Here is a 56,174-nt window from a genome sequence, read left to right on the forward strand (position 1 = left end):
TTTACTTTAATTGGTATTACACAAAAGATTTTCCCGTAGCCCACAGCTCTTAGCTCAGGTGTTCCCCAAAACCAACTCATGATTAGGACTACATCATTTCTGATTCCAGCTGTGAGGTGACTCGAGCATGATTTCAAACGTATGTAGCTTTAAGTTTAGCATTCAGATACTCGAACCATACGCGCTGTAAGTTAGATTTATGAGACTGAACTGACCCCTTATTAATACTTTGAGTTATAAAAGCCTTACACCCCATCCTAATTACTCTGCGCTGTAGATGTTTCCTTTATTAAGTGAGTGGCTCTCAGTATTAGTTAACAGCCTTTCGTCTACGAAATCTGACTTCTGCTCTATCTGTGAATCTATAGGATACGTGTAATTAGGGCTCTATCATGGAGGCTTCTGCTAAGAGCGCTATAGCCCTTAATGAGTCGACTTAATAGCTCTTATTATACATTCAGCTTAAACCACTCTCGATAGCATCAAGCGCTTTGTTAGAAGCATTTCAAAGGATGGAAGCGGAGTAGATTCAGCTTGAAAGGTGAGAGTTGTTAGGTTGCGTTCCAAAGTGGTGCTGGAGGGATATGTAAGTTAAGACATAGAGTGTCCCTCGTATCCGTATCTACACGTGCAGGGAGGTTCTTCCCCCAACTGATTGTGATGTTCTCTGGTTCTAGGGGATGGTAATTTAGGATGTTTACCGGTCTCTCTTCGATTCTGATGTGCTTGTTGACTCGATATGAATTAGTTGTGTCGACAACTTTGCTCAGAACATGTTGATTTCTTGCTGGTTAGTTCAAGCTATGTTTTGGTTATTGCGACTAAGATGAAGCTAGAAGGTCACTACTGTTTGCTTAGTAGAAATAAAAATCCCCCAAATCATTGGCGGATAGTTTTGTGATTCTTTTCAGAATTAGATAAAGCCTTAAACCTAATGGGTCGAATTATGAAATTGAGTTTTAACTTTGAAGATGCGAGCCAGATCTTTGTGGGATCTTTTGCCTTGGCCGTGCCGATTTCTTTTTCTGAAGAGGCTTGGAAGTTAGGGGAGACTTTACCTACCGCTAATCTATTGCTGCTATTTTTACTGTCTGCGGTGTTCTTAGGCTTCTATACGTATGAGAGTGTCTTTCAAAAAGATGTTGTTGCTCGGTTGCCGGTGTTTATTTTCAGAATAGTGATTGCTTATGTTATGACGGCATTGGTCGTTGCTTTGGTACTGACTTGCCTGGACAAATTACCTCTATTGAGTGATCCCGTCGTATCGATCAAAAGAGTGATTGTTATTTCAATGCCAGCCTCTATGGGCGCTATTGTAGTGGATAGTTTTGATAAAGAGTAATCTGTGTATCAATTTGGATTGAAGTGTCTTACAGAGCTTTTCAGCGCTTACTTGATTCGTTATTTAGCTTTCTTACCTCCAAACTTAGTATTGATTTTTTCAACCGATCTCCTAGTCAATAAAATGAGTAGCAACGTACTGTGACTGACTCTTACGTGAATGTGTCGTTTGTTGTTGGGAGATTTTGAAGAGCATTAAGTAGCGAAGATTTGTAGCTTTGGAAGGATATAAAAACGGTTGGTTTCTGAATTGAATATGGTATTTGAAAGGTGAGGGTAGTTGTATTAATAAGTTAGGATCTTTAGATGCAAAAAAGCCGCATCAATGATGCGGCTTCTTTTAATTGGCTCCCCTTGCAAGACTTGAACTTGCGACATACGGATTAACAGTCCGCCGTTCTACCAACTGAACTAAAGGGGAATTGATTGTTTAGTCTCTAATCAAGAGAATGGTGCCGACTACCGGAATCGAACTGGTGACCTACTGATTACAAGTCAGTTGCTCTACCTACTGAGCTAAGTCGGCATCATGAATCAAAAAGCTTATGCTTGATGATTAACTTGGCTCCCCTTGCAAGACTTGAACTTGCGACATACGGATTAACAGTCCGCCGTTCTACCAACTGAACTAAAGGGGAATTATTCTTAAAGCTTTAAAGAAATGGTGCCGACTACCGGAGTCGAACTGGTGACCTACTGATTACAAGTCAGTTGCTCTACCTACTGAGCTAAGTCGGCACATAATATTTCTTTGTGCTTTACTGTTGTTGTCTAAGACACCAACAAATAAATTGTGGTGCCCGGAGGCGGAATCGAACCACCGACACGAGGATTTTCAATCCTCTGCTCTACCGACTGAGCTATCCGGGCGACGAGGTGTATTAAACGTGTTTTCGCGTTCTGGGTCAACATTAAATTGCAAAAAAAGTATCGTTTGATGTTTTTCTATACTTAGTGGGTTGTTTTTGCTCATTTGGGGTGAAAAACCTAGGTCTAGCATGCCCTAAAAGATAGTAAAACTACGGTTAACTACACTGAATGGGCGCCGAAATAAAAAAAGCACGTATGAAAACGTGCTTTTTTATTTGAAAATTTTCTAGGGAGTTTAGTGTTTTACTTCAAACCTATTAACCCAAGCTTCTAATTCGTTGGAAAGAGAGGCAAGAGTTTGGGTGCTGTTATGACTTTCTGTTACGACATTGCTCAGTTGGTTACCGCTCTCTTCGATCATATTGATACGCTTCGATATATCATCGCTCACCTGAGTCTGCTCAGCGGCCGCTGTTGCGATTTGATGACTCATTGATGAAATGGACTCTAATGCGACAACAATCTGTTGTAGTGCTTCAGAGGCGTTTTGAGACTCTGTTACGGTGCTTTCACTGGTCGCGGCACACACTTCCATGGTTTGAATTGCGTTGCGAGATCCCTCTTGAAGGTTATTAATCATTAATTGGATTTCTTTTGTGCTCGATTGTGTTCTGCCTGCAAGGTTACGAACCTCATCTGCTACAACAGCAAATCCACGACCTTGTTCGCCAGCTCGAGCTGCTTCAATGGCTGCATTTAGTGCCAATAGGTTAGTTTGCTCCGCTATATCACCAATCACATCCAATACTTTTGCAATGTTGTTTACATCGTTATCTAGGTTAGCGACAGCTTCGCTTGCTGTGCCTAGTTGGCCTGCTAAGCCTTGAATGTTATCTACTGTGTTGTGAATGAGTTGTTGGGTATGCTGGCTCTGTTTGTCGGCCTCGTCGGTGTTGCGCGCGGTATCGCTAGCTGAAGCAGCTACGTTATTGGCTGAAGAGGCCATCTCGGTCATTGCTGTCGCGATCATCTCTGTTGATTGCTGTTGGGTGTCTGTCAGTTGACCAATTGACCCAGCGCGATCTTCTACGCGCTGCAGTTCGCCTCTTAATGCCAGCATTGAAGCGTCAAGGTTTGATACTAGCTCAGCCAATGACTTACTCATTTGTTGTACGGCGTGATAGATACTGCCGTCAATTGCCTGAGTTTCGAAAGAGGTTTGAATTCGACCTTGTGCTACGGCTTGTACTGCTTCTCGTACGTCTTTAGGTTCGCCGCCAAGAAGCGCTAGCATGCGTTTAATGGATACAATTAGGCTCGCCAGAATAAGACCAGCAATCACGACACAAAGGAATAGCTGCCATTGAGCAGTAGACCAAAAACGAGCGTTAACTTCATTGAACCCGATACCAGTGCCGACAACCCAACCCCAATGTGGCGTTTTCTCTGCAATAGACAGTTTTTCTTCAATCGTTCCATCTGGCAGTTTTTGTGTCCAGGTGTACTCAATGATCTCGCCAGTACGATTACCAAGTACTCTTTGGATTAGCTGCCCAACACTATTGCCGTCGCCATCTTTAAAGTCGTTAAAACTGGTTCCGTGCAGTTGAGGATCTAATGGTGTCGCGATAAACGTCATGTTCTCATCGGCTACGTAAACATATTCATTATCTTTATAGATGTTGTTGCGTAGAAGGCGAGTAGCTAGTTGCTTGGCTTGCTCTTCTTCTAGTGTGCCATCAATCGCCACTTTTTCGACTTCAGTAAGAATGCTGTATGCGCTCTTAAACAGCTCTGTTACGCGAGCTTTGTTGTCCATGTTGCTAGCAACTCTTAAGGTCCATAAGCCTGTAGCCGTCAGTGCTAGCAGGGCGATCAAGATGATGCCCGATAATAAGTAAGCTTGCGTTTTTAGTTTCATATTTCCCCGCGCAGCGATTCAATAATTAGTATTAGGTATAATTCATCGAATCTTAATCTAAGTGGTGTAAGGCAGATATTAGAAAGACATCAAAGTATGATAGGGATTAAATTTTCGAAGAAAAAAAAGTAACAGAACTTGGTTCTATTTGTTTTAATGTGAATATTAGCGGGTCATGAACTTTATAAGGCGTTGGTTCTGTTGTAGTGGATATGCTTTATAGAACTTAGAATCAACTGCTGTAGTAAGAGTACTAAAAGGAGATAACTCAATTTATCGAGACTGATTAAGAGTTAGTGAGGAGCTGATGTGTATATTGAATAGAGTTTGTTTTTGTTCAAACGAAAAAAAGCCAAGTCTTTCGACTTGGCTTTCTTGAATGTGGCTCCCCTTGCAAGACTTGAACTTGCGACATACGGATTAACAGTCCGCCGTTCTACCAACTGAACTAAAGGGGAATTATTTGTGTCAACATCAGGTCTATAAAGACCATTATTTGTTAAGCACCAAATAATGGTGCCTCGAGGCGGAATCGAACCACCGACACGCGGATTTTCAATCCGCTGCTCTACCGACTGAGCTATCGAGGCAAAAGAATGGTGCCGACTACCGGAGTCGAACTGGTGACCTACTGATTACAAGTCAGTTGCTCTACCTACTGAGCTAAGTCGGCACACTAAATTCTTTATGCTTTTGTCCGTGTTGTTACTCCCTGTTAAAGAGTGTTGACACCAACAAATCAAATTGTGGTGCCCGGAGGCGGAATCGAACCACCGACACGAGGATTTTCAATCCTCTGCTCTACCGACTGAGCTATCCGGGCAACGGAGCGCTATTAAACGGATTTTCTGCATAACCGTCAACTCCTTTTTTGAAAATAACTAAAAAAACCGTTCGTTCGTTGTTTTTTTATTCAAAAGTGAGGGTTATGTTTTACCTTGGTTAAATTCTTTTTTGAATTGCGTTACTTTTTCGAGGTATCGGCGCGACTCTTTATTTGGATGCTTCTTGGTAAGCGCCCAGTAGGCTTGGCTCGGTTGCAGCGAGTTTAAGTCTTGCATTGCTCGCTTTCTGTCCTTACTGAAGGTATTGAGTACGCCACCAGTACCGCCGTTATAGGCTGAAATCATACTGTATTCAAGCGTTAATGGGTTTTTTACGTCTTTCAAATAACGATTTTTAAGGATGTAAAAGTATGCGGTGCCAGCATCAATGTTGTTTTCTGGATTGAATAAGTACTCAGGGCTTGGTTCACCAGGTTTCTTTTTGACGTGTTCAAATACATCTCGACCAGCGGTTTTAGGTACCACCTGCATAAGACCATAAGCATTAGCCCAGCTTACGGCGTACGGGTTGAAGCTACTCTCTGTCTTGATGATAGCGTAGATTAAATCTTCAGGGATGTCATAACGCTGAGACGCTCGTCGAACGATGTTGGCATATTGATAACTACGCTGGCTAGCGTGGTCGGCCACCATTGGGATTTCAACGTAGTAGGCTTTTTTAAAGTCGACTTCTTTGGTTTTTAGGTTATTCGCGATCAGGTAATCCGCAAACTGGTTCGCTCGCCAAGTCCATTGAATGGGCTTTTTTTCTTGGTCTACGACCTGATTATAGAGGAAAGGTTTGCCTTCTAGCTTGATGCTTTTAGAAGAGAATAGATCGACACGCGCCGGATCATCTGGCGTCAAAAGGGTCGTCATGATCGCATTTTTGAGGTGTTTTTTCGGTTCGGTAGAGGAAACCGTTTCCACCGTTATCAGGCCTTGGCTAAAATTCACTTCTGAACGACTTAAGTAATTATCTATGTATTTCACATAGTTACTCTTACCTGCTATCTTGATTTCACTGCTACCCCAACGTTTTTGAATGTTGCCTGAAAAGCTATCTATTAATGAATCTAGCGCCCCGGTATCTTTTTCAAATTGTCCGGGTAGCTCAGCTAAATTCTTCACAAACCGGTTGGTTGGCTCGTAATTGACATCATAAATGCTTTCGACAAATTCACGGCTGCAGCCAGTTAATAACATGGCTGTTAGGAAGTAACTTAGCTTTTTCATAGTTCCTCATACAAAAATGACATCGCAGCGTTAACCATGATGTCATTAAAAATTGCTTAAATAAATGTCTTATTCGCTTGGTGGAGTATAGCCATCAATTACGACATCTTTACCTTCAAAAAGGAAGTTAACCATCTCAGTTTCAAGAAGTTTACGATGCTCAGGATCCATCATGTTTAGCTTCTTTTCATTGATAAGCATAGTTTGCTTGCTTTGCCATTGTCCCCAAGCTTCTTTAGACACGTTGTCAAAGATACGCTTACCTAAGTCACCTGGGTAAAGTTGAAAATCTAGGCCTTCAGCATCTTTTTGAAGGCGAGCACAAAATACAGTGCGGCTCATAGTGGTTCCTCTTATCGCGTTCGTTGATTCAAACGTCGTCGTTCAGTTCAAAGGGTAGGCTCTCAATAAGCTGCTTTACAGGAGCGGCTAGGCCAATTTCTTCCGGTTTTGATAAGTTATACCAGAGACCTTTAGCCCCTTCCATTATCAAATCTGGTTGTTTATCTAATTTCACTAATACTGGCGTGATATCTAAGTGGTAGTGGCTGAAAGTGTGTCTAAACGCAATCATGGTCTTGATCGAATTGGTTTGAGTGTCTTTGATCGAACGAAGATCTAGTTGATGTTCGATCTCTGCGTTTTCATTTTGAGGGAAACAAAACAATCCGCCCCAGATACCAGATTGAGGGCGCTGTTCGAGCCACACTTGGTTGTCGTGATACAGAATCACAAACCATGTGTCTTTTACTGGCTTTTCTTTCTTAGGCTTTTTGCCAGGGAAGTCGAGCTGTCTATCGAGCTTCTTGGCCTCACACATGCTTTCAATCGGGCACAAGGTGCACTTAGGCTTGCTACGGGTACAAACCATGGCACCCATGTCCATCATTGCTTGGTTGTACTTATCGACATCTTGCTTTGGGGTATGTGCTTCGGCGTGTGCCCAAAGCTGGTTTTCGACTTTCTTTTGCCCCGGCCAACCTTCAACGGCAAAACTTCTCGCAAGCGTTCGTTTTACATTGCCATCAAGAATCGCATGAGGAAGTTTATGAACCGATGATAAGACGGCTGCTGCTGTTGAGCGACCAATCCCCGGTAGCGCGTTCATCTCTTCGATAGACAGCGGAAATTCACCACCATATTGCTCAGCAACGATCTTGGCTGCTTTATGTAGATTGCGAGCTCGTGCGTAATAACCAAGCCCTGTCCATAAGTGGAGTACCTCATCTTGTTCGGCGTTCGCTAGGTCGATAACCGTTGGAAAGCGTTCTAAGAAGCGTTGGTAGTATGGAATCACCGTAGCAACCTGAGTCTGCTGAAGCATGATTTCAGATAGCCAAACGGTGTAGGCGGTTTTGTTTTGTTGCCAAGGCAATTCTTTACGCCCGTAGGCGTCATACCACTTTAATATGGCGGTTGCGAAAGGAGTCACGACATGCTCTATGCTTTGCTATTATTAGAAGCGAAATTGCACCACACTTAACGTTGGATGTAAAACAGACAAATTGTGTGGGAATTTATCCACGGAAAGACTTGCACCGGAGGCAATTCTTTGGATAATCCCCGCTTTGATTAATCAATGTGCAGGCAAAAATCAATGAGTGAAGTGACCACTAACGAATATACTGAAGACGGCAAACTGGTTCGTAAGATCCGTAGCTTTGTTCGCCGCGAAGGCCGCTTAACAAAAGGCCAAGAGAACGCGATGAATGAATGTTGGCCAACAATGGGTATCGACTACAACCCAGAGCTTCTTAACTGGAAAGAAGTATTTGGCAACGATAACCCGGTTGTACTAGAGATTGGCTTCGGTATGGGTGCATCACTGGTTGAAATGGCAAAGAACGCACCTGAGAAAAACTTCTTAGGTATTGAAGTTCATAGCCCGGGTGTTGGTGCGTGTTTAGGTACAGCTCGCGATGCTGGCGTAACTAACCTGCGTGTAATGTGTCACGATGCTGTAGAAGTATTTGAACACATGATTCCAGATAGCAGCCTGCATACACTGCAACTGTTTTTCCCTGACCCATGGCACAAGGCTCGCCACCACAAGCGTCGTATCGTTAAAGCTGAATTCGCTGAAATGGTTCGTGCTAAGCTACACCTTGAAACTGGTATTTTCCACATGGCAACTGACTGGGAAAACTACGCAGAGCACATGATTGAAGTAATGAACGTTGCTCCAGGTTTTGAGAATATCGCTGAAGATGGTGATTACATTCCTCGCCCGGATGAGCGTCCACTGACTAAGTTTGAAGCTCGTGGCCATCGTTTAGGTCACGGCGTTTGGGATATTAAGTACAAGCGTACTAAGTAATTCTGAACCTAAACAAATGAAGGTGAGGTTTGATTAGGATCTTAACCTTACACTTTGTGGGATTGATAAAAGCCAACATTATTGTAGTGTTGGCTTTTTTGTCCTTAGGCTTTTATTTCAGTAAAGGCTTAACGACAGAAAGTAATACCAATCACAGTAAGTAAGTGATCAGAAATAGCGTAGGAAAAAGGCTTGAGAACAAGGCAGCATTTTTCGATAAGTAGTTACTCTACAATCAAAAACTCTAACGCAGTTATCGAGCATTTTAACAAGCTAGAGTGAGCTGTTATTTACTACGATTGGTATATGTTACATCCCTACAAAAATAACAATATAGAAGTAAGCACACATGAAACCAACTCAAGCTATTTTGGCCGAGATCTTAGAAGAAGTTAGCCCTTTAATTGGTCAGGGAAAGGTCGCTGATTATATTCCTGCATTAGCGCGTATATCGAACCAGAAACTGGCGATTGCGGTGTACACCAATGAAGGAGAAGTGATTCAAGCTGGTGATGCAGAGGAAGCCTTCTCTGTACAATCTATCTCTAAGGCTTTGAGTTTGACGTTAGCAATGGTGCTCTATAAGCCGGAAGAGATTTGGCAAAGAGTAGGCAAAGAGCCTTCTGGTCAAGCCTTTAACTCGATGATTCAGCTTGAGATGGAGTATGGTATTCCCCGCAACCCGTTCATCAATGCGGGGGCAATTGTCGTTGCAGACCTACTACAAAGCCGCTTGTCTGCGCCTAGGCACCGCTTGTTAGAGTTTGTGCGTCAGTTATCGGGTGATACTCATATTGTGTATGACAAGGTGGTAGCGGCTTCAGAAATGATGCACAGCGATCGTAATGCTGCCATTGCTTATTTGATGCGTTCATTTGGTAATTTTGAGAATGATGTTATCCCAGTTCTGAATAACTACTTCCACGCTTGTGCGCTTAAAATGACGTGTGTGGATTTGGCAAAAACCTTTAGCTATTTAGCAAACAAAGGCGTGTCGGTTCAAACCAAGAAAGAGATCATCACGCCAGTTCAAACCAAGCAGTTGAATGCTTTGCTTGCGACGTGTGGCTTGTACGATGGGGCTGGTGAGTTTGCCTACCGTGTTGGTATGCCAGGAAAATCGGGCGTTGGTGGCGGTATTATTGCTATCGTTCCTGGCGAAATGACGATTGCGGTGTGGTCTCCAGAGCTTGATCCTTCTGGCAACTCGCTCGCAGGTACTAAGGCTCTAGAGTTGCTTTCAGAGCGAATTGGTCGTTCTATTTTCTAAGAGAAAGATTCGAGCACGGACGTTGTCCTATAGAACGCTTCGCTCCGAGAGAGGGCTATAAAACAAAAAGGGTTGACCCTAAAGCCAACCCTTACGCAATGCTTCTCGAATCTCGAATCTCGAACTACTCGTCTTCTTCTGCCATAAAGGCTTCTAACAGATCATTGAGAAACAGCTTTCCTTTTTCAGTGATCTGCCAGTGAGTGTCGGTTTCCTTCAAGTAGCCTAGCTCTTTTGCCCATTCAATCGTTTTTTGAATCGAGTCAAAACCAAGCCCTGTCGTATCAATGAAATCCTGCTTTGGACATGCTTCCATTAACCTAAAGCGGTTCATGAAAAATTCAAAAGGGCGGTCTTCATTCGGCACTTCAAATTCATCTGATAGATAAGGTTTTACCATGTTTTGGTACGCAGCTAGATAGCCTCTAGGGTGCTTAACCTTAGTGGTACGAACAATGCGTCCATCTGTAAAGCTCAGCTTGCCATGAGAGCCACAGCCAATACCTAGATAGTCACCAAAGCGCCAGTAGTTGAGGTTATGTTGGCACTGATATCCCGGCTTGCTGTAGCCTGAAATTTCGTACTGCACATACCCTGCGTCTGCGAGCTTCTTATGGCCTAGGTCGAAGATATCCCAAAGGTCATCATCATCAGGCAGCGTTGGTGTTTTGTAATAGAACATGGTGTTAGGTTCTATTGTTAGCTGATACCAAGATAAGTGCGGAGGGTCGAGTTCTATCGCTTTATCCAAATCAGCCAACGCTTGTTCAATACTCTGATCGGGTAAGCCGTGCATTAAGTCTAAGTTGAAACTATTCAATCCAATCTTATGCGCTAAATGAGCGGCATTTACCGCTTCATCTTGACCATGAATACGCCCAAGTCTTTCCAGTTTCTCTTGCTCAAAACTTTGCACACCCACCGAGATTCGAGTAATGCCTGCCTTTTGGTAACCTGCAAAACGCTCAGCTTCGATAGTTCCCGGGTTGGCTTCCATGGTGATTTCTATTTCAGGTTTGAACGGGATGCGCTGTTCAATGCCTTGTAACAATCGGCCAATTCCTTCAGGAGAAAACAGGCTTGGGGTACCGCCACCAATAAAGATCGAATGCAGTGGGCGAGGCATACCATTGAGCTGATATTTTTCGATATCAGTATCGAGATCCTCAAGCAGTGCATCGATGTACTCTTTTTCAGGGATCTCGGCTTTCAGAGCGTGAGAGTTAAAATCACAATACGGACACTTTTGTACACACCATGGGATGTGTACATAGAGGCTAAGTGCGGGTGGTATTAGCGCTGCATTGTGCATTACAGAGCTTGCTCCTTGAGAGTCTTGAATAGTGACGCAAGCGCTTTACCACGGTGTGATAGTTGCTTCTTACGCGAAGATTCAAGCTCTGCTGAGGCGCAGTTATCTTCTGGTACAAAGAACACAGGATCGTAGCCAAAGCCATTCTCACCGTGTTCTTCAGTAAGAATACGACCTTCCCATTTACCGTGACACACTAGAGGTGTTGGATCATTCTCGTGACGCATTAGCACCAACACACAGTGGAAACGCGCAGTACGCTTTTCAGTTTCGACACCTTGCATCGCATCTAATAGTTTTTTGATGTTCTGCTTATCGGTTGCCCCTTCACCTGAGTAACGCGCTGAATAGATACCTGGCGCACCATTTAAGTAATCAACCTCTAAACCTGAGTCGTCAGCAATGGCTGGCAGCCCTGTTTCTTTCGCTGCGTGGCGAGCTTTGATGATGGCATTTTCAATGAAAGTCGTTCCTGTTTCAGCGACTTCTGAAACGTTAAATTCACTTTGCGCGACAACGTCAAAACCAAACTCAGACAGAATATCTGCCATCTCGCGAACTTTACCTTGGTTGCCTGTTGCTAAAACAATCTTACTCATGGGAATGTAGCTCTAAATAAGTTAATAAATGAAAAGTAAGGTTTGAGCTTACTCTTCTATATAGAATTTCTGTGTGAAACGCAGTGGACCAGTGCCTTTTAGGCCTGCGTTCACATCGATGTCGAAGGTGATGTTTTCTTCGTGAGTTACGGGGAACTCAGCAAGGTAATAAATCGCATCGCCTTCTTTGATTTCTCGAAACTTCAAAGTACGGGTGTTTCCAACGAGGTTCTTCGCTGTTCCCGTAATTTTAGCCGTTGTCGCAGGCTTGCCTAGAGAAGCCTTGTCTAACACGCTGATGTTGAGGATTGCTGAGTATCCATTTCGCTTAAGTTTGTATTGCTTAGCGACTTGCGAAGTTAAGAACGTGGAATTAAAAGCCGAGTAATGAACCTCGACATCCTTAATGTTCTTAAATTGCCCTGCTGAGCTTGGTAAGGCAACAAGAGCGGTGAGTAGTGCTGTTATCCATAAACGCATAATGACTCCAATAAATAGCAAAAAGCCATCATAGGATGGCTTTGACTTCAGTTGGGATTTGGCTTGGCGAGCATATTCGAACTTGCTTGTGCCTACCGAGATCTCCCTTTTCTATCTTAATTTGCCCTTTTGCGACCTTAAACTGTTTCGCAAGGTATTTCGCTAAGTGGGCGTTGGCTTTGCCATCTACTGGTGGAGCAGTTATGGCAATTTTGAGTTCCTCACCATGCAAGCCAACAATCTTGTCTCGGCTTGCTTTGGGTTGGATATAGAGCCTAAGAAGAATATCGTCTTCCTCGGCCCAAACCGCTTTTGGCATCGTCAAAGTACCTGATGTTTGTACTTGAACTATAGCTGATACCAAATAGGGCCAATCATGTCGCCCATTAGGAAGTTCGCAAATTGCAGAACAATGAACAGAACCAGTACGCTTAGGTCGAAACCACCCATGTCCGGAAGGATACGGCGGATAGGCACTAGCATTGGTTCAGTCAGTTGATGGAATACGTACTCGATTGGACTACGACCTTGGCTTACCCAGCTTAGGATTGCACGGATAAGTAGAACCCAGAAGATCAAACCACCAGCCGCTTTGAGCAAAGATAGTGCACCAAAGATCAGGAAGCTGATATCGAATACAGCTGCGCCGCCAGAGATAATCAGGTTTAGAGCAACGAACTTAAGTACACACAGCACATAAGCGAAAACAACGGTCGCTAGATCAAGGCTGCCGATTGATGGAATAACTCGGCGCAGTGGGGCAACAACTGGTTGTGTCGCTTTTACGATGAATTGTGAGAATGGGTTGTAGAAATCTGCACGTGATGCTTGTAGCCAGATACGCAAGATCACAACCATGATGTAAAGATCAAAAACGGTCGAGATCAGAAAGCTCATCGAGTTCATATTGTTTCCTTTTTCGGATTTACTTGCCGCTTAGATATAACCCGAGCGACAAAATGCTTAAAACAGTTTTTCCATCTCTTCAGCTCGAGCGACCGCCGCTTGCATGGCTTTGGCTACGATGTCTGATAGTTGATGTTCATTGAACGTGCGCAATGCTTCTGCAGTTGTTCCGCCTTTTGAAGTCACTTGTTCACGCAGTGTCGATAATTCAGTATTTGGATTCGCTACCACCATCTCTGCCGCGCCTAATGCAGACTGCTGCACTAATTTACGAGCGGTTTCTTGGTCGAAGCCTTGGTTGATTGCCTCAACTTGCATCGCTTCCATAAACAGGAAGAAGTAAGCTGGAGCACTCCCCGCCGCCGCAATGATGTTGTTGATTCCAGACTCTTGTTCAACCCAGCTCACTTCACCTACAGCTTGCATCAGCTGAGATGCAAAGTCTTTATCATTTTGGCTGACCGTTGAATCGGCATAAAGACCGCTCATTCCTTTACCTAGCAGTGATGGCGTGTTTGGCATCACACGAACAAGGTTCAGTTGGCAGTTTAACATCTCATTGAGTCGATTCGCATTAATACCCGCAGCAATGGAGATAACCAGTTTGTTGCTAAAGTCGATGCTTTGTAAGGGTTTACATACATCAGCCATCATCTGTGGTTTCACTGATAACACAACAACGTCTGCTTTTTCAGCTGCGGCAATATTATCGCTGGTGGTATTGATGCCGTATTCTTGTTCTAACGGCAGTCTTCTGGTTTCTGAAGGTGCTGTCGCAGTAATCTTTTGCGCTGGGTAACCACTAGCAACTAAGCCAGCTACAATTGAGCGAACCATGTTTCCCGCCCCAATAAAGGCGATGTTCTTATGTACCATATATAAAATCCTGAGCGTGTCGCTGCGCGGATAAGGCGAAGCGGTATCAATACTTGTACTTGTCGTTACTTACTACGGCTATTTCGCGTAATCACGAGCGCCGAAAATAGCTGTTCCAATACGAACCATTGTGCTGCCAGCCTCAACTGCTGCATCCATATCACCACTCATCCCCATCGAAAGGGTATCAATGTCTGAATACTTCGCGGCTAGCTTGTCTTTAAGCTCTGCCAGTTGAGAAAATGCATTAAGCTGAGATTGATAGTCAGATACGTTTGCAGGAATCGACATCAATCCTCTTAAGGTGAGGTTGGGGAGCGATGAAATCAACTCCGCGAGTGCAAAAACTGTCTCTTCTGAGGTTCCAGATTTGGACTCTTCACCACTGGTGTTTACCTGAATCAACACTTGCAAAGGTGGAAGTTCGCTTGGTCGTTGATCATTAAGCCTTTGTGCGATCTTATCGCGATCGACGGAATGCACCCATTGAAAGCTTTCCGCGATTGGGCGGGTTTTATTGGATTGAATTGGACCAATAAAATGCCACTCTAAATTTAGGTTAGAATGTTGTTCTGAAAAGTGTTTTACTTTATCTACACCTTCTTGAACATAGTTTTCACCAAAGGCAACTTGGCCTCCGAGTGCGGCTTCTAGAATCGCATCAATAGGTTTAGTTTTGCTGACGGCTAAAAGTTGCACGGACTCTGGAGCTCGTCCGCACTTTTGCTCAGCACTACGAATCTGTGAGGTGATTTGTTCGATATTTTGTTGAATACTACTCATAGCTGACTTTACTTAAGGGAAAATAAATGGATATCACTGAGTTACTAGATTTTAGTGTAAAGCATAACGCGTCAGATCTACATCTTTCTGCGGGTGTATCTCCAATGGTACGTATAGATGGTGAAGTAAGGAAGCTTGGAATCCCAGCTTTGAGTCATGCTGATGTGCATCGTTTGGTTTTTGAGATCATGAGCGATTCACAACGCGGCGAGTTTGAAGAAAAACTGGAAGTCGACTTCTCTTTTGAATTACCCAATGTTGGTCGCTTTCGTGTTAATGCGTTTAACCAAGCCCGTGGCTGCTCAGCTGTCTTTCGAACTATCCCTGTCGAAATCCCGACTTTAGATCAGTTAGGTGCACCTGAGATCTTCGAAAGGATTGCTAACTACGAAAAAGGGTTAGTGCTCGTCACTGGTCCAACTGGCTCTGGTAAATCAACGACTCTTGCGGCGATGGTTGATTACGTAAATCGCAACCACAATAAGCATATTCTGACGATTGAAGACCCGATTGAATTCGTTCACACCAATAATAAATGCCTAGTCAACCAGCGTGAAGTTCACCGTGATACCCACAGTTTTAAAGCGGCACTGCGCAGTGCCTTACGTGAAGACCCAGACGTGATTCTGGTTGGTGAACTTCGTGACCAAGAGACGATTAGCTTAGCGTTAACCGCAGCAGAAACGGGTCACTTGGTCTTTGGTACTCTGCACACCAGTTCTGCGGCTAAAACGATCGACCGTATTATCGATGTGTTCCCAGGTAGCGATAAAGATATGGTTCGTTCGATGTTGTCTGAATCACTGCGCTCGGTGATAGCCCAGAAGCTGCTAAAGCGTGTTGGTGGTGGTCGTGTGGCGTGTCATGAAATCATGATGGCAACACCTGCGATCAGAAACTTGATTCGTGAAGATAAGGTTGCGCAGATGTACTCGATCATTCAAACGGGCGCAGCGCACGGCATGCAGACCATGGAACAAAATGCGAAGCAGCTGATGGCGCAGGGCTTGGTTGATTCGGAAGAGGTCGAGAAAAAGATCGAAATTGAAACCTCAATGTTTTAATCAAGGTGGACACAATGGAATTGAATCAAATCCTTGAGGGAATGCTTTCTCAAAAGGCATCGGATCTTTATATCACGGTTGATGCGCCAATCCTTTTTCGTGTGGATGGTGAATTACGCCCCCAAGGAGAGAAGCTGAATGCGGCTCAAGTTGCTCAATTACTTGATGCGATGATGGAACAAGACCGACGTGATGAATATCAGCAAACACGTGAGGCTAATTTTGCGATTGTGCGTGACTTTGGTCGTTTTCGTGTCAGTGCATTCTTTCAGCGAGAGCTACCTGGAGCGGTCATTCGACGTATCGAGACTAACATCCCAACCTTTGAGCAACTAAAGCTTCCTGATGTACTACAGGACCTATCAATAGCTAAGCGCGGACTTGTGCTGGTGGTTGGTGCGACAGGCTCTGGTAAATCGACCTCAATGGCTGCAATGACAGGCTATCGCAACACCAATCGCTCGGGACATATCTTGACGGTTGAAGACCCTATTGAATTTGTGCACGAACATAAAAAGTGCATCGTGACGCAGCGTGAGGTCGGGCTCGACACCGAGAGTTACGAAGTCGCGCTTAAGAACTCGCTACGCCAAGCACCAGACATGATCTTGATTGGCGAAATCCGTAGCCGTGAGACCATGGAATACGCGATGACCTTTGCTGAAACGGGTCACTTGTGTATGGCAACCTTGCACGCCAATAACGCTAACCAAGCGCTAGAGCGTATTCTTCATTTGGTGCCGAAAGAGCAGAAAGAACAGTTCTTGTTTGACCTATCGATGAACCTGCGTGGTGTCGTCGCTCAGCAACTCATTCGCGACAAGAATGGCAGCGGGCGTCATGGTGTATTCGAGATTCTGCTGAATAGCCCTCGTGTTTCTGACTTGATTCGTCGTGGTGAACTACACGAACTGAAAGCAACCATGGCTAAATCGAAAGAGATAGGTATGCAGACCTTTGACCAAGCTTTGTATGGTTTAGTGATAGCAGGCAAGATCAGCGAAGAGGATGCGTTCCACAGTGCCGATTCTGCTAATGACTTGCGCTTAATGCTCAAAACTAGACGTGGTGATGACGACTACGGAACTGGGGCGTTGGCTGGTGTGAAGATAGATATGGGGTGATAAAAAACGCCTGATTTGATTCTAGGTTAAAATCAGGCGTTCATCATATTCATCGTTCGACTGCGTCTGTATTATCAACGCTTCTTGTTCTTAGGCTCGCTGATTACGTCTGCGTCAGTCGAAGTATGATTCATATAACCTGCATTATTGGAGCTTGTCGAACTGCATGCTGATATTGCTAGAGCTACGAAGATTGCTAGAAAAATTTTCATGTGAACTCCCACTTACCTAATAATGAATTGCTTCGACATTACGTCGTAATATCATTATAGGATCACAAAGGAGTTTAATCTTTGAGCTCTTAATTTTCGTTATGAATATTGTGCTTCAAACCAGCTCTCTAAAATGACGACTGCAGACTGGTTATCGACATTGCCTTTGCTTAGCGCTTTATAGCCGCCCATTTCAAAAAGGTCGGCTCTTGCTTCTGTGGTCGAGAGTCTTTCATCATGTAGTTCAACATCGACACCAAATCGTCCTTTAAGGCGGTTAGCGAACTTCTTCGCTCTAGGTGTAATGGTTGCTAAGTCTTTACCATGAAGGTCGGTAGGAAGGCCGACTACAATCAGGTTCGGCTGCCACTCCTTAATTTGTTTTTCGATATCGTCCCAATTTGGGATGCCATCTTTGGCTTTAAAAGCTTTTAGAGGGCTTGCGGTGCCCGTGATTTCTTGTCCTATCGCACTGCCGATACTTTTTGTACCGTAGTCAAATGCCATAATTGTTCGTGACATGGGGTTTCCAAATTTATCTGTGTTTGAGAGTGTCTGTTTATTTTATTTAGCTGATTTGAACTAGGCGTGGCCAGCGTCTGCTGAAAGCTGAGCCGCATTTATTCCTAACATCTGCACGGCGACTTTCCAGCGGTCAGAAATCGGTGTATCGAAGATGACCTTCGGATCGGCTTCAACGGTTAACCATGAGTTCTCGGTCAGTTCGGTTTCCAGTTGTCCCGGTTCCCATCCTGCATACCCAAGTGCGACTAAATAATTCATCGGCTCATCTTCTGTGCCCAACACCATCAAGATATCTTTTGAAGTCGTCACCGAGATTTGATCTGTCATGTTGATGCTGGATTGATAGCTGCCTTTAGGTTTGTGCAAAATAAATCCACGGTCTTCTGCGACCGGCCCACCATTCAATACAGGCTTATCAAGACTTGCTTGGTTGGATTTCGGCTGCTCAGAATCAACCTTAACTTGTTTAAGCATGCTGCCGACAGTGACATCGATAGGGGCGTTGATCATCAAACCCATCGCGCCTTCGTCATTGTGCTCACAAAGGTAAATCACCGAATTTTGAAAGTATGGGTCTTTCATTCCGGGCATAGCAACCAGAAAGTGGTTCGTTAAATTCATAGAGCCTCCTGCCAGTGTGTTCCCAGTAAAGGAAAAAGAGCGGCGTAAAGCCGCTCATTGTTCTTTGCCTAGATATTTATGTGTTTTCGAATAGCTAAGGCTTTCTTTAGTTTAGGCTATTTAGCGTTAACGCGACGCTCAATTGCATCCATTAATTTACCTGTAACTGAAATATCAAAAGCGGCTTCAATTTCACGGATACAAGTAGGGCTAGTCACGTTAATTTCAGTCAGCTTGTCGCCGATAACATCAAGCCCAACAAAGATTAAGCCTTTCTCTTTCAGTGCTGGAGCAACTGCTCTTGCGATAGCCCAGTCTGTTTCACTTAGAGGACGAGCTTCACCTGTACCGCCAGCAGCAAGGTTACCTCGAGTTTCCCCTTTTGCAGGAATACGCGCTAGACAGTAAGGCATTGGCTCACCGTCAACCACAAGAATACGCTTATCACCATTGCTGATGTCTGGAACAAAAGTTTGTGCCATTGCGTAGTTCTGACCGTGGTTGGTCAAGGTTTCAATAATAACTGATACGTTTGGATCGCCTTCTTTCACACGGAAGATAGACGCGCCGCCCATGCCATCAAGTGGTTTTAGAATCACGTCGCCGTGTTCTTCTCGGAACGCTTTAATTTTTTCAGCTTTACGAGTCACGATGGTGGTCGGTGTCAGTTCAGGGAACCATGCCGTGAACAACTTCTCGTTACAGTCACGTAGGCTTTGTGGTTTGTTGACGATCAGTGCGCCGTTCTCTTCAGCACGCTCAAGAATGTAAGTTGCGTAGATGTACTCAGTATCAAACGGAGGATCTTTACGCATTAGTACCGCATCTAAATCGGATAGCGCGATAGTCTGTTCTGATTTGAACTCGTACCAACCGTTTGGATCTTCTTTTAGTTCAACAACCTTAGTGTCAGCAATGGCTACGCCTTGATCTAAATGTAGATCATCCATTTCCATGTAATGGATTTCGTAACCACGACGCTGAGCTTCAAGCATCATGGCAAAGCTAGAGTCTTTTTTGATGTTAATGGATGAAATTGGATCCATTACGATGCCAAGTTTGATCATTTTTTTCTCCTAGCCTAGATCGCCAAAACGGACTTGTAAGGCAGTAATTGCGGTTAGAGCTGCTGTTTCGGTACGAAGTACACGTGGCCCGAGTAGCGTCTCTTCAAATTTGTATTGTTCTGTCATGCCGATTTCTTCAGCCGACAAGCCACCTTCAGGGCCGATCAATAGGCGTACCTTACTGATAGGTTCTGGAAGGGTATTAATTGAGTATTTTGCACGAGGATGTAAGTTCAGCTTTAATGCTTCACTCGGTTCGCTACACCACTCTTCAAGTTGCATGATAGGGCGAATGACTGGAACCGTATTGCGGCCACACTGTTCACACGCCGCGATAGCAATCTTTTGCCACTGTGCGAGTTTTTTCTCGAAGCGTTTTGTATCAAGCTTAACGCCACAGCGCTCTGAAATTAAAGGGGTAATGGTGTTCACACCAAGCTCAACCGATTTCTGAATCGTGAACTCCATTTTGTCGCCACGTGAAATCACTTGGCCTAAATGTAAGTCTAACGGAGATTCGCTGCTGCGTTCGATGCGTTCAGAAACATTAACGGTGACATTTTTCTTTGATACTTCGGCTATCGTCGCAGGGAATTCAGCGCCACTGCCATCAAATAGAAGGACTTCTTGGCCTTCTTTCATGCGAAGGACACGACCAACATGACCCGCGGCATCTTCGCCTAAAGCGAGTGAACCTAACTGATGAATGCGTTCTGGGTGATGAATACGAGGGATTCTCATGCTGGTAAACCTATAAATATGTTCATTTGGGTATTTTGTCTCTGCCTAACATGGATGCTTTTAGTTGAAAAAACAAGGGTAGAGCAAGAGTTTCAGGGGCAATTCTGAAACTCTTGTTTGAGATAGTTAGGAATGTTGATTGTACGAGCGACGTTATTTACAAGCAGGGTAAACAAATGGGTTGTGATTACCTTGGATGGCATAGATTCGCTCATCACGAGTACATTCCCACTTGTCGACAGGAAATTGCTTGTTCCACGCCATCATTAGGTTGGTTTGTTGCTTAGATAGTTTGAAACCATACTCTTGGCTCATGTAAAGGTAAGTACGCGCGATAGAGCCTTTTGCTCTGTCTGGCGGCATAACTTTACGCTGCTTGAAGTTGACCTGCATTTCGCACTGACCATAGCTCACGCCATCCATTCCATTCCACTGGCTGAAGTTGTAGTTCGAACGGTCACCATTTACTTCACCGATAGCTGGCGTTAGGTTGTGGAGATCGGCTTCCATGGACTTGAATACTTTGTCATTGCGAGTGCAGTTCTTGCGCCCGCCATCTTGCCAGCACTGACGCTGGTGGCCGAATTGCCAAGCTGGAACCACGTGTTCCCACTCAATTCGACTCGCTCGCTTTTGTTGTTTTCGGACTTGATAACCACAGCCGTCAAGGTCGGGAATCCCTTTCTTTTTGTCCTTCCATGTAATGTCACAACCACAATAAAATGAAGTCGGGTGGTCGAGATAAATCTTCACCGCTTCTCTTTTTGCTTTGGAGAATGAGCTCGGTGGTGCGGCGAAAACGCTTTGGGTTACCAGTAGGCCAAATACTATTGATAAGTAAAAAGACACAGGTAGGCCAAATGCTTTGATGGTGAGTTTTTGCATAGAAAAAGACTGATAAAAGTATGATAAACATCAGTCTAGCACTCAAAGGATGAGTTTCTCCATTACATTTCTATCATCAACTTAATCGAGTGTTGCTTTCTGAAATAAAAAGGATGGGGTTACCAAATCGAATAGGTGCGAGTCTAGGACTTTAGCTGAGCTGTGTGCCTGTGAAGGATAAGGTTTGATTGCACAGCTGGCAGCGATAGGTCGATTGATTTCGAAGCACTTTATTGTGTCGTCTGATTGATAATGGGTAAGTGGTGCACTCACATCGATATTCAAAGGTTTTCCCTTGAACTGACGCGATTTCAAAGCTGTGAGTTGTTCTGGCTGGCACGTTGAATACTTTTTCCATCACGTATTTCCACTCGTTTCCGTGAGGCCTAACACGTCCGAAAACCTGATGCGTGATCAGGTGTGCGAGTTCATGTGGCACAACCTCGTTGATGAAGGCATCTTCATTTTCAGAAAATAGTACGTGGTTGAGCTTAATTTCGTTGAGCTGAAGGTAGGCCTTTCCCGCCGCTTTGCCTCTTAACTTGAAGGTGATAGTTGGGTGTGGAAATTCACGAGAGAAATGTTGATTTGCGATAGCTAGGCATTCGGCCAATTTCTTATTTGCTCGGTGTTGTTGCGGGGTGTAAGACAAACGTTGTTAACTCCAAATAAAGGCCTCAGCGTTTAAACCAAGGCCTAATCATAACATTGCTTGTTGATCTAGCGATGCTTTACACGTGATGTTTTTTCTTAATGATCTCGTGATAAGCGTGCCATGTAGCATAGCCAAGTAGCGGCATGGTGACGATCATTCCGATGCCGTAGGTGGCAAAACCCACCAAAATACCGGCACAAATAATACTCGCCCAAACCACCATTGCAGGGATGTTCGATTTCACGGCATTAAAGCTAGTGAAAATCGCACTCATCACATCAACGCGTCTCTCCATCATTAACGGAATTGAAAATGCTGAGATGCTAAATATGAGGCTTGCGATAACAAAACCAATCACAGAACCCGTAATTAAGAAGGGAGCGAACTCAGCCAGTGGTGCGCCTTGCACTGAAGGGTAGAGCGCGTGCAATAATGCAGCGATACGCATCCAGAATATCATCGCAACCATCAATACGATCGCAAAGGCCCATTGGTGGGTGGAGTTGCGAGTGATGGCTTTCATCGAGTGCAGTAGGCTTGCGTTGTGGCCTTTTTCTCTTTCCCAAGCTGCGTCATACAAGCCCAGAGCAAGAAACGGCCCTATTAGCATGTACACGATCAGGCTTGGCATTACGACCAAGTGTGTTCCTTGCCATTGGACAAGCTGAACAATGGCGATTGCCGCTCCCATAAAGCACAAACCGTAGAATGCGCTGATTAATGGCATTCTTACCAAGTCATGCAGAGCAAGCGACAACCAATGAAAGGGTGCGGAAATACTGATTTGGTTGCAAGGAATGGTGCGAGCGTAATCCTTATCGCTGACCTTGTGTTTTTTATCGTTCAGTTCGGATGGGTGCGCGGTACGAGGCATAGATCCCCCTAGTTAAATAACGTCCTAGTTATAATTCCATAAGGCTCATCGATGTGGCTTGTGTGAGAGTTATGGTGTTGAGCTAAATTGCTCTTTGTCATCCCAGTTATTGTTCTAGCGTGCATTTAACGAGCGTTATCAGACTGAATTAATTTAAGTTAAATGTGAGCTTGATCGCCTAGGAGTTACCTTAACTATTGTCAGTAGTGCTAGAAAACACAAATTATCAGCGGCTTTTTATACTAAGTGGTTAACGGTAAAGAAGGGCGTTAGGGAAGGGTATTGTGAGTGAAAGTTCGGTAAGTACATAAAAATAAAGCCCTTACTAAGCAGTAAGGGCTTTAAAGGAACACATCGCAGTGGCTAAATTATTTTAGGCCAGCGAAGTCCGCAAGGATTGCTGCTTTGTCAGTCGCTTCCCAAGGGAACTCTTCACGACCGAAGTGACCGTATGCAGCAGTTTGCTTGTAGATAGGCTGAAGAAGGTTCAGCATCTCTTGAAGGCCGTATGGACGTAGGTCGAAGTTTTGACGAACAGCTTCAATGATGATTTCGTGTGCTACTTTCTCAGTACCGAACGTTTCAACCATGATAGATGTTGGATCAGCAACACCGATAGCGTAAGACAGTTGAATCTCACAACGGTCAGCCATACCAGCAGCAACGATGTTTTTCGCAACGTAACGTGCTGCGTAAGCTGCAGAACGGTCAACTTTTGATGGATCTTTACCTGAGAATGCACCGCCACCGTGACGAGCTGCGCCGCCGTAGGTATCAACGATGATCTTACGACCAGTTAAACCACAGTCACCCATTGGGCCACCGATTACGAAACGGCCTGTTGGGTTGATGAAGAAGTTAGTATCTTTGTTGATCCACTCAGCAGGAAGTACTGGCTTGATGATTTCTTCCATTACTGCTTCGCGTAGGTCAGGCGTTGTTACTGAATCACAGTGTTGAGTAGAAAGAACAACAGCATCGATACCAACGATCTTACCTTGGTCGTATTGGAAAGTAACTTGAGATTTCGCATCTGGGCGAAGGAAGTCAAGCTTACCGCTCTTACGTACTTCAGCTTGCTTCTTAACAAGAAGGTGAGAGTAAGTAATTGGAGCTGGCATTAGGATAGGAGTTTCGTTAGTCGCGTAACCAAACATGATGCCTTGGTCGCCTGCGCCTTGCTCTTTAGGGTCTTCTTTATCAACACCTTGGTTGATGTCTGGAGACTGCTTACCAATTGTGTTTAAAACAGCACAAGAGTCAGCGTCAAAGCCCATGTCAGAATGAACGTAACCAATTTCACGTACTGTTTCACGAGTGATTTCTTCGATATCAACCCATGCAGACGTTGTTACTTCACCGCCAACCATAACCATGCCGGTTTTAACGTAAGTCTCACAAGCAACACGTGCTTTTGGATCTTGTTCCAAGATGGCATCAAGAACAGCATCAGAGATTTGGTCTGCAATTTTATCTGGATGGCCTTCTGAAACAGATTCAGAAGTGAATAGGTGCTTAGCCATGAGAGCTCCACTTTTAGTTTTTGGTGTAAATAGTTTATGGCGTCGCAAGCTAGGAAGCGCCGCCATTAAATACAGTATATTTTGTAGGTGTTTCTACATCTAGACGGCTATTCTAAATTCCAGCGGTCGAATTACAAGCTCTTTTTTATGATATGTCATAACTAATCGTTTGCGTATCGATCGAGATAAGCCACTGCCAAGTGATGTAAATGTTCGAAAATTGCGAAAAATGACCGTTAAAATGCCAGTAAAACGTTTGCAGTCGCAATAGTCGTTTGAGAGAATACCCGCGCTAATAAAAATGAAAACTTTAGCAATTATCTCTTTTTTAAATCGCTTATGTATCCAGGAGCAGACATGCCTTCTCGTAAAGATCTAGCCAATGCAATCCGCGCACTTAGCATGGACGGTGTTCAACAAGCAAATTCAGGCCACCCAGGCGCGCCTATGGGCATGGCTGACATCGCTGAGGTTCTTTGGCGTGGCCACTTGAACCACAACCCAGCAAACCCAGAATGGGCTGACCGCGACCGTTTTATCCTGTCTAACGGCCATGGTTCAATGTTGATTTATTCTCTGCTTCACCTTGCAGGTTACGAGCTTTCAATTGAAGACCTGAAAAACTTCCGTCAACTGCACTCTAAGACTCCAGGTCACCCTGAGTACGGTTACGCTCCTGGTATCGAAACAACGACTGGTCCTCTAGGTCAAGGCATCACTAACGCTGTTGGTATGGCAATGGCTGAGAAAGCACTGGCGGCACAGTTCAACAAAGAAGGCCACGACATCGTAGACCACTACACTTATGCATTCATGGGTGATGGCTGTCTGATGGAAGGTATCTCTCACGAAGCATGTTCTCTAGCAGGTACGCTAGGTCTTGGTAAGCTGGTTGCTTTCTGGGATGACAACGGCATCTCTATCGATGGTGAAGTTGAAGGTTGGTTCTCTGACGATACACCTAAGCGTTTTGAAGCATACGGTTGGCACGTAATCCCAGCAGTAGATGGTCACGACTCTGATGCTATCAACGCAGCGATTGAAGCGGCTAAAGCGGATCCTCGTCCAACGCTTATCTGTACTAAAACTATCATCGGTTTTGGTTCTCCAAACAAAGCGGGTACGCATGACTGTCACGGTGCTCCACTAGGCGCTGATGAAATCACAGCAACTAAAGCAGCATTGGGTTGGGAACACGGTCCTTTCGAAATCCCAGCAGATATCGCAGCTGAGTGGAATGCGAAAGAAGCAGGCGCAGCGAAAGAAGCAGCGTGGAACGCGAAGTTTGACGCATACGCAGCGGCTTACCCAGAGCTAGCAGCTGAATTCAAACGTCGTACTAACGGCGAGCTACCCGCTGAGTGGGAAGAGAAAGCAAACGCAATCATTGCTGATCTTCAAGCTAACCCAGCAAACATCGCTTCACGTAAAGCATCTCAAAACGCACTAGAAGCGTTTGGTCAAATGCTTCCAGAATTCATGGGCGGCTCTGCTGACCTTGCGCCTTCTAACCTGACTATGTGGTCTGGTTCTAAGTCTCTTGAAGCAACTGACTTTTCTGGTAACTACATCCATTACGGTGTACGTGAATTCGGTATGACGGCTATCATGAACGGTATCGCTCTGCACGGTGGTTTCGTGCCATACGGCGCAACGTTCCTAATGTTCATGGAATACGCGCGTAACGCAATGCGTATGGCTGCTCTGATGAAAGTTCAGAACATCCAAGTTTACACGCACGATTCTATCGGCTTAGGCGAAGATGGCCCTACTCACCAACCGGTTGAGCAGATCGCTTCTCTACGTCTGACTCCAAACATGAGCACATGGCGTCCATGTGACCAAGTTGAATCTGCAGTGGCTTGGAAACTGGCTATTGAGCGTAAAGATGGTCCTTCATCTCTAATCTTCTCTCGTCAAAACCTTGCACAACAAGATCGTAATGCTGAGCAAGTTGCTAACATCGCTAAGGGTGGTTACATCCTGAAAGATTGTGAAGGCAAGCCAGAGCTAATCATCATTGCAACTGGTTCTGAAGTTGAGCTTGCAGTTGAAGCTGCTGCACAACTAACCGCTGAAGGTAAAGCTGTACGCGTAGTATCTATGCCTGCAACTGACGCATTCGACAAGCAAGACGCTGAATACCGTGAGTCTGTACTTCCATCTGATGTTACAGCGCGTATCGCAGTAGAAGCTGGCATCGCTGACTTCTGGTACAAATACGTTGGCTTCGGTGGCAAGATCATCGGTATGACAACGTTCGGCGAATCTGCACCAGCAGGTGAGCTATTCAAGATGTTCGGTTTCACTACTGAAAACGTAGTAAACACAGCGAAAGAGCTTCTTGCTTAATCATTGACTGATGGCCTGTGCTAACAGTTAAATGAAGGAAAAACCGAGCGCTGAGCTCGGTTTTTTGTCTCTGGGATTTGTTTCTTCTAGGCTTATCTCTACAAGCAACAGATTAACCTGTCCTAACTAAACGGGGTTATTCAAGTAATGCCTTTTGGGTAGGATTCAGTTATCATCTGTTGCACGAAATTTTGGTTAGATGTACGGAAATATGCTAAAAGTCGCGATAAACGGATTTGGAAGAATAGGGCGTAATGTATTACGCGCTGTCTATGAAAGTGGCAAAAGCCAACAAATCAAAGTAGTAGCTGTTAATGAGCTTGCTCAGCCTGACGCTATGGCTCATCTATTGCAGTACGACACCAGTCACGGCCGCTTCGGTAAGAAAATCTCTAACGATCAAGAGCACATTTATGTCCATCATGGCATTGGTGCTGAAGACAAGGGTGAGTTTGATACCATTCGTATCTTACATCTTGCTGATATTGAGCTGTTGCCTTGGCGTGACCTTGAGGTGGATATCGTTCTCGATTGTACCGGTGTTTATGGTTGCCGAGATGACGGCCTCGCGCACATTGCTGCAGGGGCGAAAAAGGTACTGTTTTCTCACCCCGGTGCCAATGACCTCGATAACACCATTATCTATGGTGTGAACCACGATACCATCGAAGCGGACCACCAAATCGTTTCCAATGGTTCGTGCACCACCAACTGTATTGTTCCTATCATTAAGGTTCTTGATGACGCCTTTGGCATTGAGTCCGGTACTATTACAACTATTCACTCTTCAATGAATGATCAACAAGTTATCGATGCGTACCACAGCGATTTGCGTCGTACTCGAGCGGCAAGCCAATCGATCATTCCTGTCGATACCAAGTTGCATAAAGGTATTGAAAGAATCTTCCCGAAATTTTCCAACAAATTTGAAGCTATATCTGTGCGTGTGCCGACGGTAAACGTAACAGCGATGGATTTAAGTGTCACAATTAATGCAAATGTGAAAGTTAATGACGTAAATCAAACCATTGTTAATGCATCCCAGTGTACATTACACAATATAGTTGACTATACTGAAGCGCCGCTGGTTTCCATCGACTTTAATCACGATCCCCATAGCGCAATCGTTGATGGTTCACAAACTCGAGTGAGCAACGGCCACTTAGTTAAAATGCTAGTGTGGTGTGACAATGAATGGGGCTTTGCGAACCGAATGCTGGATACGGTTCTTGCAATGCAAGCTTCTGAAGGCAAGAAGTAAGACCTAGAAGCAAATGTGCGGATTATTTATTTTTTAGCTTGAAATAAATACTAAGAGTCCACATATTATTAGTAGTGAAAGAATTACCAGTTGAATAATTTATAGGCTTAGCAGGGTTGCTGAGTTTCCAAAACTTTATATTTATTTAAATTTGAGAGGACAAATCATGTCTGTGATCAAGATGACTGACCTGGAACTTGCAGGTAAACGCGTATTTATCCGTGCTGACCTAAACGTACCAGTAAAAGACGGTAAAGTAACTTCAGATGCACGTATCCTTGCATCTCTACCAACTATCAAACTTTGCCTAGAAGCTGGCGCAAAGGTAATGGTTACTTCTCACCTTGGTCGTCCTACTGAAGGCGAATACAACGAAGAGTTCTCTCTAGCTCCTGTAGTTAACTACCTAAACGACGCACTAGACTGCGAAGTTAAACTAGCTAAAGATTACGTAAACGGCCTAGAGCTAAACGCTGGTGAACTTGTTGTTCTTGAAAACGTTCGTTTCAACAAAGGCGAGAAGAAGAACGAAGAAGCACTTTCTAAGCAATACGCTGCACTATGTGACATCTTTGTAATGGATGCATTCGGTACAGCTCACCGTGCTCAAGCTTCTACACACGGCGTTGGTACTTACGCTCCTGTAGCATGTGCTGGCCCTCTTCTAGCTGCTGAGCTTGAAGCGCTTGGTAAAGCAATGGACAACCCAGCTCGCCCACTAGTGGCTATCGTTGGTGGTTCTAAAGTTTCTACTAAACTAACCGTTCTAGAATCTCTTTCTAAAATTGCTGACCAGCTTGTTGTTGGTGGTGGTATCGCGAACACATTCATCGCTGCTGAAGGCCACAACGTAGGTAAGTCTCTATACGAAGCTGACCTAGTTGAAACGGCTCAAAAGCTAATGAAAGAGTGTGCTATCCCAGTAGCAACTGACGTTGCATGTGCTAAAGCATTCGACGAAAACGCAGAAGCTGAAATCAAGCACGTTTCTGAAGTTCAAGACGACGACATGATCTTCGACCTTGGTCCAGATTCAACTGCGGCACTAGCTGAAATCATCGGCAACGCGAAAACAATCCTTTGGAACGGCCCTGTAGGCGTATTCGAATTCAAGAACTTCGAAGCGGGTACAGCTGGTATCTCTAAAGCAATCGCTGAGTCTGCAGGTTTCTCTGTAGCAGGTGGTGGTGACACGCTAGCAGCTATCGATAAGTTCGGTATCAAAGCTGACGTTTCTTACATCTCTACTGGCGGTGGCGCTTTCCTTGAATTCGTTGAAGGTAAAGTACTTCCTGCAGTAGCAATGCTTGAAGAGCGTGCTAAAGCATAATTGATTTAGAAAGGCGAGATGTGAATCTCGCCTTTTAACGTTTGCTGCATATCACACTTTTTTGCTAGAATGGCATAAGTTGTGAGCAAACGATTGCAAGTTTTTAAACTTAAGTTTTTTAATCTTAAAACGATAGAATAAATAGGACTATTTCCATGTCTAAGATCTTCGATTTTGTAAAACCTGGTGTGATTTCTGGCGATGACGTACAGAAAGTATTTGAAGTAGCAAAAGAAAACAAATTTGCTCTTCCTGCTGTAAACGTTGTTGGTACTGACTCTGTAAACGCAGTACTAGAAGCAGCTGCTAAAGTTAAAGCTCCAGTAGTTGTTCAGTTCTCTAACGGCGGCGCTGCATTCTTCGCAGGTAAAGGCGTTAAACTTGAAGGTCAAGGCGCACAAGTTCTTGGCGCTGTAGCTGGTGCAAAATACGTACACGCTGTAGCTGAAGCTTACGGTGTTCCAGTTATCCTGCACACTGACCACGCTGCTAAGAAACTTCTTCCATGGATCGACGGTCTACTAGACGCTGGTGAAGAGTTCTTCGCACAAACTGGTAAGCCTCTATTCTCTTCTCACATGCTAGACCTTTCTGAAGAGTCTCTAGAAGAGAACATCGAAACATGTGCTAAGTACCTAGAGCGCATGGCTAAAATGAACATGACAATCGAGATCGAACTTGGTTGTACTGGTGGTGAAGAAGACGGCGTTGATAACTCTGATATGGACGCATCTGAGCTTTACACTTCTCCAGAAGACGTAGCATACGCTTACGAGAAACTAATGGCTGTTAGCCCACGTTTCACTATCGCTGCATCTTTCGGTAACGTACACGGTGTTTACCAAGCTGGTAACGTTGTACTTACTCCAACTATCCTACGTGACTCTCAAGCATACTGTGCAGAGAAGTTCGGTATCGCACCTAACGCTCTAAACTTCGTATTCCACGGTGGTTCTGGTTCTTCTGAAGCAGAAATCCAAGAGTCTATCGGCTACGGTGTTATCAAAATGAACATCGATACTGATACACAGTGGGCAACTTGGGACGGTATCCGTCAGTACTCTGCTGACAACTTCGATTTCCTACAAGGTCAAATCGGCAACCCAACTGGCGAAGCTGCTCCAAACAAGAAGTACTACGATCCACGCGTATGGCTACGTGCTGGTCAAGCTTCAATGGTTGCTCGTCTAGAGAAAGCATTTGCTGACCTTAACGCTGTAGACGTACTATAATTCTTTGAATTAAGTACTCTTTAAGTTTTAAAAACCCGCTCATTGAGCGGGTTTTTTTATATCTGATAAAAACTTGTACTAAATATGTGAAAAACCTAGCGTGCGGTGAATAAATTTCGTAGTCTTTTAGTTATCGGTATTTGTGTTTATCGGTAAGTTTTAATAATTCAAAAGCTTACATAAATATGACTTTGCAATCTGTCAAAGATAGGATATCGTGCCGAAAAACTGAACTTGGTTCAGTTTATAAAAAGGACTTGGCTTTAATTTACTTTTAACACAATGACTTAACGGTAATTACACTGTTTATTATATTGCAGAGTAAATGAGGCTTAAGGCAGTTTAGCCCATAGCATATTATATAGAGGATGCACATTATGGCTGATAGTTCGACAGCGATTGAGACTCCACTTGTGGATGGTTTGTCTCAAGCAGAGCAGTGGTTAACAAATAATTCAGATTTATTTATCCAATATGGCGTAAATATCATTTCAGCACTGATAATTCTATTTATTGGCAACCTTATTGTTAAAGCAGTAGCGAATAGCGTGTCTAAGGTTCTTCAGAAGAAGAAAATGGACCGAGCAGTTGTGGAGTTCGTCCATGGTTTAGTTCGTTACTTGTTGTTTGTGATTGTTTTAATTGCTGCACTTGGTCGTTTAGGTGTTCAAACGGCATCTGTAGTTGCTGTTATTGGTGCGGCTGGTTTAGCCGTTGGTCTTGCACTACAAGGCTCACTATCTAACTTTGCTGCTGGTGTACTTATCGTTGCATTCCGTCCATTTAAGTCTGGTGACTATGTGGAAATTGGTGGTGTGGCAGGTTCAGTTGATTCTATTCAAATCTTCCAAACGGTTCTAACAACGCCAGACAACAAAATGGTTGTAGTACCTAACGGTAGCGTTATCGGCAGCCCAATCACAAACTATTCTCGTCATGCGACGCGCCGTATTGATCTAATGATTGGTGTTTCTTACAACGCTGATCTTCAGAAGACAAAAGCGCTACTGACTAAGATCTGTGAATCTGATGAGCGTGTACTGAAAGAACCTGGCGTTCAAGTTGGTGTTCATACGCTTGCTGATTCTTCAGTTAACTTCGTTGTTCGTCCATGGGTTAGCACTGCTGACTACTGGAATGTTTATTTCGACCTGATGCAAGCAATCAAAGAAGGCTTGGATAACGAGGGTATCGAAATTCCATTCCCGCAAATGGATGTACACATGAATAAAGTAGAAGCTTAATTCCTAGTTAGTTTTTATAACTATAAGCTTTTATAAGGAAAGGCGGATAACTTAGGTTATCCGCCTTTTTTGTTGGTTTCATGAAGCTAAATAGATTTACCAGTATTGCTCAATAAGTCCATCGGTAAGCACCGTTGCTATGGCGAACATCATGGTTGCGACTGCGATATCAATGCCTTTCTTAACCTTAGGTTTAGATAGCGTCGGGCCTAGTTTTGCAGCGCCTAATGACAAAGAATAGAACCAGACGAACGAAGCCAATATAGTCCCCATAGCAAATGCAATTCTGTCGTTGCCTTCAAATTGCCCACCAATGGATCCAAGAATTACCACGGTATCCAAATAGAGATGTGGGTTTAATACTGTTACTGCCAATGCCCCTAAAATAACGGTGCGCTTGCCACGCGCTAATATCTCACCTTTCGACTCATCACTGGTGCGCACTTTGAATGCACTGCGTAGTGAGAGCAAACCATACACAGTCAGAAAAGCGATGCCACCTAGTGTCACTGAGGTAAGCAGTAATTCATTTTGCGACAAGATCGCTCCGCCGCCAAAAATGCCTAATGAGATAAACAGAGTATCGAGCAGGCTACAAATCGTTGCTGTCGTTAAATGATGATTGCGTTTTATCCCTTGATTTAGGACGTACGCATTCTGAGCGCCAATAGGGATAATCATACTTGCCCCTAGACCAAAACCTTGTAATAAAACCCAAAAACTCATTTTAACCTCCACTTATTTAACGATATTTACGTGCTATATGGCGAAGATACTCTGACCCTTTAAATAAGTATAATTAATGATTTTAATCCATTATTAGAGTTGCTAATGTGGTGATGAGTTAGCTTAAAAAGGAAGCAAATTGATGCGCGGATTGGATTATAAATGGATTGAAGCACTGGATGCTGTAGTAAAACAACGTAGCTTCGAAAGGGCTGCTGAGCAGTTATATATCTCCCAGTCGGCGGTATCTCAACGCATCAAACAGCTGGAAAAGTGGTTGGCTCAGCCAGCCTTGGTGAGAGAAAGCCCGCCTAGGCCAACGCCTGCGGGTAAAAAACTACTGGGCTTATATCGCCGTGTTCGTTTGTTAGAGCACGAGCTTGTGCCTGAGTTGATGAATGAAGAGGGTAATCAACCACTATCGATATCCATAGCCACCAACGCTGATAGTTTGGCGACATGGTTGCTACCAGCTTTGTCGGATGTGATTAAGTCTCGCCAAGTCGAGTTGAACCTCGCGATTCATGGTGAGTCGAGAACCATTGAAAAGATTAAAAGTGGCGAGGTGGCCGGTGCAATCAGTTTGGAGTCTCAAGCGATTCCTGGCTGCAGTGCTGACTATCTCGGTAGGATGGATTATGTGTGCGTGGCTAGCCCTGACTTTCATCAGCGTTACTTTGCAGAGGGCGTAAACTACGCCACCTTAAGCAAAGCACCTGCGGTTTCCTATGATCAATACGATGATCTGCATAAGAAGTTTCTGCATGATCATTTTAACGTCCCGAGAGACAGTGTGATCAATCATACAGTCGGCAGTTCAGAAGCATTTGTGCGCTTGGCATTATCGGGTGTAGCCTATTGCTTGATCCCCCGATTACAGATTATCGATGAGCTCGAGTCTGGTGCTCTGATTGATATTACCCCTGGCTTTCTGCTCTCTTATCGCATCTATTGGCACCATTGGCAGCTTGAGAGCGGAGTATTAAAAGAGGTATCCCAAGCAATATTGAGTTTTGCTCACAATCACTTACCTCAGTAAACTGTTGGTTTTTTCAGCGTCAAAGTTCTGTTAGAAGTGTGTGCTCTGGATTGGCTAAACGATAAATTGCTCTATGATGAAAGGACATTTGTTTAGCATAGGTCATACCTAATGAAGCTTGTACCAAAGATGTTAGCAACGTCTCTTACTCTTACTGCGGCGTTGAGTGCTGTGAGTTTTCCATCATTGGCTGACTCTCCATCCTTTCCTCATATTTCAACGACAGGCTATGGTGAAGTGATCGCTACACCTGATATGGCGACATTCTCTGTGAGAGTCGTGGAATCGACGATGACTGCTGAACAGGCTAAAAATACCGTTGATAAAGTCGTGACAGGCTTTCTAAACAAGCTACATCAAGCTGGTGTTGATGAGGCGAGTGTACACAGCTCTAACCTGTATTTATCTCCTCAATATCATTACCCGAAAGATGGCAAACCGGAACTGGTTGGCTACCGCGCCTCACGTAATGTGACCGTTCAAGTGACTGAGCTAGCTAATCTTAATGAGTACATGGATATTGCGATTGGAGAAGGCATTAATCAGATCGACAACATCCAACTGCAAGTTCGCGACCAAGCTAAGTATCAAGAGCAAGCGCGCTTAGAAGCCATTAAAGATGCGACATCAAAAGCTAAATCATTGGCGAGTGGTTTTGAGCGCGAGTTAGGTGATGTATGGCGCGTGGATTACAACGCCCAATCTTCTCAGCCAGTACTCATGCGTTCAATGGCGATGGATGCAAGAACAGAATCGAACTCTTATGAAGACTCAACGATCACCATTCGTGATCGCGTGAATGTGATCTACCAGATCGAAGAGTAATGACAGTGCTATAGAAGGTTTTGGATCATGACGACCTAATTACCTACGATAGGCCAAATGCTAAAAAGGCTCTCATGATGAGAGCCTTTTTTATGCATTTTGAGTGTGATGATTAGTGAAGAAGACGAGCACGGATTGTGCCTTCGATCTCTTTCAGTTTAAGCAGTGCTTCTTCAGAGCGATCGGCTTCTACATCGATAACGACATAACCCATATCAGCCGCAGTCTGTAGGTATTGACCCGCGATGTTGATCCCTTCCTCAGCGAAGATGGTGTTGATCTGAGTTAGGATGCCTGGGCGGTTTTCGTGAATGTGTAATAAACGAGACGTTCCAGTATGCAGTGGTAGTGATACCTCAGGGAAGTTAACACTTGATAGCGTAGAGCCGTTATCAGAGTATTTCGCTAGCTTACCAGCAACTTCAACACCAATGTTCTCTTGTGCTTCTTGAGTTGAACCACCCACGTGAGGCGTTAGGATCACGTTATCGAACTGCATTAATGGAGACTCAAACGGGTCTGCATTGGTTTTTGGTTCTGTTGGGAAAACATCAATAGCCGCACCTGCAAGGTGTCCAGACTCCAGAGCGCCACACAGAGCAGGAATATCGACTACCGTGCCACGAGCTGCGTTGATAAAGATAGAACCAGGCTTCATGCGCTCGAACTCTTCTTTACCCATCATGTCTTTTGTTTCGTTGGTTTCAGGTACATGCAAAGAGATTACGTCACACTTGTTCAGTAATTCCGTCATGGTATGAACTTGCGTTGCGTTACCCAGAGACAGTTTGTTTTCAATGTCGTAGAAGTAAACACGCATGCCAAGGTTTTCAGCAATAATACCCAGTTGAGTACCGATGTGACCGTAGCCAATAATACCTAAACGCTTACCACGGGCTTCGTAAGAGTTGTCGGCACTCTTTTTCCAGATGCCACGGTGTGCAAGCGCGTTCTTTTCTGGAATGCCACGTAGTAGCAATAGAACCTGACCAAGAACGAGCTCAGCAACGCTTCGAGTGTTTGAGAACGGTGCGTTGAACACAGGGATACCGCGTTTTGCTGCTGCTTGAAGGTTGACTTGGTTAGTACCAATACAGAAACAACCGACGGCAACCAGCTTTTCAGCTGCATCAATAACTTCTTGGGAGATATTAGTGCGAGAACGAATACCAATGAAATGAGCATCTTTTACTGCTTCAAGAAGTTCATCTTCCGGTAGCGAGCCTTTGTGGTACTCAATGTTTGTGTAACCAGCGGCTTGCAGTACTTCTACAGAAGAAGGGTGAAGACCTTCTAGAAGTAGAATTTTAATTTTTTCTTTTTCCAGTGAAACTTTGGCCATTGTTCTCGTCCTTAAAATGGAAAGGTTGGGCAAATGCGGCGCACGTGCTACAAAATGGCTGAAAGGGGAACAAATTCACCACTTTGTTAGGAGACAAACGTTTTCTCTGTGCGTCTTCTGAACAATAAAGTAACAAAAAAAAAATGTTTTGGGTAAGAAAATTACGGAATAAGACATAATTTTACAGCAATAAAGCAAAAAAAACGGCGCCCTAGGGCACCGTATGTAATGAAGTAACAGAAAAACTCAATCTTCTATTATTTATTCTTCGATTTTTGCACCTTCAGGCGTGCCGGTGATAACCACATCAGCACCACGGTGAGCGAACAGACCAACCGTCACCACACCAGCTATACCATTGATGATATCTTCTAGTTGTTTCGGGTTTTCGATCGCCATGCCGTACACATCTAGGATCACGTTGCCGTTATCGGTTGTGCAGCCTTCGCGGTAAACTGGGTCACCACCAAGCTTAACCAACTCACGTGCCACGTATGAACGTGCCATTGGGATTACTTCAACAGGCAGTGGGAATTTACCCAACACATCAACTGCTTTAGTACCGTCAACAATACACACAAACTTATCAGAGATAGCCGCTACGATTTTTTCACGAGTCAAAGCAGCGCCGCCGCCTTTGATCATATCGCGAGTTGGGTTGATTTCATCTGCGCCATCAACATAGATGTCTAGCTTAGCGACATCGTTACACTCATACACTTTGATCTCTAGCTCTTCTAGTCGCTGCGTTGAAGCAACAGAGCTTGAAACCGCACCTTTGATTTTGTCTTTCATTGTGCCTAGTGCGTCGATGAAGTGATTTACTGTAGAGCCAGTACCTACACCTACAATGCTGCCTTCTTCAACATATTGAAGTGCTGCCCAGCCAGCTGCTTTTTTCATTTCATCTTGAGTCATGCCATTCTCCTGAATAAGGTCTTGCGCTTTGAATTGATCGTTTGCGTAATGATGAAGTTAACGTTTAGATATTGAGTTAACGTTTCTATATCGAGGTTAACGTTTGCGGCGCGATTATAGCGCTTTAATGGTTGCTTTCCCATTGCCAAGTTTTACTCGGAGTCACGATTTTAGGTAACGGAATGTCCCATTCTTCAATCGGTAGCGTATCAACATGTTGGCAATCATGAGCCAAACCAATAGGAGCTGCACCTTCGCCCGTCTCGAACCACTTTGCCAAGGTGCGATCGTAATATCCGCCGCCCATACCTAAACGATGGCCATGGGAGTCAAAGCCGACAAGGGGCGTAAGAATAAGGTCGAGTTGCTGACAAGGTTTAACCAGCATTTGATTGAGCTGAGGTTCGACAATACCGTACTTATTCAAGACCGTCGGTGTGGTTGGCGAGTAGTGTAAAAACAGCAGGTGCCCGGCAGAGAAGGGGTGCAATACTGGTAAATAAGTTTGCTTACCTTGCGCCCATAACCATTCGATTAAAGGCTGAGTATCGAGTTCGCCATCGATAGAGATATAGAGGGCAATATGCTGAGCAGACTGAATTTCATCAAGCTGCATGCACTGCTTAACTAAGTCGATACCGGATTGAGTTTGTTGGTCGCCAGATAAGGCATTGCGTTTGATACGGATCTGTTTGCGAAATTCGCTGCGTGTGAGCGTCTTCATAAGAAGGGATACCCCAAAGTGCCGTTGAGAATAGATGGCCCTTGAACCAGCGAGTTCAAGGCGGATCAGCAATGATTACCGTAGGCTTCTCGGTCGGGCCGAGCATGCTCAATAGCACTCAAGTACTAACCCTTAGGGATTGCTTATCGGCTCGGGGACGTGAATCCTCTGACAAACACTCCAGGGTAAATTTTGTGTACGCTATTGCTGTCCGTGCTTAACTTTACTGAGGACATCTGAAAGTGATGTCGTGAGCTGTTCCATTCGCTCGGTCAGTGCGTTTTGTTCATCATTTGCTTCAAACTTCTTGGTTTGTAATTCGTAGCAAATATTCAGAGCTGCGATAGTCAGCAGCTTCACTTCATTGGTTACCTTAGTACGTTCAGCCATCTCTTTCAATCGATTATCAAGATCGGCCGCCGCTGCAATCAATGACTCTTCTTGCCCTGGTGGACAATTCACTCGAGTCAGTTTTCCTAATATTTCAACGTCTACCGCTTGATTACTCATGATGGATGAACTCTTTAACGCGCTATTTTAAGGCTGTTGCCCTTCGCCATTTTTTGAGAAAGAAAAAGTGCAAGTACCGATGAGGAAGCAATCTCCTCTGAGGGAGAAACTATAGGTAAACCGCTATTAAGATTCAAGCTTTTCAGAGTGACTGTTTGTAAATGAGAGCTTGAGCACACAGTAATTCAGCAAATTGAACAATTGGTAGTCAGTCATCCTTCAATTGCCGGGGATCGATGCTTACCAGAATTGGGGTGAAGTGGTACGATTATACTATCGATATAAAGAATAACTGAGCGAGCTATCTGATGAGCGAAACTACTTTACCTGACTACCTAACGGTTGCGACTGAACTTCAATCGGCAAGTCTAGCCGTAACCCCTGCTGAGATGCACGGTTTATTAACGGGTATGTTAAGCGGAGGCTTAAGCCTTGCAGATAAAAGCTGGCAACCACTGATCTTCGATTACACCAATGAAGGCATGGGTTGGCCAGATCGCGCATTAACGCTAGCGGAAGCGACACTGAAAGTAACGACCAGTGAAATCACAGGTTCGGGTATGGAATTGTCTATGTTGCTGCCTGACGAAGACGCAAGCGCAAGCCTATTTGACTTGGCTGATGGTGTGTCTGATTGGATTAACCATTTCATTACTGGTCTAGGCTTGGTTGGCGCTCAATTGAACAAAGCGTCTGACAGTACAAAAGAAGCATTAGCTGATCTAGAAGAGATGGCTAAGCTAGGCATTGACGAAGAAGATGATCTGGAAGAGCAAGCGCAGCTTCTAGAGCACGTTATTGAGCACGTAAAAGCGTGTGCACTAACGATTCATGCTGAATTTGGTGCTCGCCCATCTGAAGATGCGGCGCCTACCATTCATTAATTCGTTGGCCGGTTTGAGGTTATGATGGCTCAGTATGATGTTGTAATTGCTGGTGGCGCAATGGCAGGGGCAACCTTAGCCCTTGCTTTGAATCACCTAAGCCAAGGTTCACTGTCGATTGCGGTAGTGGAGCCTTATCAGGTTGATCATCAAGCTCACCCTGGGTTTGATTCTCGTTCGATTGCTTTGTCCTATGGCACGGTGCAGATCCTGGATTCTTTGCGCTTATGGCAATCTATCGCTCCGGTCGCGACCCCGATTAAAGATATCCATGTTTCGGATCGCGGGCATGCCGGAATGACAGACATCTACAGTGAAGAGCTTGCTGTAGATGCGCTTGGCTACGTGGTCGAGTTAGCAGATGTGGGTCGAATCTATCAGCAGAAACTTGAATCAGAAGCGGCAATTACCATGCTTTGTCCTGAGTCTGTTAGTAAAGTTGAACGTGAAGAAGCGTTGACGACGATTGAACTGACAAGTGGGCAAACAGTAACCACTAAGTTACTGGTTGCTGCTGACGGTGCAATCTCAACCTGTTGCCAACAGCTCAATATCTCATTGAGTGAGCATGACTTTGAGCAAGTCGCTGTGATTGCCAATATTGTGGCGAGTGAACCTCACCAAGGTCGCGCATTTGAGCGTTTTACCCATCATGGGCCAGTTGCTCTATTACCGATGAGTGACAACCGTTTATCGCTGGTTTGGTGTTTAACACCAGAGCAAGCACAAAAAGTGATGACGCTAAACGACAATGAATTTCTTGAGCAATTGCAGAATGACTTTGGCTGGCGACTTGGCCGATTAGAGAAGGTCGGCAAGCGCGCGAGTTACCCTCTGATTCTTCGTCACCGACAGCAAAATATCTCTCATCGATTTGCCATTGTTGGTAATGCTGCTCAAACGCTTCACCCAATTGCGGGGCAAGGCTTTAACCTAGGCATCCGAGATGTGGCTTCCTTGGCAGAAGAGTTGTGTACCCAGTTAGATGATGTAGGTCGTTACCGTGGTCTTGTTAACTTTAGAAAGCGTAGAGAACAAGACCGAGACGCAACGATCACGTTGACTTCAAGCCTAGTTCACCTGTTCTCAAACGATTATATGACCGCTCGCATTGGGCGTAATCTTGGGTTAGCCGTAATAGATAACCTTCCACCACTTAAAGGTCCACTTTTGCGTCATACGCTTGGCCTAGTAGAAAGATAAGGTAATAAATAATGATGCAAAGTGTTGATATCGCGATTGTTGGTGGTGGCATGGTTGGCCTAGCGCTTGCTGCTGCCCTAAAAGACAGTGACCTAAGAATCGCTGTCATTGAAGGCAGAGCGCCTAGTGAAGGGCTGAGTGAGCTGCCTGATGTGCGTGTATCCGCGTTGAGTCGTTCTAGTGAAGTGATTCTTCGTAATCTAGGTGCATGGCAAGGTATCGAACAAAGACGCGCTGCACCGTATCAAGCGATGGAAGTGTGGGAACAAGACAGTTTCGCTCGTATTGAGTTTGACTCGACACGCTTGGCTCAGCCTAATCTTGGTCATATAGTTGAAAACCGTGTGATTCAATTAGCGCTGCTTGATCAGGTTAAGAAACAAGACAACGTCAGCCTGTATATGCCCGCAACGTGTAAAACGATGGCGATTGGTGAAAGTGAAGCTTGGTTAACATTGGACAATGGTCAAGCACTGACAGCTAAGTTAGTTGTTGGAGCAGACGGCGCAAACTCTTGGGTTCGTAAGCAGCAAGATATCCCATTAACACATTGGGATTACGGACACAGTGCGATTGTCGCGAACATCAAAACCACAGAGCCGCACCACAGCGTTGCTCGTCAAATCTTCACGCCTCAAGGCCCATTGGCATTCCTACCAATGCAACCAAGCAACATGAGCTCGATTGTTTGGTCTACGGAACCAAATCGTGCCGAGAACCTCGTATCAATGTCGGATGCTGAATTCAACAAGCAGTTAACAGCTGAGTTCGATGCAAAGCTGGGCTTATGTGAAGTGGTTGGTGACCGTTTTGCCTTCCCACTGCGCATGCGTTATGCGCGTGACTTTGCGGTAGAGCGTGTGGCTTTGGTTGGTGATGCTGCTCATACCATTCACCCATTAGCAGGGCAGGGCGTGAACCTTGGCCTATTAGACGCAGCAAGCCTAGCGCAAGAGCTGTTAAAGCTATGGTCTGCGGGTGAAGACATTGGCACCAAGCGTAATCTTCGCGGCTACGAGCGCTGGAGAAAAGCAGAGGCGGCGAAAATGATTGCTTCAATGCAGGGCTTTAAAGATCTGTTTGAAGGCGATAACCCAGCTAAGAAGCTGATTCGTGGCATTGGTATGAAGCTTGCGGGCCAATTACCGGGTGCGAAAGATGAGATCATGAAGCGCGCACTGGGTTTGTCTGGCAATCTTCCTGACTTAGCTAAGCGTCCAGTGACTCATCGATAATGACATAGTGTTCTGGTGGTATATCGAATCATCATTGATACGAAAATTGGTACGAAAAAAGGGTTGGCATAATGCCAACCCTTTTTGTTTTTAATTCTGTAGATAATCAGGTCATGCGTACGCGCAGCGCAGTTTCATGATTTCACTATTTATTTCTTTCACTGTTTGAAAGTGACGTTTTTCTGCTCGGTCTGGTAGCACTAGCTTACCGTTATCAAACTCAAATTTTCCTACGCCGTAAATGTAGATTCGTCCTTTGAAAAGTCGACTTACATGTTTAGCAATCATACTCGGTGTATAGCGCTTAAACAGTCTCATTCTTAATTATCCTTATATTTACCTAGCCTGCATATTATAGAAAAACTCCGAGATAATAATTGTGATAAGCATGGAGTTATATGCAGTAGCGTTGACGTTAATTAGATATTTGTGCTGTTCTAAGCACTTTCTTCAGTAAATATCTATTTTTACGTGAGCTCCTCCCCAAAATAATACTGAGTAGTGAACTGCCGTGAACTTTTCTGTTCAGTATTAAGCAGTGATAATGTTACAAGTATAAGAATAGGCGGGATTTTTTTGTTTGTGTAATCAAATTGTAAATTTCGGACAAAAAAAAGCCCGTCTAAAACGGGCGAATAGTCACAGATGCATTACACAAAAGTGGATACTGATGTTACTCAGTGGATTCACTTGCACTGATTTGCTTAATAGCTAGTCAGTAAATTTACAATAACGCAAATTTAACTTTGTGACTACTTATGCTTTTATTTTGAGTAACTATTTATTAATGGTGTGTTCTTCTTATGACGAGGTTCACACTAAAAATGTACTCAATGAAATATTAAAATGAAGTTTGCGAAGCATGATCTAAACGATCATCGACTGATGTCCGCGACGGTCGGTGCACATAGCGCCATAAGATCATTGAGATCCAGCGCAACGCCAGCCATTCGGTCGCCGGAGCTAATGGTTACGGTCGAGTTGTTTTGAATGGAAGGATCAAAAATGATCGGCATGTGTCTCTTGAGAGCGAGCGGACCAACACAACCCACTTTAAAACCGGTGATCGCTTCAACATCAGCGAGCGACACGCAGGTCATTCGACGGCAATTCAGTACCGAGCGTACTTTCTTGGGGTCGACAGAGCGATCGCCAGCAGTACAGGCTAACGCATACTGGTTGCCCATATCCTTGAGCAGGATGCACTTCACCATTTGAGAGGCGTCGATGCCTCGCTCTTGTGCAGTTTCTTCAATGCTGGTGGTTGGCTTGCTTTGCATCAGCAGGCGATAATTCACCTGCTGTTGATCCAGCCATTGTGTAATCTGCGTTTCCACGTGGTTACTCGTCGTCAAGGCTGTACGGCAGTGGCAGGATATTCCATGTTTGATCAGGCTGCGCGGTCAGTCGCAGCTGAACATCGTCATCAAGGTTGTTTGGCAGTACCATCAAACCAATCGCTCGGTTATCAGCAAATTGATAGACGTTTAATAGTCGGCCTGCGCCACGCCAGTTCTCACCCACGCTACGCTCTAGTTCAATTGGGTTCTCTAGAGACAATACCTCTGCTGTCGTTCCTGAAACAATGCGCATCTCACGCTTGTTCATGCCACGGTACTTAGCACGAGCAACCGTTTCTTGACCTGTGTAACAGCCTTTTGAAAAGCTGATACCGCCAATCGCTTGCAGGTTAAGCGCTTGAGGGATGTGCTCGTTTTGCTCTGCTTTCGATAGGTTAGGCTGAGCATCAAGAATTTCATGATATTGCCAAAGTGTTTCTGATACTTTCTCCGCAGCGCTGTTTGATACCAAGGCTTCAGCGGCTTCTTCTGTCACAAGTAGAGCCCAGCGGTTATCTGCAACTTGAACCGCTGTACCACCAGAGATAGCACGCACATTACCTTGGCTTTCTGAAATAGAATCAATGTATTGATTAGCTGACGAACCCATCACACCGATAACAACGTCAGACGTTTGCTCGATATCGACCTTAGAGAACACCGCGTACTTCTTGATTTCAACGAGCTCGACTTCAATCGCTGATTTAGGTTGCATGAGTGCGTAGCCACCGTTGTGGTGGAACAAACGAAAGATACTCCATACCTTTCCTTTTGCATCACAGTGCGCGCCTAATGTGGATTCATCATTAGGAAGAGTGACGACATCGCACGTTACTTGACCCTGTAGGTACGACTTTTTGTCATCGCCTATCATGGTAATTGCACTCCAGTCTGATACGTGTGTCATCATCAGTTCTGGAAGCGATTCATTTTGCGTATGAGCGAGTGGCTGAAATATGTTTTTCCAATCCATTTTATCTTTCCTAAGAATTTTATTTGGCTCTATGTTAATCCGGTTCTGTTTCTTTGTCAGCCTAGGTTTTTTTGTGAGCTTAGATAGGGACTGTGACTCACATAGTAGTTGCAGGGCGTATGACTTGTTACACTCCGAGAAAGAAAAATTATAGGTGAGGATAGCCAATGTACACTGCAGAGCAGAAAGCACGAATTAAATGGGGTTGCCGTCGCGGCATGTTAGAACTTGATGTAGTCATCATGCCATTTTTCGAAGAGTGTTTTGATTCATTGCAAGAGCAGGAACAGCGCGAGTTTGTTTCTCTATTAGAGTGTGATGATCCAGATTTGTTTACTTGGGTAATGGGCCACGGACGCAGTGAAAACCTAGGCCATGCATCAATGGTTGATAAAATTGTCGCACACAACCTCAGCAAGGTTCGTTAAGCTTCAGCTTAACCCTTCGTATTCCGCATTATTTGCAAAAGGCACTATTTTTGGGTGCCTTTTGTTTTTCATCGTCCTGTCTTCTATTCCACTTGCCGCCAGCCTTTATTGCTTAGCTTTAATGATCCGCTTGTTCAGAAACAATCATGTGATTCTAAATAGTGTCTATGGGCGTTTTGATTACAGAGAGGATGGTGATATTCGACTCAATGACCGAACTTACCGACTCAAGTCCGTTGATAAGATCTGGGCGCAGTTCTTCGTTAAATTGCAGTTTGAATGTGGGCACTCGGTACTGCTTTGGCGGGACAGCTGTTGCGAGCGAGAATATCGCCATTTTCTGGCGAACTTACAACGAGCGCGCTAGAGAAGCCAAACTATTCGATGAAAGAAAGTATTAGATAAAAGAAAGCGTTAGACAAAAGAAAAGGGAGCACTCGGCTCCCTTTCGTTTAATCATTTTCCGCTGACGGCTAATTCGCTAAGCACGTTTAACCAATTATTATGATTGGCGTTTCTCTGGCGTCAGAATCGTTGGGCCACTGTCTTCTGCAAGTTCAGGGTAATCCAACGTGTAGTGGAGGCCGCGGCTCTCTTTACGTTGCATTGCACAACGAACCATTAGCTCTGCCACTTGTAGCAAGTTACGCAGTTCTAATAGGTTATTCGAAACCTTGAAGTAGCTGTAGTACTCATGAGTTTCTTGTTGCAGCATCTGAATGCGACGCAATGCTCGCTCTAGTCGTTTATCCGTTCGAACAATGCCCATGTAATCCCACATGAATAGGCGCAGTTCGTGCCAGTTGTGTTGAATGATAACTTCTTCATCACTGTTGGTGACCTGGCTTTCATCCCATGCTGGCAGTTCAGCGCACAGTTGAGATTGGTCGATGTTCTCAACGATATCTTTTGCTGCTGCCCATGCGTAAACCACACACTCAAGCAGTGAGTTAGAAGCCATTCGGTTTGCACCGTGTAAGCCGGTGTAGCTCACTTCGCCAATCGCATACAAGTTCGTTAGGTCGGTTTGACCCTGCTTATTCACCATGACACCACCACACGTGTAGTGAGCGGCTGGTACGATAGGGATCGGCTCTTTGGTCATGTCGATGCCCAAGTCCATCAAGCGAGTATGGATCATCGGGAAGTGCGCTGTGATGAATTCTTCAGGCTTGTGGCTGATATCAACATACATACAGTCGGCACCTAAGCGCTTCATTTCGAAGTCAATTGCACGAGCAACCACATCACGTGGCGCCAGTTCACCGCGCTCATCGAAGTCCTTCATAAAGCGAGAACCATCTGGACGACGCAAGTAAGCACCTTCACCACGCAGTGCTTCCGTTAGTAGGAAGTTACGCGCTTCTGGGTGGAATAAACAAGTTGGGTGGAACTGGTTGAACTCAAGGTTTGCCACACGACAACCCGCACGCCAAGCGATAGCAATACCATCACCTGAAGAAACATCTGGGTTAGAGGTGTATTGGTAAACCTTTGAAGCGCCGCCTGTTGCTAATACAACAAACTTAGCGCGCACGGTTTCAACATGTTCTTGGTTACGGTTCCAAATGTAGGCACCGATCACCTTGTCTTTTGAACCACCAATCTTATCTTCCGTGATCAAATCCAGCGCATTGTGGCGCTCGAAGATCTCGATATTTGGGTGGTTGTTGACGTTATCTTGTAGTGAGGTTTGCATCGCCATGCCAGTTGCATCGGCAGCGTGCAGAATTCTGCGGTGACTGTGGCCACCCTCACGAGTGAGGTGATATTTTGGTTGGCCTTCTGTGCTGTTCTCATCTTTATCAAATGGAACACCACCATCAATCAGCCATTGCACACACTCTTTCGCATTTTCAGCAATGAATTGAACTGTATCTTCTTCGCATAACCCAGCCCCAGCGATTTGAGTATCCTCTACATGAGACTCAATACTGTCCGACTCATCGAACACCGCGGCGATACCACCTTGTGCGTAATACGTCGATCCTTCGCTGCGTGGTCCTTTGCTTAATACAATTACTTTTGCATGTTCTGCTACGCGTAAGGCTAATGACAAGCCTGCCGCACCACTTCCTACCACTAATACATCACACTGATGTTCACGGTTTGCGTTCATAAAACTTATTAAATCCCGGGCTATAGTCGAGTTGTCCACTCTCAATTGACTTTGTCTTGTTTTAGGAGTTTGGCTAAGACTGTTATAATCTCTCCAGAGTCATCCTTAAACGCTATGCAAAATCAATATATAGACAGCTATCTAGAAATATTTAATTGCTCAATACCATTGCTTTTGCTCAAGTTTCCCCAAATTGATAGGGATAGCTATTTTTATTACATCACATTGTGAAACAATAATGGCAAATAATTTTAAGAAAGTTGGAACTTTCGGTATTTGGCTTAGTCACAATAGTGCTCTTGTAGACGGTGGTGTCAATACTACATTTCGCATAATTAGTACCCATATCTGTGAAGGTGAGGGTTATAACAATAGGAGTACCCGCTCGAATGAACGAGCAGCTAACCGATCAAGTGTTGATTGAGCGAGTTCAGAGTGGAGATAAGCAGGCATTTAACTTACTAGTGGTTAAGTATCAAAACAAAGTTTGTAATCTTATCTCTCGATACGTGAATAATTCCGGTGATGTACCTGATGTAGCACAAGAAGCTTTTATTAAAGCTTACCGCGCGATACCTAACTTTCGTGGCGAGAGTGCCTTCTATACATGGTTATACCGAATTGCCGTGAACACCGCTAAAAATCATATCGTTGCCCAAAGCCGTAGGCCGCCAGCAACCGATGTAGATGCAGAAGATGCAGAATATTACGAAACAGGCAGCGCGTTAAAAGAAATATCGAACCCTGAGAACTTAACGCTGTCTAAAGAATTGAAACAAGTTGTTTTTGGAGCGATTGAAGCGCTACCAGAAGACTTAAAAACTGCAATGACGTTGCGAGAGCTCGAAGGTTTGAGCTACGAAGAGATTGCAGAAGTAATGGATTGCCCTGTAGGAACCGTACGTTCGCGTATTTTCCGAGCTCGTGAAGCGGTGGAAAAGAAAATCAAACCTCTTTTGCAACGCTAGAACTTGTAATAATTATGGTGAAAATAATGGCTGATAAAGAAAAGCTTTCGGCACTCATGGATGGTGAAACGATCGATAAAGCTCTCATTGTAGATCTAGAATCTGATCAAGAAAGCATGGATACTTGGCAGAGTTACCATTTAATTGGTGATGTTATGCGTGGGGATTCGCCAGAAACTCCAGAGTGGAACATTGCTAATAGTGTAGCGGCAGCGCTTGAGAACGAGCCTGCACATGGTTCAATGTCGAACCTGCACCAAGTGAATGTTGAACCTACTGTTGCTCCAATTGAAGAGCAACCTAAACCTCAGCAAGCGAAGCGTCAGCTTCCGGCGTGGTTACAACAGTTTGGACAAGTTGCCGTGGCAGCGTGTGTTTCATTAGCCGTTGTATTAGGTGTTCAACAATATGGTGGTAGCGACCCTGCAGCACCAGAGCAGTTGCCTGTACTCCAGACGATTCCATTTGCCGGTTCTGCGGAACCAGTAAGTTTAACGCGTGACTCTGTTGAGAAACCAACATCTGAAGCTAACTTGCAAGAGCAGCGCAAACGCGTTCATGCATTGTTAGAAGATTATGAGCTGCAGCTAAGATTAAACAGTGATGCATCGCCAATGCAAGATGCACATCTAGAATCGGACATTGAATGAAGAAAATCCTGGTCAGTGCACTGACACTGTTCAGCTTGATGTCTCCAACAGCCTTTGCAGAGGAAACCACTGCAAAGGCCTTGTTGCATCAAATGAACGAGGCCAGTCAGCATCTAAATTACGAACTCTCCTACATTTTGATAAAGAAGAGCAGTATTGAGCCTCTTGTTTATCGCCATGCGGTTAACGACGACCAACAACTTGCACACCTTGTTTATCTAAGCGGCCCTGTTCGTGAAGTCATTCGACGTGGCAACGAAGTTAGCTACATCGAGCCGGGTACAGAGCCATTTACGATTCAGTCAGGCAGCATGGTTGCGCCTGTTATTCCGATGATTAATCGAGATATCGAATCTCTGAATCAGTACTACGACTTTGTGAAAGTTGGTCGCTCTCGTGAAGCAGGTAGCACCACTCAAGTGCTGCGTGTCGTGCCGAAAGATGGCCTTCGCTACTCTTACGTGGTTTGGGTAGACGAAAAAACGAATCTTCCTTTGCGTGCCGACCTTTTGGATCGTGATGGCGAAGTGCTTGAACAGTACCGCACTATCTCTTACGTGGTGAACGATAAGATTGCTGAGGCTATGGGTGGCTTGAGCCAAGCTCAATTGCCGAAAGTTTTATCATTACCGGAAGGCTTAGTGAGTGAAACTAACTGGCAAGCGTCGTGGATTCCTGAAGGGTTTAAATCAAAAGAGCTTAGCCGCTATCAAATGGCTGCGACCGATAAAATGGTTGAAAGTCAGCTTTTCAGTGATGGACTGTTTAACTTTTCGGTTTATATCGCGGAAAAAGATGAGCATTCATTGAAAGGGCAGCTGGTGCGTCAAGGGCGTAGAACCTTGCACAGCTTAGTGATTGGCGATAAAGAGATCTCTGTGGTTGGTGACATTCCGCCGGCAACTGCAAAACGTATTGCTCAGTCAGTTACATTTAATAAATCGGTACAAGCGCAATGATGACCGCGCTGGCGACCGTTAGCTCGGTTGAACAAAAAGGTAAGCAATACTTTGTTCAATTGAGCTGCGAACAACAAACCAGTTGTAGCAGCTGTTCTTCTCAAAAAAACTGCGGTACGGGTATTGTGACCAAGGCTGTTGGCAATAAATCTTTGTTTTGGCAGCTTAAAACCAAAAGCTTAGTCAAAGCTGGACAAATCGTAGAAATTGGCTTTCCAGAAAAAAGCCTACTTCAGTCGGCGGCGATTGTTTATCTCATCCCACTTTTCATGTTGATGATTGGTGCTGGTTTTGGGCAACTCTTGTTACAACCCTTACTCCAGGGGGGCGAGGGCATTGTTATCTTAAGTGCAGCACTGTTTACTGCTGGTGGGATTGCCTTAGCGAAGCGGTTAGCCAAACCCATGGAAGACAAATCCAAGCAAGAAGTCGTCTTGATTCGAATCCTAGGTGAGTCTCTCGTCTAATTTATGATGCTTCTTGCCCTTAAATTGGGTAGAATCTGCCAACTTGATTGAAATGCCGCCACCAATGCTGACTGTAGATTGGACGCGTCGCGGCTTTCTTATTATCCCTATTCAAAGAGTTTAGTCACACCAAGCCTATGAAGCACATTCGTAATTTTTCGATTATCGCCCACATCGACCACGGTAAGTCGACCCTTTCTGACCGCTTAATCCAAGTTTGTGGAGGATTAAGTGAACGTGAGATGGCAGCTCAAGTCCTCGATTCTATGGATATAGAACGCGAGCGTGGTATTACAATTAAAGCGCAGAGTGTGACTTTAGATTACAAAGCTAAAGATGGTGAAACTTACCAACTTAACTTTATCGACACTCCTGGACACGTAGACTTCTCTTACGAAGTATCTCGTTCTCTAGCGGCTTGTGAAGGCGCACTACTTGTAGTGGATGCTGGCCAAGGTGTTGAAGCACAAACTCTAGCAAACTGTTACACAGCAATCGAAATGGAACTGGAAGTAGTGCCAATCTTGAACAAGATTGACCTACCAGCTGCTGAACCAGAACGTGTTGCTGAAGAAATCGAAGAGATCGTTGGCATCGATGCGATGGAAGCGACTCGCTGTTCTGCGAAAACAGGTTTGGGTGTTGATGATGTTCTAGAAAACATCGTGACGGCAATCCCGCCACCGGAAGGTGATCCTGAAGCGCCTCTACAAGCGTTGATCATTGACTCTTGGTTCGATAACTACCTTGGCGTAGTTTCTTTGGTTCGTATCAAAAACGGTAAGCTGAAGAAGAACGATAAGATCAAAGTAATGTCGACAGACCAAGTATGGGGTGTTGACCGTCTAGGTATCTTCACGCCTAAGCAAATCGATACTACAGAGCTAAATACTGGCGAAGTAGGTTGGGTTGTTTGTGGTATTAAAGACATCCTAGGTGCACCGGTTGGTGATACGTTGACGCTTGCAAAAGGCGGCAGCACTGAACGTCTACCTGGTTTCCAAAAAGTGAAGCCTCAGGTATACGCTGGTCTATTCCCTGTATCATCTGATGACTACGAAAACTTCCGTGACGCGTTAGGCAAATTAAGCCTGAACGATGCATCACTGTTCTTTGAACCAGAAAGTTCAGCAGCACTTGGTTTTGGTTTCCGTTGTGGCTTCTTAGGAATGCTTCACATGGAGATCATCCAAGAGCGTCTAGAGCGTGAATACGACCTAGACCTAATCACAACTGCTCCAACAGTAGTGTATGAAGTTGTAAAAACAGATAAAACGGTTCTTTACGTTGATAGCCCGGCTAAACTGCCAGCGGTTAATGACCTAGAAGAAATTCGTGAGCCAATTGCACGCTGTAATATTCTGGTACCTTCGGATTACCTAGGTAACGTAATCACACTGTGTGTTGAGAAGCGTGGCGTACAAGTAGACATGGTCTACCACGGTAACCAAGTTGCTGTGACGTACGATCTTCCTATGGCAGAAGTAGTTCTAGACTTCTTCGACCGTCTGAAGTCAACGTCTCGCGGCTATGCATCATTGGATTACAACTTCCAACGTTACGAGCCATCAAACATGGTACGTGTAGACGTACTGCTGAATGGCGAAACAGTTGATGCACTAGCTATCATTACGCACAAAGATATTGCTCAGTCTCGTGGTCGTCTACTGGTAGAGAAGATGAAAGAATTCATCCCTCGTCAGATGTTCGATATCGCGATTCAAGCAGCGATTGGTAACCACATCATTGCTCGTTCTACAGTGAAACAACTGCGTAAGAACGTAATCGCAAAATGTTACGGTGGTGATATCAGTCGTAAGAAGAAACTTCTTAAGAAACAAAAAGAAGGTAAGAAGCGTATGAAGCAGATCGGTAACGTTGAACTGCCTCAAGAAGCTTTCCTTGCAATCCTTCACGTTGGAAAAGACTAGGTATCAATCGCACTAACTATCTGCTGAATATTACTGGTTAAAATCGTTTATTTCTTTGTTGCAAAGATTGCAATTAGGCCCACTAGTCACTGCACTTTGCGCCTCGAACTAAACGATTTTTCCTGCGTAATCTTCCCAGCATTTAGTCAGCATGATTGATACAAATTAGAAATATTAAGCAGAGTGAAAGAGTTATGCTCTTTCACTTTCGTTATTTTTAAAGAAATGAAATTTAAGGGATATCAATGGCTAATACATTTTCGCTTATCTTAGTGATCGTAACTCTAGTGACCGGCATTGTATGGGCGTTGGAAAAGTTTGTGTGGGCGAAGAAGCGCCAGCAAAAGCTTGCTGACGTTGAAGCACAATCGAATGGCCTAGACGCTGAAACTAGCGCAAAAGTTACGGCTCAACCTTGGTGGGTTGAGAACAGTGTGTCCATTTTCCCGGTAATTGCATTTGTTTTGATCTTGCGTTCATTCATCTATGAACCGTTTCAAATCCCTTCTGGCTCGATGATGCCAACCCTTTTGGTTGGTGATTTCATCTTGGTAGAGAAGTACGCGTACGGTCTAAAAGACCCAGTGTGGCGCACTCAATTGGTAGAAACAGGCAAGCCAGAACGCGGTGACTCAATCGTATTTAAGTACCCACCTCAGCCAAACATCGACTACATTAAGCGTGTTGTTGGTATGCCAGGTGACACGATTCGCTACAGCAGTCGTAAAGAGATCTGCATTCAGGCGAAGGGTACAAGTAGCTGTGAACCAGTGAAACTAAGTAATGTTGAAGAGAGCCAATTTATTCAAGATGGTGTGCCTCTGATTCAGCTGAACGAACAGCTTGGAGACGTAGAACACCAGATTTTAGTTAACCCATTGCGCCGCGATCGTGTGCAAGCATATCAGCCTCGCAATGGTGTTAACGAATGGGTCGTTCCAGAAGGCCAGTACTTTGTGATGGGTGATAACCGTGACAACAGTGCCGATAGCCGTTACTGGGGCTTTGTCCCTGAAGCAAACCTTGTTGGTAAGGCCGTTGCTATTTGGATCAGCTTCGAATTCGAACGCGGTTCAGACAGTGTACTTCCAACATGGATTCCTACTGGTGTGCGTTTTAATCGCATCGGTGGGATTCATTAATCGATCACATAACACATCGAGAGAGCATGAATTCTCCAATTGATAAACTAGAGAGAAAGATTGGCTATCAGTTTAATGATGCCGATCTTATCCACTTGGCGCTGACTCACCGCAGCGCCGCAGGTAAACATAACGAACGTCTTGAGTTTCTGGGCGATTCAATTTTAAGTTTTGTTATCGCTGATGATCTTTACCACCGTTTTCCTAAGGTAAACGAAGGTGATATGAGCCGCATGCGCGCAACATTAGTACGTGGTCATACATTGGCAGAACTAGGTCGTGAATTCGAACTAGGAGATTACTTAAAATTAGGTCCAGGTGAGTTGAAGAGTGGCGGTTTCCGTCGTGATTCTATTCTAGCGGATGCGGTTGAAGCGGTCATCGGCGCTGTCTATTTAGATAGTGATACCGAGACGGTTCGCGGCATTATTTTAAGCTGGTACCAATCTCGCCTAGATGCTATTCAGCCTGGAGTATCTCAAAAAGATCCGAAAACTCGCCTACAAGAGTTTTTGCAAGGTCGAAGAAATCCTCTACCTGTCTACACAGTGACTAATATTAAAGGTGAAGCACACAACCAAGAGTTTACGGTTGAGTGTGAAGTGGCAGGTGTGGATAAACCTGTTATCGGTAAAGGCACTAGCCGCCGCAAGGCAGAACAAGCGGCTGCTGAAACAGCATTAGAGCAACTAAGCAATGTCTGATAACAACCAAGATTTCGATATCGATGCATTCTTTTCATCTGATAGCAAAAAAACAGGCCTACCGGAAAACCAACACTGTGGCTTCATCGCTATTGTCGGTCGCCCAAATGTAGGTAAGTCGACGCTTCTGAACCATATTCTGGGTCAGAAGATTTCTATTACATCACGTAAACCACAGACGACACGTCACCGTATTATGGGCGTTGAAACTGAGGGTGATTACCAAGCGATCTTTGTTGATACTCCTGGACTTCATATTGAAGAAAAGCGTGCAATCAACCGCTTGATGAACCGTGCGGCGAACAGCTCACTGAGTGATGTGAACCTAGTATTCTTCCTTGTCGATGGTACTCACTGGACTGACGACGATGAGATGGTTCTGAACAAACTGAAGAAGACTGACTTCCCAGTTGTACTTTGCATCAACAAAGTAGATAACGTTCAAGACCGTACTAACGTGATGCAGCACATGATGGAAGTCTCTAAGAAGATGGACTTCATTGACGTTGTGCCAATCTCAGCGAAGCAAGGTAAAAATATTGATGTACTACGTAAGCACGTACGTGAACATTTACCTAAAGCGACACACCACTTCCCTGAAGAATACGTGACTGATCGCTCGCAACGTTTTATGGCCTCTGAAATTATCCGTGAAAAGCTGATGCGCTTTACGGGTGATGAGCTACCTTACTCGGTAACGGTTGAAATCGAACGTTTCGATTACAACCCAGATAACGATGGCTTCCACATCAATGCACTGATTCTTGTTGAGCGTACAGGTCAGAAGAAAATGGTGATTGGTAAAGCGGGCGAGAAGATCAAAACGATTGGTCGTGAAGCGCGTATCGATATGGAAGAGCTATTCGGCCGTAAGGTTTACCTAGAGACTTGGGTCAAGGTTAAGTCTGGCTGGGCTGATGATGAGCGTGCACTTCGCTCGTTAGGCTACATCGACGATCTATAATATATTGAACGTCACTTTCTGAGATTAAGAAAGTTGAACTGAAGATAAATCCAAGAGAGAGTGCGAACTCTCTCTTTTTGTATCTGTAATAAGGGTAAGTGATTGAGCGAAGGGTTACAGCGATGCTTTGTGTTGCACCGTCGACCATACAGTGAGTCGAGCCTGATCTTGGACGTCTTCAGCGAAGAGTTCGGTCGGGTGACGTTGATGTCTAAAGGCGCTCGCAGCAAGCGTTCCAATTTGAAAGGTGCATTACAACCTTTTACGCCGCTATTGCTTAAGTGGTCTGGTAATGGTTCGATGAAAACCTTACGCCAAGCTGAACCCATCAGCTTGGGGCTCCCTCTCGCCGGTATTAATCTGTATTCAGGCATGTACGTGAACGAGCTTATCGGTCGGGTATTGATGGCGGAAGTACCGATGCCTGCACTTTTTCACGACTATCTTCATGCTTTAACAGAGCTGGCGCATAATGATAATCCTGAGCCAGCACTGCGTCGCTTTGAGCTGGCTCTATTATCCGCTATGGGTTATGGCGTCGACTTTTTACACTGCGCGGGCACTGGTGAAGCGATCGATCCGAGCATGACTTATCGCTATCGAGAGCAGAAAGGTTTCATCGCTTCGGTGCGTCGAGACAACCTGACTTTTATGGGCGATGAACTTATCGCAATCAGTGAACGTAGGTTTATCACTAAAGAGCAGTTAAAAGCGGCAAAACGCTTTACACGCATAGCCTTAAAGCCGTATCTTGGCGGCAAACCATTAAAAAGTAGAGAGCTATTTATGCCAACAATAGCCCTCTCTAGAGCACGGAGTATTGGAAAATGAGCTCAATCCTTTTAGGCGTTAATATCGACCATATTGCAACACTACGTAATGCACGTGGTACTAAATACCCAGATCCAGTACACGCAGCTGAAATTGCTGAGCGTGCGGGTGCTGACGGCATTACTGTTCACCTGCGTGAAGACCGTCGTCATATCGTTGACCGCGATGTGCGTATTCTGGCTGAAACACTTCAAACTCGTATGAATTTGGAGATGGCAGTAACGGATGAGATGGTTCAAATTGCCCTCGATACTAATCCTGAGTTTGTTTGTCTGGTTCCTGAAAAACGTGAAGAGCTAACCACTGAAGGTGGCTTGGACGTAGTTGGTCAACTAGAGAAGATCAAAGCGGCGACGGAAAAACTGACAGCTGCTGGCATTAAGGTGTCTCTGTTTATCGATGCTGACCGTGAGCAAATCGACGCAGCAAAAGCGTGTGGCGCACCGTTCATTGAACTGCACACTGGTCATTACGCGGATGCTAAAACAGAAGAAGACCAACAAGACGAGCTGAAAAAGATTGCTGCAGGCGCAAGTTACGCAGACGATCTTGGTATCACAGTCAATGCGGGTCATGGTCTGACTTACCACAACGTAGCCCCAATTGCGGCTCTTCCTGAGATCTACGAGCTGAACATCGGTCACTCGATCATGGGACGTGCAGTGTTTGATGGTTTGAACAAAGCCGTTGCAGACATGAAAACCGTGATGGAAACAGCACGCAACAACGCTTAATTTTCTAAACAGTAAGCGTTAAGTCGTAAGCGACGAATTAGTAGAGTTAATAGATAGAAGTTTGTTAGTAGGGTAAGCATGGCTGTTGTTGGATTGGGTACAGATATCGCAGAAATTGAACGTGTTGAAAAGGCATTGTCACGAAGTGGTGACGCTTTTGCTCAGCGTATTTTGACTGATTCTGAATTTGAAGTATTCCAGCAACTCAAGCAAAAAGGGCGTTACCTTGCAAAACGTTTTGCTGCCAAAGAAGCGGCATCTAAGGCGTTAGGTACGGGTATCGCGCTGGGTGTGACCTTCCACGACTTTGAGATTTCAAATGATGAGCATGGCAAGCCAGTTCTGAGCTTGCATAAAAAAGCGCGTGAAATCGCAGAGGCGAATGGCACAACATCGATTCATCTGACTATCTCGGATGAGCGTCACTACGCTGTGGCAACGGTGTTACTCGAATCGTAAACAGATTATCGCGACTTTATATCTAGTGCTCTTGGCTCTAGACAGAAAAAAGCAGAGCTCATGAGCTCTGCTTTTTTATTGGCGGGTAAACCCTCTAAAGAATACTAGTGAGTAACAAGTACCCGCTAGGCCTTCGCCTGTTTCAAGTAGTGAATCGCGGTTGCTTGAACCTTATCTAATTCATCCTGAAGCTCGAAAAGCTCAGGTTCAATGTCTTCAACAGAAGTACCTGAACGCAGCTCTTTCTCTATTGTCGCACATACCGATTTTAGCCTTGGTACGCCGCTGTACGAGCTGCTGCCATGCATCTTGTGAATGATGTGTATCAGCTCTTCAACTGGATAGTCACTGTCTTCTATCGCTTTGTCTGCTGCCTCATACACTTCTGGAATAAAGTCGACGAGCATTTGCAGCATATCGCGTGCGAGGTCTTCTTTATTGGCGGCTTGTTTCATCGCAGCTTGCCAATCAATGATGATGTTTGTGTGTACGCTGGCTTCAGTTTCTGACACTGGACCGTTGTCGACTTCAGCGGAGACCGCTGGGTGGTCTGGATCTATTTTTTCGATGTGCTCAACCTCAGAGGTCGGGCTCCAATGAATCAGAACCTGCTGTAAAACATGCTCTTCAATAGGTTTGGTTAGGTAGTCATCCATGCCCGCTTCAAGCAGTCGATCTCGTTCGCCAATCATTGCATGTGCGGTCACGGCAATT

The 56,174-nt window shown here is 44.8% G+C and carries 58 protein-coding genes, 9 tRNA genes and 1 other RNA gene (1 of these 68 running past the window's edge); 28 read left to right on the forward strand and 40 right to left on the reverse strand.

Annotated elements, in window-relative coordinates; translation table 11 throughout:
* Positions 1–946: 946 nt before the first annotated feature.
* On the forward strand, positions 947–1,342 hold the full coding sequence (locus tag AB4185_RS00005) for a DUF2391 family protein (protein ID WP_017060180.1): 396 nt from the start codon (positions 947–949) through the stop codon (positions 1,340–1,342).
* A 344-nt stretch (positions 1,343–1,686) separates the two neighbouring features.
* Here the strand turns inward: AB4185_RS00005 and AB4185_RS00010 are convergent.
* The 13 genes from AB4185_RS00010 to mutY all read right to left on the reverse strand — a co-directional run bounded on the left by AB4185_RS00010 (position 1,687) and on the right by mutY (position 7,564).
* Positions 1,687–1,762, reverse strand: a tRNA-Asn gene (locus tag AB4185_RS00010).
* Between the two features lie 29 nt (positions 1,763–1,791).
* Positions 1,792–1,867 (reverse strand) — tRNA-Thr (locus AB4185_RS00015).
* 36 nt (positions 1,868–1,903) lie between these two features.
* Positions 1,904–1,979, reverse strand: a tRNA-Asn gene (locus tag AB4185_RS00020).
* 24 nt (positions 1,980–2,003) lie between these two features.
* Positions 2,004–2,079: transfer RNA gene (locus AB4185_RS00025), tRNA-Thr, on the reverse strand.
* 56 nt (positions 2,080–2,135) lie between these two features.
* Positions 2,136–2,211, reverse strand: a tRNA-Phe gene (locus AB4185_RS00030).
* 235 nt (positions 2,212–2,446) lie between these two features.
* Positions 2,447–4,072, reverse strand: coding sequence for a methyl-accepting chemotaxis protein (locus tag AB4185_RS00035; RefSeq protein ID WP_372134640.1), 1,626 nt, complete (start codon positions 4,070–4,072; stop codon positions 2,447–2,449).
* Positions 4,073–4,454: 382 nt separating this feature from the next.
* A tRNA-Asn gene (locus AB4185_RS00040) sits at positions 4,455–4,530 on the reverse strand.
* A gap of 56 nt (positions 4,531–4,586) precedes the next feature.
* Positions 4,587–4,662, reverse strand: a tRNA-Phe gene (locus AB4185_RS00045).
* A gap of 7 nt (positions 4,663–4,669) precedes the next feature.
* A tRNA-Thr gene (locus AB4185_RS00050) sits at positions 4,670–4,745 on the reverse strand.
* A gap of 74 nt (positions 4,746–4,819) precedes the next feature.
* Positions 4,820–4,895, reverse strand: a tRNA-Phe gene (locus AB4185_RS00055).
* A gap of 103 nt (positions 4,896–4,998) precedes the next feature.
* Entirely contained in the window at positions 4,999–6,132 is a 1,134-nt protein-coding gene (mltC, locus tag AB4185_RS00060; protein WP_372134642.1) for a membrane-bound lytic murein transglycosylase MltC, read from the reverse strand.
* 69 nt (positions 6,133–6,201) lie between these two features.
* Positions 6,202–6,474 carry an oxidative damage protection protein gene (locus AB4185_RS00065; RefSeq protein ID WP_010435637.1) on the reverse strand — a complete coding sequence of 91 codons (273 nt, stop codon included), beginning with the start codon at positions 6,472–6,474 and terminating at the stop codon, positions 6,202–6,204.
* 28 nt (positions 6,475–6,502) lie between these two features.
* The gene (mutY, locus tag AB4185_RS00070; RefSeq protein ID WP_372134644.1) at positions 6,503–7,564 is read right to left on the reverse strand and encodes an A/G-specific adenine glycosylase; all 1,062 of its coding nucleotides are present in this window, start codon (positions 7,562–7,564) and stop codon (positions 6,503–6,505) included.
* A gap of 165 nt (positions 7,565–7,729) precedes the next feature.
* Here mutY and trmB point away from each other — a divergent pair, with 165 nt between their 5' ends.
* On the forward strand, positions 7,730–8,449 hold the full coding sequence (gene trmB / locus AB4185_RS00075) for a tRNA (guanosine(46)-N7)-methyltransferase TrmB (protein ID WP_008223608.1): 720 nt from the start codon (positions 7,730–7,732) through the stop codon (positions 8,447–8,449).
* Positions 8,450–8,798: 349 nt separating this feature from the next.
* A complete protein-coding gene (gene glsB / locus AB4185_RS00080; RefSeq protein ID WP_372123725.1) occupies positions 8,799–9,719 on the forward strand; it encodes a glutaminase B in 921 nt (306 codons plus the stop codon).
* Positions 9,720–9,843: 124 nt separating this feature from the next.
* Here the strand turns inward: glsB and hemW are convergent, their stop codons facing one another.
* The 7 genes from hemW to AB4185_RS00115 form a co-directional block, all read right to left on the reverse strand.
* Positions 9,844–11,031 (reverse strand): radical SAM family heme chaperone HemW, encoded by a 1,188-nt coding sequence (gene hemW, locus AB4185_RS00085; protein WP_017062248.1) that lies wholly within the window; start codon positions 11,029–11,031, stop codon positions 9,844–9,846.
* Positions 11,031–11,630, reverse strand: a complete 600-nt coding sequence (locus AB4185_RS00090; protein WP_017062247.1) for an XTP/dITP diphosphatase — start codon at positions 11,628–11,630, stop codon at positions 11,031–11,033. Before AB4185_RS00090 ends, hemW begins: the two co-directional genes overlap by 1 nt.
* Positions 11,631–11,678: 48 nt before the next feature.
* On the reverse strand, positions 11,679–12,110 hold the full coding sequence (locus AB4185_RS00095; protein ID WP_017062246.1) for a DUF4426 domain-containing protein: 432 nt from the start codon (positions 12,108–12,110) through the stop codon (positions 11,679–11,681).
* Between the two features lie 28 nt (positions 12,111–12,138).
* Entirely contained in the window at positions 12,139–12,429 is a 291-nt protein-coding gene (gene yggU / locus AB4185_RS00100; RefSeq protein WP_102427900.1) for a DUF167 family protein YggU, read from the reverse strand.
* 29 nt (positions 12,430–12,458) lie between these two features.
* On the reverse strand, positions 12,459–13,016 hold the full coding sequence (locus AB4185_RS00105; RefSeq protein WP_017067798.1) for a YggT family protein: 558 nt from the start codon (positions 13,014–13,016) through the stop codon (positions 12,459–12,461).
* Between the two features lie 57 nt (positions 13,017–13,073).
* Positions 13,074–13,892 (reverse strand): pyrroline-5-carboxylate reductase, encoded by an 819-nt coding sequence (proC, locus tag AB4185_RS00110; protein ID WP_108209503.1) that lies wholly within the window; start codon positions 13,890–13,892, stop codon positions 13,074–13,076.
* A 78-nt stretch (positions 13,893–13,970) separates the two neighbouring features.
* Entirely contained in the window at positions 13,971–14,675 is a 705-nt protein-coding gene (locus tag AB4185_RS00115; RefSeq protein ID WP_017062243.1) for a YggS family pyridoxal phosphate-dependent enzyme, read from the reverse strand.
* A 26-nt stretch (positions 14,676–14,701) separates the two neighbouring features.
* Here AB4185_RS00115 and AB4185_RS00120 point away from each other — a divergent pair, with 26 nt between their 5' ends.
* Both AB4185_RS00120 and AB4185_RS00125 read left to right on the forward strand, forming a co-directional pair.
* The gene (locus AB4185_RS00120; protein WP_017062242.1) at positions 14,702–15,739 is read left to right on the forward strand and encodes a type IV pilus twitching motility protein PilT; all 1,038 of its coding nucleotides are present in this window, start codon (positions 14,702–14,704) and stop codon (positions 15,737–15,739) included.
* A gap of 14 nt (positions 15,740–15,753) precedes the next feature.
* Positions 15,754–16,863 carry a PilT/PilU family type 4a pilus ATPase gene (locus AB4185_RS00125; protein ID WP_372057955.1) on the forward strand — a complete coding sequence of 370 codons (1,110 nt, stop codon included), beginning with the start codon at positions 15,754–15,756 and terminating at the stop codon, positions 16,861–16,863.
* 74 nt (positions 16,864–16,937) lie between these two features.
* Here the strand turns inward: AB4185_RS00125 and AB4185_RS00130 are convergent, their stop codons facing one another.
* From AB4185_RS00130 to metK, 9 genes are all read right to left on the reverse strand, one after another.
* A complete protein-coding gene (locus AB4185_RS00130; RefSeq protein WP_170791814.1) occupies positions 16,938–17,075 on the reverse strand; it encodes a hypothetical protein in 138 nt (45 codons plus the stop codon).
* A 99-nt stretch (positions 17,076–17,174) separates the two neighbouring features.
* Positions 17,175–17,597, reverse strand: a complete 423-nt coding sequence (gene ruvX / locus AB4185_RS00135; protein ID WP_017062240.1) for a Holliday junction resolvase RuvX — start codon at positions 17,595–17,597, stop codon at positions 17,175–17,177.
* Positions 17,598–17,657: 60 nt separating this feature from the next.
* Positions 17,658–18,221: a YqgE/AlgH family protein gene (locus AB4185_RS00140; protein ID WP_102394125.1), complete on the reverse strand. Its 564-nt coding sequence runs from the start codon at positions 18,219–18,221 to the stop codon at positions 17,658–17,660.
* 116 nt (positions 18,222–18,337) lie between these two features.
* Positions 18,338–19,288: a glutathione synthase gene (gshB, locus tag AB4185_RS00145; protein ID WP_004735482.1), complete on the reverse strand. Its 951-nt coding sequence runs from the start codon at positions 19,286–19,288 to the stop codon at positions 18,338–18,340.
* Between the two features lie 9 nt (positions 19,289–19,297).
* Positions 19,298–20,029: a 16S rRNA (uracil(1498)-N(3))-methyltransferase gene (gene rsmE / locus AB4185_RS00150; RefSeq protein ID WP_017062238.1), complete on the reverse strand. Its 732-nt coding sequence runs from the start codon at positions 20,027–20,029 to the stop codon at positions 19,298–19,300.
* 153 nt (positions 20,030–20,182) lie between these two features.
* Positions 20,183–20,914 (reverse strand): endonuclease, encoded by a 732-nt coding sequence (locus tag AB4185_RS00155; protein WP_102333138.1) that lies wholly within the window; start codon positions 20,912–20,914, stop codon positions 20,183–20,185.
* Between the two features lie 151 nt (positions 20,915–21,065).
* Complete coding sequence (locus tag AB4185_RS00160; RefSeq protein ID WP_372134646.1) at positions 21,066–21,566, reverse strand: SprT family zinc-dependent metalloprotease; 501 nt, start codon at positions 21,564–21,566, stop codon at positions 21,066–21,068.
* Between the two features lie 79 nt (positions 21,567–21,645).
* The gene (locus AB4185_RS00165) at positions 21,646–22,443 is read right to left on the reverse strand and encodes a DUF2189 domain-containing protein (protein ID WP_017062235.1); all 798 of its coding nucleotides are present in this window, start codon (positions 22,441–22,443) and stop codon (positions 21,646–21,648) included.
* A gap of 368 nt (positions 22,444–22,811) precedes the next feature.
* Positions 22,812–23,966 carry a methionine adenosyltransferase gene (gene metK / locus AB4185_RS00170; RefSeq protein WP_017062234.1) on the reverse strand — a complete coding sequence of 385 codons (1,155 nt, stop codon included), beginning with the start codon at positions 23,964–23,966 and terminating at the stop codon, positions 22,812–22,814.
* 357 nt (positions 23,967–24,323) lie between these two features.
* On the opposite strand from metK, the gene tkt reads away from it, so the two are divergent.
* The 5 genes from tkt (at position 24,324) to mscS (ending at position 31,385) form a co-directional block, all read left to right on the forward strand.
* Positions 24,324–26,318, forward strand: coding sequence for a transketolase (tkt, locus tag AB4185_RS00175; RefSeq protein WP_048605833.1), 1,995 nt, complete (start codon positions 24,324–24,326; stop codon positions 26,316–26,318).
* Positions 26,319–26,529: 211 nt separating this feature from the next.
* Positions 26,530–27,579 (forward strand): erythrose-4-phosphate dehydrogenase, encoded by a 1,050-nt coding sequence (gene epd, locus AB4185_RS00180; RefSeq protein WP_032545627.1) that lies wholly within the window; start codon positions 26,530–26,532, stop codon positions 27,577–27,579.
* A 166-nt stretch (positions 27,580–27,745) separates the two neighbouring features.
* Positions 27,746–28,909, forward strand: coding sequence for a phosphoglycerate kinase (locus AB4185_RS00185; protein WP_017059064.1), 1,164 nt, complete (start codon positions 27,746–27,748; stop codon positions 28,907–28,909).
* A 155-nt stretch (positions 28,910–29,064) separates the two neighbouring features.
* Positions 29,065–30,141 carry a class II fructose-bisphosphate aldolase gene (gene fbaA / locus AB4185_RS00190; protein ID WP_010435694.1) on the forward strand — a complete coding sequence of 359 codons (1,077 nt, stop codon included), beginning with the start codon at positions 29,065–29,067 and terminating at the stop codon, positions 30,139–30,141.
* Between the two features lie 377 nt (positions 30,142–30,518).
* Positions 30,519–31,385, forward strand: a complete 867-nt coding sequence (mscS, locus tag AB4185_RS00195; RefSeq protein WP_017063201.1) for a small-conductance mechanosensitive channel MscS — start codon at positions 30,519–30,521, stop codon at positions 31,383–31,385.
* Positions 31,386–31,481: 96 nt separating this feature from the next.
* Here the strand turns inward: mscS and AB4185_RS00200 are convergent, their stop codons facing one another.
* Complete coding sequence (locus tag AB4185_RS00200; protein WP_017059061.1) at positions 31,482–32,111, reverse strand: LysE/ArgO family amino acid transporter; 630 nt, start codon at positions 32,109–32,111, stop codon at positions 31,482–31,484.
* 142 nt (positions 32,112–32,253) lie between these two features.
* On the opposite strand from AB4185_RS00200, the gene AB4185_RS00205 reads away from it, so the two are divergent.
* Both AB4185_RS00205 and AB4185_RS00210 read left to right on the forward strand, forming a co-directional pair.
* Positions 32,254–33,150, forward strand: a complete 897-nt coding sequence (locus AB4185_RS00205) for a LysR family transcriptional regulator ArgP (RefSeq protein WP_017068706.1) — start codon at positions 32,254–32,256, stop codon at positions 33,148–33,150.
* Between the two features lie 111 nt (positions 33,151–33,261).
* Entirely contained in the window at positions 33,262–33,975 is a 714-nt protein-coding gene (locus AB4185_RS00210; RefSeq protein WP_017059059.1) for an oxidative stress defense protein, read from the forward strand.
* A 112-nt stretch (positions 33,976–34,087) separates the two neighbouring features.
* On the opposite strand, the gene serA is transcribed toward AB4185_RS00210, so the two are convergent.
* The 5 genes from serA to zapA all read right to left on the reverse strand — a co-directional run bounded on the left by serA (position 34,088) and on the right by zapA (position 37,469).
* The gene (gene serA, locus AB4185_RS00215; RefSeq protein ID WP_017059058.1) at positions 34,088–35,317 is read right to left on the reverse strand and encodes a phosphoglycerate dehydrogenase; all 1,230 of its coding nucleotides are present in this window, start codon (positions 35,315–35,317) and stop codon (positions 34,088–34,090) included.
* Between the two features lie 261 nt (positions 35,318–35,578).
* The gene (rpiA, locus tag AB4185_RS00220; protein ID WP_017059057.1) at positions 35,579–36,235 is read right to left on the reverse strand and encodes a ribose-5-phosphate isomerase RpiA; all 657 of its coding nucleotides are present in this window, start codon (positions 36,233–36,235) and stop codon (positions 35,579–35,581) included.
* A gap of 124 nt (positions 36,236–36,359) precedes the next feature.
* Complete coding sequence (locus tag AB4185_RS00225; RefSeq protein ID WP_065584112.1) at positions 36,360–36,959, reverse strand: 5-formyltetrahydrofolate cyclo-ligase; 600 nt, start codon at positions 36,957–36,959, stop codon at positions 36,360–36,362.
* Positions 36,960–36,965: 6 nt separating this feature from the next.
* Positions 36,966–37,149: non-coding RNA, 6S RNA (gene ssrS, locus AB4185_RS00230), on the reverse strand.
* A gap of 11 nt (positions 37,150–37,160) precedes the next feature.
* Entirely contained in the window at positions 37,161–37,469 is a 309-nt protein-coding gene (gene zapA / locus AB4185_RS00235; RefSeq protein ID WP_004735366.1) for a cell division protein ZapA, read from the reverse strand.
* A gap of 308 nt (positions 37,470–37,777) precedes the next feature.
* Between zapA and AB4185_RS00240 the strand changes: the two genes are divergently transcribed.
* Genes AB4185_RS00240 through AB4185_RS00250 form a run of 3 tightly spaced genes read left to right on the forward strand, consistent with a single transcriptional unit; the run spans position 37,778 to position 40,791 of the window.
* On the forward strand, positions 37,778–38,353 hold the full coding sequence (locus tag AB4185_RS00240; protein ID WP_017059055.1) for a YecA family protein: 576 nt from the start codon (positions 37,778–37,780) through the stop codon (positions 38,351–38,353).
* A 24-nt stretch (positions 38,354–38,377) separates the two neighbouring features.
* Positions 38,378–39,556 carry a 2-octaprenyl-6-methoxyphenyl hydroxylase gene (gene ubiH / locus AB4185_RS00245; protein ID WP_017059054.1) on the forward strand — a complete coding sequence of 393 codons (1,179 nt, stop codon included), beginning with the start codon at positions 38,378–38,380 and terminating at the stop codon, positions 39,554–39,556.
* A gap of 11 nt (positions 39,557–39,567) precedes the next feature.
* A complete protein-coding gene (locus AB4185_RS00250; RefSeq protein ID WP_017063203.1) occupies positions 39,568–40,791 on the forward strand; it encodes an FAD-dependent 2-octaprenylphenol hydroxylase in 1,224 nt (407 codons plus the stop codon).
* Between the two features lie 111 nt (positions 40,792–40,902).
* Here the strand turns inward: AB4185_RS00250 and AB4185_RS00255 are convergent, their stop codons facing one another.
* From AB4185_RS00255 to ygfZ, 3 genes are all read right to left on the reverse strand, one after another.
* Positions 40,903–41,109: a DUF1107 domain-containing protein gene (locus tag AB4185_RS00255; RefSeq protein WP_009847660.1), complete on the reverse strand. Its 207-nt coding sequence runs from the start codon at positions 41,107–41,109 to the stop codon at positions 40,903–40,905.
* A gap of 557 nt (positions 41,110–41,666) precedes the next feature.
* Positions 41,667–42,128 carry an aminoacyl-tRNA deacylase gene (locus AB4185_RS00260; protein ID WP_029235114.1) on the reverse strand — a complete coding sequence of 154 codons (462 nt, stop codon included), beginning with the start codon at positions 42,126–42,128 and terminating at the stop codon, positions 41,667–41,669.
* A gap of 4 nt (positions 42,129–42,132) precedes the next feature.
* Positions 42,133–43,104, reverse strand: a complete 972-nt coding sequence (gene ygfZ, locus AB4185_RS00265) for a tRNA-modifying protein YgfZ (RefSeq protein WP_017070455.1) — start codon at positions 43,102–43,104, stop codon at positions 42,133–42,135.
* 167 nt (positions 43,105–43,271) lie between these two features.
* Here ygfZ and AB4185_RS00270 point away from each other — a divergent pair, with 167 nt between their 5' ends.
* Both AB4185_RS00270 and AB4185_RS00275 read left to right on the forward strand, forming a co-directional pair.
* Positions 43,272–43,532, forward strand: a complete 261-nt coding sequence (locus AB4185_RS00270) for a succinate dehydrogenase assembly factor 2 (RefSeq protein ID WP_004735374.1) — start codon at positions 43,272–43,274, stop codon at positions 43,530–43,532.
* A complete protein-coding gene (locus tag AB4185_RS00275) occupies positions 43,480–43,899 on the forward strand; it encodes a protein YgfX (protein ID WP_324295273.1) in 420 nt (139 codons plus the stop codon). The genes AB4185_RS00270 and AB4185_RS00275 overlap by 53 nt, the downstream gene beginning before the upstream one ends.
* A 135-nt stretch (positions 43,900–44,034) precedes the next feature.
* Here the strand turns inward: AB4185_RS00275 and nadB are convergent, their stop codons facing one another.
* On the reverse strand, positions 44,035–45,651 hold the full coding sequence (nadB, locus tag AB4185_RS00280; RefSeq protein ID WP_017059049.1) for an L-aspartate oxidase: 1,617 nt from the start codon (positions 45,649–45,651) through the stop codon (positions 44,035–44,037).
* Between the two features lie 389 nt (positions 45,652–46,040).
* On the opposite strand from nadB, the gene rpoE reads away from it, so the two are divergent.
* From rpoE to acpS, 11 genes are all read left to right on the forward strand, one after another.
* Positions 46,041–46,619, forward strand: a complete 579-nt coding sequence (gene rpoE / locus AB4185_RS00285; RefSeq protein ID WP_008223963.1) for an RNA polymerase sigma factor RpoE — start codon at positions 46,041–46,043, stop codon at positions 46,617–46,619.
* 26 nt (positions 46,620–46,645) lie between these two features.
* Positions 46,646–47,269 (forward strand): sigma-E factor negative regulatory protein, encoded by a 624-nt coding sequence (locus AB4185_RS00290; protein WP_102427893.1) that lies wholly within the window; start codon positions 46,646–46,648, stop codon positions 47,267–47,269.
* A complete protein-coding gene (rseB, locus tag AB4185_RS00295) occupies positions 47,266–48,228 on the forward strand; it encodes a sigma-E factor regulatory protein RseB (protein ID WP_017059047.1) in 963 nt (320 codons plus the stop codon). Before AB4185_RS00290 ends, rseB begins: the two co-directional genes overlap by 4 nt.
* The gene (locus tag AB4185_RS00300; protein ID WP_017059046.1) at positions 48,225–48,695 is read left to right on the forward strand and encodes a SoxR reducing system RseC family protein; all 471 of its coding nucleotides are present in this window, start codon (positions 48,225–48,227) and stop codon (positions 48,693–48,695) included. Before rseB ends, AB4185_RS00300 begins: the two co-directional genes overlap by 4 nt.
* 137 nt (positions 48,696–48,832) lie before the next feature.
* Positions 48,833–50,626, forward strand: a complete 1,794-nt coding sequence (gene lepA / locus AB4185_RS00305) for a translation elongation factor 4 (protein ID WP_017059045.1) — start codon at positions 48,833–48,835, stop codon at positions 50,624–50,626.
* A gap of 245 nt (positions 50,627–50,871) precedes the next feature.
* Positions 50,872–51,768, forward strand: a complete 897-nt coding sequence (gene lepB, locus AB4185_RS00310; protein WP_017066013.1) for a signal peptidase I — start codon at positions 50,872–50,874, stop codon at positions 51,766–51,768.
* Between the two features lie 26 nt (positions 51,769–51,794).
* A complete protein-coding gene (gene rnc / locus AB4185_RS00315) occupies positions 51,795–52,472 on the forward strand; it encodes a ribonuclease III (protein ID WP_017066012.1) in 678 nt (225 codons plus the stop codon).
* Entirely contained in the window at positions 52,465–53,436 is a 972-nt protein-coding gene (gene era / locus AB4185_RS00320; RefSeq protein ID WP_017059042.1) for a GTPase Era, read from the forward strand. The genes rnc and era overlap by 8 nt, the downstream gene beginning before the upstream one ends.
* A 102-nt stretch (positions 53,437–53,538) precedes the next feature.
* Positions 53,539–54,267, forward strand: coding sequence for a DNA repair protein RecO (gene recO / locus AB4185_RS00325; protein ID WP_019826299.1), 729 nt, complete (start codon positions 53,539–53,541; stop codon positions 54,265–54,267).
* Entirely contained in the window at positions 54,264–55,001 is a 738-nt protein-coding gene (gene pdxJ, locus AB4185_RS00330) for a pyridoxine 5'-phosphate synthase (protein ID WP_372134648.1), read from the forward strand. Before recO ends, pdxJ begins: the two co-directional genes overlap by 4 nt.
* 78 nt (positions 55,002–55,079) lie before the next feature.
* Complete coding sequence (gene acpS / locus AB4185_RS00335) at positions 55,080–55,460, forward strand: holo-ACP synthase (RefSeq protein WP_017059039.1); 381 nt, start codon at positions 55,080–55,082, stop codon at positions 55,458–55,460.
* A gap of 125 nt (positions 55,461–55,585) precedes the next feature.
* Here the strand turns inward: acpS and barA are convergent, their stop codons facing one another.
* Positions 55,586–56,174, reverse strand: the 3' portion of a protein-coding gene (gene barA / locus AB4185_RS00340; RefSeq protein ID WP_229648158.1) for a two-component sensor histidine kinase BarA. It continues 2,225 nt past the right edge of the window; only the last 589 of its 2,814 coding nucleotides appear in the window; its start codon lies beyond the right edge, outside the window — the gene reads right to left on this strand; the stop codon is at positions 55,586–55,588.

It is taken from the genome of Vibrio sp. 10N.286.48.F5 (genome assembly GCF_041469785.1).
GTDB lineage: Bacteria > Pseudomonadota > Gammaproteobacteria > Enterobacterales > Vibrionaceae > Vibrio > Vibrio crassostreae_C.

Excerpts from the sequence above, each read along its gene's own strand:
- AB4185_RS00005 (WP_017060180.1), top strand. The coding sequence starts at position 947 with ATGAAATTGAGTTTTAACTTTGAAGATGCGAGCCAGATCTTTGTGGGA.
- AB4185_RS00035 (WP_372134640.1), bottom strand. The coding sequence starts at position 4,072 with ATGAAACTAAAAACGCAAGCTTACTTATTATCGGGCATCATCTTGATC.
- mltC (WP_372134642.1), bottom strand. The coding sequence starts at position 6,132 with ATGAAAAAGCTAAGTTACTTCCTAACAGCCATGTTATTAACTGGCTGC.
- AB4185_RS00065 (WP_010435637.1), bottom strand. The coding sequence starts at position 6,474 with ATGAGCCGCACTGTATTTTGTGCTCGCCTTCAAAAAGATGCTGAAGGC.
- trmB (WP_008223608.1), top strand. The coding sequence starts at position 7,730 with ATGAGTGAAGTGACCACTAACGAATATACTGAAGACGGCAAACTGGTT.
- glsB (WP_372123725.1), top strand. The coding sequence starts at position 8,799 with ATGAAACCAACTCAAGCTATTTTGGCCGAGATCTTAGAAGAAGTTAGC.
- hemW (WP_017062248.1), bottom strand. The coding sequence starts at position 11,031 with ATGCACAATGCAGCGCTAATACCACCCGCACTTAGCCTCTATGTACAC.
- AB4185_RS00090 (WP_017062247.1), bottom strand. The coding sequence starts at position 11,630 with ATGAGTAAGATTGTTTTAGCAACAGGCAACCAAGGTAAAGTTCGCGAG.
- AB4185_RS00095 (WP_017062246.1), bottom strand. The coding sequence starts at position 12,110 with ATGCGTTTATGGATAACAGCACTACTCACCGCTCTTGTTGCCTTACCA.
- yggU (WP_102427900.1), bottom strand. The coding sequence starts at position 12,429 with ATGCCAAAAGCGGTTTGGGCCGAGGAAGACGATATTCTTCTTAGGCTC.
- AB4185_RS00105 (WP_017067798.1), bottom strand. The coding sequence starts at position 13,016 with ATGAACTCGATGAGCTTTCTGATCTCGACCGTTTTTGATCTTTACATC.
- proC (WP_108209503.1), bottom strand. The coding sequence starts at position 13,892 with ATGGTACATAAGAACATCGCCTTTATTGGGGCGGGAAACATGGTTCGC.
- AB4185_RS00115 (WP_017062243.1), bottom strand. The coding sequence starts at position 14,675 with ATGAGTAGTATTCAACAAAATATCGAACAAATCACCTCACAGATTCGT.
- AB4185_RS00120 (WP_017062242.1), top strand. The coding sequence starts at position 14,702 with ATGGATATCACTGAGTTACTAGATTTTAGTGTAAAGCATAACGCGTCA.
- AB4185_RS00125 (WP_372057955.1), top strand. The coding sequence starts at position 15,754 with ATGGAATTGAATCAAATCCTTGAGGGAATGCTTTCTCAAAAGGCATCG.
- AB4185_RS00130 (WP_170791814.1), bottom strand. The coding sequence starts at position 17,075 with ATGAAAATTTTTCTAGCAATCTTCGTAGCTCTAGCAATATCAGCATGC.
- ruvX (WP_017062240.1), bottom strand. The coding sequence starts at position 17,597 with ATGTCACGAACAATTATGGCATTTGACTACGGTACAAAAAGTATCGGC.
- AB4185_RS00140 (WP_102394125.1), bottom strand. The coding sequence starts at position 18,221 with ATGAATTTAACGAACCACTTTCTGGTTGCTATGCCCGGAATGAAAGAC.
- gshB (WP_004735482.1), bottom strand. The coding sequence starts at position 19,288 with ATGATCAAACTTGGCATCGTAATGGATCCAATTTCATCCATTAACATC.
- rsmE (WP_017062238.1), bottom strand. The coding sequence starts at position 20,029 with ATGAGAATCCCTCGTATTCATCACCCAGAACGCATTCATCAGTTAGGT.
- AB4185_RS00155 (WP_102333138.1), bottom strand. The coding sequence starts at position 20,914 with ATGCAAAAACTCACCATCAAAGCATTTGGCCTACCTGTGTCTTTTTAC.
- AB4185_RS00165 (WP_017062235.1), bottom strand. The coding sequence starts at position 22,443 with ATGCCTCGTACCGCGCACCCATCCGAACTGAACGATAAAAAACACAAG.
- metK (WP_017062234.1), bottom strand. The coding sequence starts at position 23,966 with ATGGCTAAGCACCTATTCACTTCTGAATCTGTTTCAGAAGGCCATCCA.
- tkt (WP_048605833.1), top strand. The coding sequence starts at position 24,324 with ATGCCTTCTCGTAAAGATCTAGCCAATGCAATCCGCGCACTTAGCATG.
- epd (WP_032545627.1), top strand. The coding sequence starts at position 26,530 with ATGCTAAAAGTCGCGATAAACGGATTTGGAAGAATAGGGCGTAATGTA.
- AB4185_RS00185 (WP_017059064.1), top strand. The coding sequence starts at position 27,746 with ATGTCTGTGATCAAGATGACTGACCTGGAACTTGCAGGTAAACGCGTA.
- fbaA (WP_010435694.1), top strand. The coding sequence starts at position 29,065 with ATGTCTAAGATCTTCGATTTTGTAAAACCTGGTGTGATTTCTGGCGAT.
- mscS (WP_017063201.1), top strand. The coding sequence starts at position 30,519 with ATGGCTGATAGTTCGACAGCGATTGAGACTCCACTTGTGGATGGTTTG.
- AB4185_RS00200 (WP_017059061.1), bottom strand. The coding sequence starts at position 32,111 with ATGAGTTTTTGGGTTTTATTACAAGGTTTTGGTCTAGGGGCAAGTATG.
- AB4185_RS00205 (WP_017068706.1), top strand. The coding sequence starts at position 32,254 with ATGCGCGGATTGGATTATAAATGGATTGAAGCACTGGATGCTGTAGTA.
- AB4185_RS00210 (WP_017059059.1), top strand. The coding sequence starts at position 33,262 with ATGAAGCTTGTACCAAAGATGTTAGCAACGTCTCTTACTCTTACTGCG.
- serA (WP_017059058.1), bottom strand. The coding sequence starts at position 35,317 with ATGGCCAAAGTTTCACTGGAAAAAGAAAAAATTAAAATTCTACTTCTA.
- rpiA (WP_017059057.1), bottom strand. The coding sequence starts at position 36,235 with ATGACTCAAGATGAAATGAAAAAAGCAGCTGGCTGGGCAGCACTTCAA.
- AB4185_RS00225 (WP_065584112.1), bottom strand. The coding sequence starts at position 36,959 with ATGAAGACGCTCACACGCAGCGAATTTCGCAAACAGATCCGTATCAAA.
- zapA (WP_004735366.1), bottom strand. The coding sequence starts at position 37,469 with ATGAGTAATCAAGCGGTAGACGTTGAAATATTAGGAAAACTGACTCGA.
- AB4185_RS00240 (WP_017059055.1), top strand. The coding sequence starts at position 37,778 with ATGAGCGAAACTACTTTACCTGACTACCTAACGGTTGCGACTGAACTT.
- ubiH (WP_017059054.1), top strand. The coding sequence starts at position 38,378 with ATGGCTCAGTATGATGTTGTAATTGCTGGTGGCGCAATGGCAGGGGCA.
- AB4185_RS00250 (WP_017063203.1), top strand. The coding sequence starts at position 39,568 with ATGATGCAAAGTGTTGATATCGCGATTGTTGGTGGTGGCATGGTTGGC.
- AB4185_RS00255 (WP_009847660.1), bottom strand. The coding sequence starts at position 41,109 with ATGAGACTGTTTAAGCGCTATACACCGAGTATGATTGCTAAACATGTA.
- ygfZ (WP_017070455.1), bottom strand. The coding sequence starts at position 43,104 with ATGGATTGGAAAAACATATTTCAGCCACTCGCTCATACGCAAAATGAA.
- AB4185_RS00270 (WP_004735374.1), top strand. The coding sequence starts at position 43,272 with ATGTACACTGCAGAGCAGAAAGCACGAATTAAATGGGGTTGCCGTCGC.
- AB4185_RS00275 (WP_324295273.1), top strand. The coding sequence starts at position 43,480 with ATGCATCAATGGTTGATAAAATTGTCGCACACAACCTCAGCAAGGTTC.
- nadB (WP_017059049.1), bottom strand. The coding sequence starts at position 45,651 with ATGAACGCAAACCGTGAACATCAGTGTGATGTATTAGTGGTAGGAAGT.
- rpoE (WP_008223963.1), top strand. The coding sequence starts at position 46,041 with ATGAACGAGCAGCTAACCGATCAAGTGTTGATTGAGCGAGTTCAGAGT.
- AB4185_RS00290 (WP_102427893.1), top strand. The coding sequence starts at position 46,646 with ATGGCTGATAAAGAAAAGCTTTCGGCACTCATGGATGGTGAAACGATC.
- rseB (WP_017059047.1), top strand. The coding sequence starts at position 47,266 with ATGAAGAAAATCCTGGTCAGTGCACTGACACTGTTCAGCTTGATGTCT.
- AB4185_RS00300 (WP_017059046.1), top strand. The coding sequence starts at position 48,225 with ATGATGACCGCGCTGGCGACCGTTAGCTCGGTTGAACAAAAAGGTAAG.
- lepA (WP_017059045.1), top strand. The coding sequence starts at position 48,833 with ATGAAGCACATTCGTAATTTTTCGATTATCGCCCACATCGACCACGGT.
- lepB (WP_017066013.1), top strand. The coding sequence starts at position 50,872 with ATGGCTAATACATTTTCGCTTATCTTAGTGATCGTAACTCTAGTGACC.
- rnc (WP_017066012.1), top strand. The coding sequence starts at position 51,795 with ATGAATTCTCCAATTGATAAACTAGAGAGAAAGATTGGCTATCAGTTT.
- era (WP_017059042.1), top strand. The coding sequence starts at position 52,465 with ATGTCTGATAACAACCAAGATTTCGATATCGATGCATTCTTTTCATCT.
- pdxJ (WP_372134648.1), top strand. The coding sequence starts at position 54,264 with ATGAGCTCAATCCTTTTAGGCGTTAATATCGACCATATTGCAACACTA.
- acpS (WP_017059039.1), top strand. The coding sequence starts at position 55,080 with ATGGCTGTTGTTGGATTGGGTACAGATATCGCAGAAATTGAACGTGTT.